Origin of the sequence: Mycobacterium sp., assembly GCF_049683355.1 — a bacterium.
In the GTDB taxonomy this organism is placed as follows: domain Bacteria; phylum Actinomycetota; class Actinomycetes; order Mycobacteriales; family Mycobacteriaceae; genus Mycobacterium.
This window is the reverse complement of the sequence record NZ_JBAUJB010000122.1, coordinates 1-53,633: the sequence shown is the minus strand read 5'-3', so window position 1 is coordinate 53,633 and position 53,633 is coordinate 1. Positions and strand designations below refer to the sequence as shown.

Below are 53,633 nucleotides of genomic sequence, written 5' to 3'. Positions count from 1 at the left end.
CCCCGCGCCCGCGCCCGAGGCGGTTCCCGCTCCCGCTCCTGCACCCGGACCCGACGGCGCGGCGCCCGCCGGTACACCCGCTTTCGGGCCGGATGCGCCCGTCACCCAGGACTTCCTGTATCCGTCGATCAGCAACGGCTGCCTGGCCGACGGCGGAAACGTCCTGGCCACCGCGATCTCGGTCGCCGGACCCGCGAAGATCCCCACCCCGGGTCCCGGACCCGGCCAGACCGCCTACGTGTTCACCGCGATCGGTACCCCCGGCCCCGCCGCCGAGCAGAAGCTGCCCCTCAACGTCACCTGGGTGAACCTGAGCACCGGCAAGTCCGGCAGCGCGACGCTCACCCCGAGGTCGGACATCAACCCGGCGGGGCCGACCACGCTCACCGCCATCGCCGACACCGGATCGGGCAGCATCATGTCGACGATCTTCGGCCAGGTGACCACCACCGAGAAGCAGTGTCAGTTCATGCCGACGATCGGTTCGACCGTCGTCCCCTGACCTCCACCACGCGCCGAAATGGGCCGCGCCCCGCCGCGAAATAGCATTCCGGGTCGTTGTTCGTCCCGAAATCACGACCCGGAATGCTATTTCGCGTTGATCAGTAGGCCATGAAGAGGATGGCGTCGCGGTCGTAGTCGCGGCCGGGATGCACCTCGGACAGATGAGCCTGTGCCTTCTCCACCAGCTCGTCCTCGTCCTTGCCGGTGATCGCTTCGCCGCAGGGGCAGTTCAGGTGAGTCTTCATACGTTCACAATGACACAGCCGCGACGTCCGTATGGGCCGGGATCGGTTCCTCCGGCCGGCGCGACGGCGTGCCTGTGATACCTGGGCCGCAGGTCGTGAGACCTTGGAACGGTGACGGTGACGTTGGGTTACGCAACGGCCACAGGGACCGACCGGGACCTCGAGGATCAGGTCGCCGAGCTCACGGCCGCGGGAGTGGACCCGCGCCGGATCTTCACCGACAGGGCATCAGGATCCGCCGACAAGATGCGCCCGGGACTGCTGGCCCTGCGCAGCTACGCCCGCCCGGGTGACTCCGTGGTCGTCGTCGCACTCACCAAGCTGGGCCGCTCCGCCGCGGAGGTCACCCAGACGGTCGCTGACCTCGCCACCCGCGGGATCATGCTGCGCTGTCTGCAGAACGGGCTCGACACGGCCACCGCCACCGGACGGGTGGTGGCCGAGGTGCTCAGCGACCTGGCCGCCCTCGACGCGGTCCATCACGGCGAGACTGCGCACGGAGCGTGACCGCGGACGCTCAGGCCTTCGCAGCTTTGGCCTCTTTGTTCTTGGCCTTGGCTTCCTTCTTGTAGCTACGCACCTTCTGTAGCGAGCCCGCGTCCAACACGTCGGCCACCGACATGTGGGTGCCCGCCTTGCCGTAGTCACCGGCAGCGGTGCGCCAGCCTTTCGGCGTCACCCCGTACTGCTTGCCCAGCAGCGCGAGGAAGATCTTCGCCTTCTGCTCACCGAATCCCGGCAGCGCCTTGAGCCGGCGCAGCACTTCCTTTCCGTCGGCAGCGTCGGACCAGACGGCAGCGGCGTCGCCGTCGTGCTCGTCGACGATCACCTGGGCCAGCGCCTGCACCCGCTTGGCCATCGAGCCCGGAAACCGGTGTATCGCAGGCGTTTGCGAGCACAACGCGGCGAACTCCTCGGCGTCGTAGTCGGCGATCACCCGGGCGTCGAAGCCACCGATCCGATCTGCGATCTTTTTCGGCCCACCGAACGCCACCTCCATCGGAATCTGCTGGTCGAGCAGCATTCCGACCAGCAGGGCGAATGGGTTCGCTTCCAGCAGTGCGTCGGCTTCCGGATCCTGGACCAGCTGCAACGTGGGCACCCCGCCAGTCTAGGACGACCCGGGGCGGAGTGATCGGGTCGGTTCGGTTCGCAGGTCTGTGTCGCTGCGGTGTGCAATCGTAAAGACGACAACCGGTGATACACCCCTGAGGAGACGGACATGAGACGGGTGATCGCACCCCTCGCCGCGGCGCTCGCTACCGCAATGGTGTTGGCCGGCACCGCCCACGCGGTGCCGGACCAGGGCACACCGGCGTTCGACGAATACATGCAAGGCCTGCAACGCAACGGCTACAACCTGAACCCGGACACCGCGTGGCGGGTTGCCCATCAGGCCTGTATCGGCGGCATCCCGGGATACATCGGTCTGGAACTGGCCGCTCAAGGGGTCATCGGCCCCGGAGCGCAGCAGCGGGTGATGGAAGTGGCCACGAAGTACGCGTGCCCCGTTCAGTAGTGACGGGCGAGCCGGCCACCGGGTGTTGAACTACCGCAGTTTCGCCACACCACCGGTTTAAGGTGGCCACAACTGCACAGAAGGTGACATGTCGGGCGAGCTCGCGATAGCACTGACGGCCGCGCTGATCCTGGCAGCGGTGGCCGCGGCGGTACTCGCCGTGCGCACCAGGCGGGTCGTGGCCACCCCCACCGAACGCGCCGTCCACGCCGCGCTGCACACCGCGTCACTGGCCGCTCGTGCGTTGCGTCAGGGCCTCGACACCGACTCCGCGGAGACGGCCGCGCCGTTCCTCCGGGGGCTCACCGGTACCAGCGGGCTGGCCCTGTTCAGCAGCGACGGCCAGCTCCTCGCCCGCGACCCCGCCGATGACGTGATCTGGGACGACGTCATCGTCGAGGCCTGCGACGGCGCTGCGGAACAGTCGATCTCCGGAGAACGCCGGGTGCTGGCGCACGCCAATGCCGCCACCGTCGTCGCGCAGCCGCTGCTGGCCGAGATCGGTGACATGCTCGGCGTACTCGTCGTGGTGACGACGCGCTCCCCCGCACCCGGGATGTTGGGCGCCTTCGGCGAGGTGGCCCGCTACGCGGCCAGCCAGATCGAACTCGCGGAACTCGATGCCTCCCGCGCCCGACTCGACCGTGCCGAGGTGCTGGCCCTGCGCGCGCAGATCAGTCCACATTTCATCTACAACGCGCTCAACACGATCGCCTCGTTCGTCCGCACCGATCCCGACCGTGCCCGGGAGCTCATCCTCGAGTTCGCCGACTTCACCCGCTACTCGTTCCGCGCCGCCGGGCAGTACACCACGCTGGCCGACGAGCTTCGCAACATCGACCGCTACCTCAATCTGGAACGGGCCCGATTCGGCACGGCTCTGAAAGTGAGGCTGCAGGTGGCGCCGGAGGTCCTCAACGTCGTGGTCCCGTTCCTGGCGTTACAACCGTTGGTGGAGAACGCCGTTCGGCATGGCTTCGCCGGACGCGGCGGTGGATCCATCGAACTCATCGCCCGCGACGAGGGCTCCGACTGCGTCATCACGGTCGAGGACGACGGGGTCGGAATCGACCCCGACGCGCTGCGGACCGGTCCCGGCGACCCCCTCTCCGACGGCGTGCCGATCGCCGAAGGGAACTCCGCGCACGTCGGCCTGACCAATGTGGACCATCGGCTGCGCGCGGCCTTCGGCAACGATTACGGTCTGATGGTCGAAACCGCGATCGGTGCAGGCACCAAGGTCCTGATGAGGGTGCCGAAGTTCCGGTCGGGTGTCCGGGCCAGTGGAGCCGCATTCGGGGCGGGAGGGTGACGGTGAAACCACTCACCGTTCTCGCCGTCGACGACGAGGCCCCGGCCCTGGATGAACTGGCCTACCTGCTCGGCCGGCACCCCGACATCGCCGAGGTTCTCCGCGCCGGTGACGCCACGTCGGCGCTGCGGGAACTCAACGCACGCAACATCGACGCCGTGTTCCTGGACATCAACATGCCCGGCCTCTCCGGTATCGAACTGGCCGGGGTGCTGACGAACTTCTCCCAACCGCCCGCGATCGTGTTCGTCACCGCCCACGACGACAAGGCCGTGGCGGCCTTCGACGTGGGCGCCGTCGACTACCTGCTCAAACCGATCCGCGACGACCGCCTCGACGAAGCGGTCCGTCGGGTCATGTCAGCGCAGACCACCTCGCCCACCGATGCACAGCCTGCCGAGAGCAACGACGTCCGGGAAACCGAGTCCGACGTGATTCCCGCGGAACTGGGCGGCGTCACCCATCTGGTGCCCCGCGACAGCATCGGCTGGGTGGAAGCCGAGGGCGACTACGCCCGACTGCACTCGACGTCGGGCTCACATCTGGTGCGCATCCCGCTCGGCACGCTCGAAACCCGATGGCGCGATCACGGTTTCCAGCGGGTGCATCGCTCGTACCTGGTCGCGCTGCGACTGGTGACCGGGTTGCGGTCCACCGACGGCGCCGTTCTGGTGCGGTTGCGAGCCAACGGCGCATCACCAGCTGTCGAGCTCCCCGTCAGCCGCCGTCAGGCCCGCGAACTGCGCGACCGGGTGGTGCGGAACCCGATGCGCAATCTCAGACCCACCGGGAGCAACGATGACTAGTGCCGGCGGTCCACAGCGCCAGCGTGTGGTGCTCGCCCACCGTCGCGGCGCGCGAATGGTCCGCACCCGGGTGGAGGTCCAGGAGCAGACACAGGTCGGCGACGCACTGGTACGCGGGCTGGTGCGAGCCCAGCTGGGCCTGGCTCTGCGATTGGCCGGGGTTGTGGTGCTGCTCATCGGGTCCATCCCGTTGTTCAACGCGGCCTTCCCGGATCTGGCGGCCGTCATGGTGTTCGGTATCCGGCTGAACTGGCTGATTCTCGCCGGTCTGGCCTATCCGCTGGTGTACGGCATCGGCTGGTTCTACGTCCGGCTGGCCGAGCAGGCGGAACGCGACTTCGTCGGCGTCGTCGACGCGGAGCCATGACCGGCGAGCCGCTGACGGCCTTCGCGCTGCTCGCCGCGGCAGTGGCCACCGTGGCGATCGGCGTCTATGGTGTGCGATTCTCGCGCACCACCTCCGACTTCCTCGTCGCGTCACGCACGGTGGGCCCGCGGTGGAATGCCGCCGCGATATCGGGTGAATATCTCTCGGCCGCATCGTTTCTCGGTGTCGCCGGACTCATCGCCAAATACGGCGCCGACGCCCTGTGGTATCCGGTGGGCTTCACCGCGGGCTATCTCGGGCTGTTGTTGTTCGTCGCGGCACCGCTGCGACGGTCGGGCGCCTACACGGTGCCCGACTTCGCGGAGTTCCGTCTCGGGTCGGCACGGCTGCGCAGGGTCGCGATGGTCGTCGTCGTCGTCATCTGCATCTTCTATCTGGTGCCGCAGTACCAGGGCGCCGGCCTGACGCTGAAAACGCTTCTGGGCCTACCGGTGTGGGTGGGTCCGCTGGCAGTCGGCGCCATCGTGATCACCAACGTGGTTGCCGGCGGCATGCGTTCGATCACGTTCGTGCAGGCGTTCCAGTACTGGCTCAAGCTGACCGCGGTCGCGATCCCGGCGCTGGCACTGACCGCGCTGTTCCTGACCGACCGGGGCGGCGAACTCGGTGGCCCGCTGCCTCCGACAGTGCAGCAAGCCACCACCGTGGCCGTCGAGACCGATGTGGTCGTCGGAGTCTCCGAGCCCGCCGGGATCACGGTGACGGGCTCGCTCGATGGTCGCCGCGTCGAGAGGGCGCCCGTCGGGTGGGCCGGCGAACACACCCTCGGCGCGGGCAGCACGCTGACGCTGGCGGCGGGTGCGGCGACACCGGTGTTAGCGGGCACCCCCGCCGCCGGCGCCGACTGGATCTCCTCCGGCGGCGGCCTCGGTGGCCCCCACCCGTTGTACCAAGTGCTGTCCACCATGGTGGCCACGTTTCTGGGAACCATGGGCCTGCCACACGTGCTGGTGCGCTTCTACACCAACCCCGACGGCCGGGCCGCACGTCGCACCGCGCTGGCGGTGATCGCGCTGCTGTCACTGTTCTATCTGTTCCCGACGTTGTTGGGGATCTTCTCCCGGCTCTACGTTCCGCAGCTGTTGATCACCGGGACCGCGGACGCCGCAGTGCTGTTGGCGCCGTCCTCGGCGATCGCCGGCCCCGTCGGCCAAATGCTGGCCGCGTTGGTCGCCGCCGGCGCCATCGCGGCGTTCCTGGCGACGTCGTCCGGCCTGCTGGTCAGCCTCGCGGGTGCACTGGCCACCGATGTGCTGCCCGGCCGGGTCCGCGATTTCCGGCTGGCCGCAGTGGTCGGTGGACTGATCCCGATTCCGTTGGCGCTGGCCGTCTCCGGCGGACTGGAGCTGTCCCGCAGTGTCGGCCTCGCGTTCGCCGTCGCGGCGTCGACGCTGTGCCCGCTGCTCGTGCTGGGCATCTGGTGGCGCGGCCTGACTGCGATGGGTGCGACGTGCGGCCTGGTCGTGGGCGGGCTGTTGTCCGGTGGCGCGGTGACCGTCGCGGTGGCCGGCGGAATCGACGAAGACGCGATCGGCGGGTGGCCCGCCGTCCTGATCGGGTACCCGGCGGCGATCAGCGTCCCGCTGGCTTTCGCGACGATGATCGTCGTCAGCCGCGCCACCCGCGCGACTGTGCCGTCCGACGTCGCACAGACCTTCGCGCGGATGCACGTACCCGAGAATCTCGGCATGGGCATCGAGCGCATGCCCAGGGTGGGTTGAGGGCCTCTCACCGTTCGTCGTCGGCGATCGACCGTTCACCGCAGCCACTCCCGGCCTCAGCGTGTGACCTGCATCAGGCCTGGGTATGTGACCCACATCTCAACTAGGTTCACCGCAGTACCGGTTCACTCAGTCAGGAGCGTGAGATCAAGGTGTCCGAGACAGATTCTCCCATTCGCCCGGAAGCGATCAGCGGCGAACGCTATCTGGAAGTCCAAGCCAGTCCCGAGTTTCAGGAGCTTCGAAGTAGATTGCGCCGCTTCGTATTTCCCATGACAGCGATCTTCCTGCTCTGGTACTCCCTCTACGTCGCCCTCGGCGCCTTCGCCAGCGACTTCATGGGCACGCGGGTTTGGGGGGACATCAACATCGGCCTGATCATCGGATTGGGCCAGTTCCTCTCGACCTTCGTGATCACCGGAATCTACGTGCGGTTCGCCAACCGCGAACTCGATCCGCGGTCAAGCAAGATCCGCGCCGAACTGGAGAGTGAGATCAAATGACCACGCTTCTGGCTCAATCCGAGACGGTCGGCAACCCGATCGCCAACATCGGCATCTTCAGCCTGTTCGTCATCGTCACGATGGCGGTGGTGATCCGGGCGAGCAAGCGCAACGCCACCGCCGCGGAGTTCTTCACCGGCGGGCGCGGATTCTCGGGAACGCAGAACGGCATCGCGATCGCCGGCGACTACCTGTCGGCGGCCAGCTTCCTCGGTATCGCCGGTGCCATCGCGGTCTACGGCTACGACGGCTTCCTGTATTCGATCGGCTTCCTCGTCGCGTGGTTGGTCGCACTGCTCCTGGTGGCCGAATTGCTGCGGAACACCGGCAAGTTCACGATGGCCGACGTGTTGAGCTTCCGACTCAAAGAGCGGCCGGTACGCCTGGCGGCGGCCACCAACACGTTGACGGTGTCGCTGTTCTACCTGCTGGCCCAGATGGCCGGCGCGGGCGGCCTGGTGGCACTGCTGCTCAACATCGAGAGCCGGTCGGGCCAGTCCGTCGTGATCGCCGTCGTCGGCATCTTGATGATCGTCTACGTCTTGGTCGGCGGCATGAAGGGCACCACCTGGGTGCAGATCATCAAGGCGGTCCTGCTGATCGCGGGTGCCGGCCTGATGACCATCATGGTGTTCGCCAAGTTCGGGCTGAACTTCTCCGAGATCCTCGGCGCCGCACAGTCGGCGATCAGCGGCGCCACCACGGCAGGGGTGGCCGACCGTGACGTGCTCGCCCCCGGCGCACAGTACGGAGGTTCGCTGACCTCGCAGATCAACTTCATCTCCCTGGCCATCGCCCTGGTGCTCGGCACCGCGGGTCTGCCGCACGTGCTGATGCGCTTCTACACGGTGCCCACCGCCAAGGAAGCACGGCGCTCGGTGGTCTGGGCGATCGCTCTGATCGGCGCCTTCTACCTGTTCACGCTGGTGCTGGGCTACGGCGCGGCGGCGCTGGTCGGTCCGGACCGCATCCTCGGCGCCGCAGGCGGAGTGAACTCGGCGGCCCCGCTGCTGGCGTTCGAACTGGGCGGCGTGATCCTGCTGGGTGTCATCTCGGCGGTGGCGTTCGCCACCATCCTGGCGGTGGTGGCCGGTCTGACCATCACCGCGTCGGCTTCGTTCGCCCACGACATCTACGCCACGATCCGCAAGGGCCACGAGGTCACCGAAGCCGAACAGGTACGGGTGTCCCGGATCACCGCGGTAGTTCTCGGCACGCTGTCCATCGGTCTCGGCATCCTGGCGAACGGGCAGAACGTCGCGTTCCTGGTGGCCCTGGCCTTCGCCGTCGCCGCGGCGGCGAACCTGCCGACGATCGTCTACTCGTTGTACTGGCGGCGGTTCAACACCCGCGGCGCGCTGTGGAGCATGTACGGCGGCCTGATCTCGACCATCGTGCTGATCGTGCTGTCCCCGGCGGTGTCAGGCGGGCCGACGTCGATGATCAGCAGCGTCGACTTCTCCCTCTTCCCGCTGGCCAACCCGGGCATCGTGTCGATCCCGCTGGCCTTCATCCTGGGCATCGTCGGCACCCTGACGTCGCCGGACGACGAGGATCCGAAGGTCGCCGCGGAGATGGAGGTGCGGTCACTGACCGGGATCGGTGCCGAGAAGGCGGTTGCCCACTAGGCGCCGCTTCTTGCCGAAACGGTATTCCAGCAGGCCGCGACTCGCGAATCGCCTGCTGGAATACCGTTCCGGCGGAATAACCGGCGGGCGGGTGCCGCTGACACACAGCGTGCCGAGAACCCGCTACCCGATGGCCCTGTTGGCCTACGTGTTCGCCGCGATCATGGTCGGCACCACGCTGCCGACACCGATGTACGCGTTGTTCGCCGACGAACTGCAGTTCCATGTCCTGACGACGACCGTCATCTTCGCGACGTATGCGGGCGGGGTGCTGTTCGCGCTGTTGGCCTTCGGTCGTTGGTCCGATGTGCTGGGTCGACGGCCGGTCCTGCTGGCCGGACTCGGGTTCGCCGTGGTCAGCGCCGTGGTGTTCGTCCTCGCCGATTCGGTGCCCGAACTACTGATCGGCCGGGTGCTGTCGGGCCTGTCGGCGGGGATCTTCACGGGGACCGCCACCGCCGCCGTCATCGAGGCCGCACCGCCGGCCTGGCGTTCGAGGGCCGCAGCAGTCGCCACGGTCGCCAACATCGGTGGGCTCGGCGCCGGTCCACTGCTGGCCGGCGTCCTGGTCCAGTACGCACCCCGGCCGCTGGACCTGAGCTTCGTGGTGCACCTGGTGCTGACCGCGGTCGCCGCCGTCGCGGTGCTGGCGGTGCCCGAGACGTCACCGCGCACCGGCCGGTTGGGCGTGCAGCGGCTGTCGATCCCCCCGGAGGCTCGGTCGGTTTTTGTGGTGGCAGCCCTGGCCGCCTTCGCCGGGTTCGCCGTCACCGGGTTGTTCGCCGGCATCGCCCCGTCGTTCCTGGCCGAGGTCGTCGGCATCGAGAACCACGCGCTAGCGGGGCTGATCGCGTCGTCGATCTTCATGTCGTCGGCGGTCTCCCAGCTCGCCGCCAGGTCCATGAACCCGCAGCGGGCAGTGGCGGCCGGCTGCGCGATCCTGATCGTCGGCATGACGATTCTCGCTGGGGCACTGCACTTCTCGTCATTGCCGGGCCTGATCGCCGCCGCCGTCGTCGCGGGCGCGGGCCAGGGCATCAGCTTCAGCCGAGGTCTGGCGGCCGTCGCCGAGCACACCCCGCCGGACCGCCGCGCCGAAGTCAGTTCGACGTACTTCGTCGTGGCCTACGTGGCGATCGCGCTACCGGTGGTCGGTGAGGGCTTCGCTGCGCAGGCGTGGGGCCTGCAGACATCCGGGGTGGCTTTTGCGGTCGCAGTCGCAGTCCTCGCCGCCGTGTGCCTGGCCGCCATTCTGCGGCAGACCCGCCGCAACGCCGTCGAGAGGCAGCTCGTCGGCAGTTGAGGTTCGGGCCCGGTCAGCCGCTCTTGCGACGGAATTCGCGACGGCTCTCCAGCGGCCCGTGCGCCCGGGGCTGTTTGGCGCCGATGTCGGTGTGCGCGGAGCCGGAGGCCGACTTGGACTTCTTGCGCTCCAGCGCCTCGCGAAACTTGCGCTTGGTGTCGTCCTCGGAAGACTCCTGAGACCCTGCCGACTCCGTGGATGCCATGACCGCAGCCTAGCGCCTCAACGCAGTCCCGGCGGCATGCCGTAGACGTGTGAGATGGGCAGAGTCATCAGCACCCGCCGATCGTCGACCATGGCTCTGCGGAAGTCCTCCCAATCGGGGTGCTCGCCGGAGATCTCGCGGTACAGCGCGACCAACCCCTCGACGGTGTCGTCCCCCGGGTCGGCCGCCGGTGCGGTGAGCTCAGCGTCTCCTTCGGCCACCGCGTAGGACCACCCGTCATCGGAACTGACGTGCAGCGCTGCCCGGGGGTCGCGTCGCAGATTGCGGGTTTTGGCCCTGGGCTCGGTGATCGACACCGAGAGGGTCAGCGCCCGCGGATCGAAGTGGTAGGAGACGTTGGACAGCTGCGCCCGCCCGTCCCGTTTGATGGTGGCCAGCACGCCCAGCGAGTTTCCGGCGATCACCGCCAGCAGCTTGTCGTCGAAGACATCGCGCGTCATGACACGAGCCTACGACTCTCATCCGTCTGGGATGATCGAACAGATGGCCCGTAACCATGTAATCGCCGGCGACGTCCTCGACGGTGTGTCCGCCACGACGCTGTGGACGTTGCGCAACCGCGCCGTCGAGGCCAAGCGTTCCGACGGGCTGATTCGAGATCCGTGGGCGATCACGCTCCTCGACGCCATCGCCTACGACTACGAGAAGTTCGGCCGGCCCGGTCAGGTGCACGCCTTGAGGGCCAAGGCGTTCGACGCGGCGACGAGCGAGTACCTGAGCACCCATCCGAAGGCCTCGGTGGTGGCACTGGCCGAGGGTTTGCAGACCAGTTACTGGCGGCTGGCCCGCGACTATCTCAGCACCGACTCCACTTGGTATTCCATCGACCTGCCGCCGGTCATGGAGCTGCGTGCGCAGCTGCTGCCCGCCGAGGAGCGCATCGTCGGGCTGGCGCAGTCGGCCCTGGACCGTAGCTGGATGGATCGCGTGGACGCCACGCACGGGGTGTTCATCACCGCCGAGGGTTTGTTGATGTACCTGCAGCCGGATGAGGCGCTCGGGCTCATCGGCGACTGCGCGCAGCGCTTCCCCGGTGGCGCCATGATGTTCGACTCCATTCCCCACTGGTTCAGTGGCCGAACCCTGCGGGGGCTGAAACTCTCCAGGCGCTACGCCGCACCGCCGATGCCGTTCGCCCTGAGTGCCGACGAAGGTGTCGCGCTGGCCGGCAGCGTCCCCGGGGTGCGCGCGGCGCACGACGTCAGACTTCCCGCCGGCCGGGGCTGGTTCACAATCGTTTCCCGCCCCACGCTCGACCGCGGCCTCCTGCGCCGGATCCGGCCGAGCGTCACACTGCTGGAGTTCGGCTGATGACGCGCTACGCCGCGTTCCTGCGTGGGGTGAACGTGGGCGGCGTCAACCTCAAGATGGCCGATGTCGCCGAGGCGCTGCAGGACGCCGGGTTCACCGACGTCACGACCATCCTGGCGAGCGGCAACGCGCTGCTCGACAGCCGATCCGGGGTGGCCGCCGTCAGGAAGAAGGCCGAGCAGGCTCTGCGTGACGAATTCGGTTACGACGCCTGGGTGCTGTGCTACGAAATGGACGCGATCGCAGAGATTTCGGCGGCGTACCCGTTCGAGCGTGAGGTCGAGGGCCATCACTCCTACGTCACGTTCGTCAGCGACGAGACCGTGCTGCGCGAACTCACTGAGCTCACCGACCGGGCCGGCGCCGGGGAGAAGATCGAAGCCGGGTCCGGGGTGCTCTATTGGCAGGTGCCCCGCGCCGGCACCCTCGACAGCACCATCGGCAAGACGATGGGCAAGAAGCGCTACAAGTCGTCGACCACCACGCGCAACCTGCGCACCCTCGACAAAGTACTGCGCCGACAGCGCGGAGCGGAGATGAATTACCGATGACTGCAAAGCACACCGTCGATCTGACCGGGGTGCCGGAGACGGCGCTGATGACGCTGCTGGTCCGCGCGTCCGAGGCCAGGCGGCCTGACGGCATCCTCGACGACCCGATGGCGATCCACCTCGTCGACTCCATCCAGTACGACTTCGCCAAGTTCGGGTTCACCCGGCGCCAGGATATCGCGTTGCGCGCGTTGGCCTTCGACAAACAGGCCCGCCGATACCTGCTCGACCACCCCAGGGCCACCGTGGTCGCGCTCGCCGAAGGTCTGCAGACGAGCTTCTTCCGCCTGGACGCCGCCGACGTGGGTCACGACTTCCGCTGGTTTACCGTCGACCTGCCCCCGATGGTCGAACTGCGCCGCAAGCTACTGCCCTCGTCCGACCGGGTGGAGATGTTCGCGCAATCGGCGCTGGACTTCAGCTGGATGGACAAGGTCGCCACCGAGCACGGCGTCTTCATCACCGCCGAGGGGCTGTTGATGTACCTGCAGCCCGAGCAGGCGGTCGCGCTGATCACCGAGTGCGCTGCACGGTTCCCCGGCGGCCGGATGATGTTCGACCTGCCGCCGTCGGCCTTCGCCGCGCTGGCGCGACGCGGAGTGCGGACGTCCCTGCGCTACCGGGTGCCGCCGATGCCGTTCACGCTGTCGGTCTCCGAGGCCGCGGACCTGGTCAACACCGTTCCCGGGGTACGCGCGGTGCACGACGTGCCGGCCGAGCGGGCCCGTGGAGCGCTGCTCAACGCACTGCTCTGGACGGTGCAGCGCACCCCGCTGCTCGACCCGATACGGCCGGTGACCACCCTGCTCGAGTTCGGCTGATCAGCCGAAGGCCGTCTCCACGTAGCGCAGCGCCTCGCCTTTGTCGATACCGAGCGCCCGCGCCGCGGAAACGTACGTGTTCGCTGCGGTGGCCATCGCGGCGTCGGCCGGATCCGAACGCGCCACGAAAGTGCCGAAACGTCCCCTCGTTTCGAGAATGCCCGCTGCTTCCAACTCTCGGTACGCGCGCGCCACGGTGTTGACTGCCAGGTTGATCTGACCCGCCAGCTCGCGGACCGTCGGCAGCCGGGTGCCCGGAGTGAGCTCCCCGTCTCGGATACCGTCGATGATCTGCGATCTGAGCTGGTCGAACAGCGGCCTGGCAGCGTGCGGATCAACGCGTACCCAATCCCCCAACTCGGCCACGTGCCCAGTATCACCCACAGCGGCTAGTTTGGTGGGGTGCAGGTGACGGTATGCAGCGGAGCCGGGATCTCCGCCGAGAGCGGAGTGCCGACGTTCCGCGACATCGAGACGGGTTTGTGGGCCAAGGTCGACCCCTACGAGATCTCCAGTGCGGAGGGCTGGCGCGAGCACCCCGAACGGGTGTGGGCCTGGTATCTGTGGCGTCACCACATGATGCGGGCCGTCGCGCCGAACAATGCCCACCGCGCGGTCGCGGCGTGGGAGGACTACGCCGACGTGCACGTCGTCACGCAGAACGTGGACAACCTGCACGAGCGCGCCGGCAGCAGCCAGGTGTACCACGTACACGGCAGCCTGTTCGCTTTCCGTTGCGACGAATGCCAATCCGCGTACTCGGGCGAGGTGCCGGCCATGCCGGAGCCGGCCGAATCGGTGGTGCCGCCGCACTGCGAATGCGGTGGGCTGATCCGGCCCGATGTGGTGTGGTTCGGCGAGGCGCTGCCCGACGACGCGTGGCAGCAGTCGGTTGACGCCGTGGTCGGCGCCGACCTGGTCGTGGCGGTCGGCACGTCGTCGGTGGTCTACCCGGCGGCCGGACTTCCGGAGTTGGCAGTGGCCAACGGCACCCCCGTGATCGAGGTCAATCCCGAGCCCACCCCGCTATCGAGGAGCGCGACGGTGACGCTGCGGGAGTCGGCGGCCACCGTGCTGCCCGGGTTGTTGCAGCGGCTCCCGGCCCTGCTCGGCTGAGGGGGCTCCGCGATCAGGCAGGCTTGACCGCGACGCCGATCGCGAATTCGGCGACCGGCACCGGCACCCAGGCGGGAAACGTCCAGTCACGGCGGGCCCCGGTCACCTGAAATCCGGCGCCGACGATCGTCGACTCGGTGTGCCGGTGGGTGTGGCAGTTGCCCAAAAGCCTCGGCCAGAACGTGGCGTCGGCGAACCTCTGCAGGCGAGCGCGCGCCCCGGTGCCGGCGACGTGTTCGAGGTAGCGCAGCTGACCGCCGGGACGCAGTACCGAAAACAGCTGCCTCAGCACCTGTTCCGGATCGTCGACGGAACACAGCACCAGCGAGCACACCACCGCGTCGAACTGCCCGCCGCCGAGGTACTTCTCCACGGTCTCGGCTTCGACCGTGACCGGTGTCGGGGCGGTCGACGCGGCACGTTCGGCCAGCACCGCGAGCCGGCGCTCGGGCTCGACGGCAACCACCTCGGTGACGGTGTCAGGGTAGAACTCGAAGTTGGTGCCGGTGCCGGCCCCGACTTCCAGGACGCGGCCCGACAGCCCGGCCAGGTTCTCCCGCCGCAGGCGGCGCAGCGATTCGGGCTCTCGCGCCGACATCGCCGTCCACAGCCGTGCGAAGAACGGGTTATCGACGGTGTCGCTCATCAACGATCTCCTTCAGCCAGGTCACCATCTCGCATGGTGAGTCGGACGGACGGATGGCCCCGGACACGACGTGCCCGAAACACACCGCGCGCAACACACGATCGGCGAACTCCTCGACATCGCCCCACGGCAGATAGGGACGCGAGATCAGCATCGCCGCGACCCCGTGCGCTGCGGTCCACAGCTCCAGAGCGAGCATCGTGGCATCGCCCGGAGGATAGATTCCCTGGTCGATCAAAGCCTGCACCGACGCACGCATGTGGACGAACGCCGAGATGTTCAGTGTCGTGTCGACGTCGCTTCCGGGGTGTCCCTCCCCCATGGTCGCAATGCGGTACAGCTCAGGGGTTTTCAGCGCGAAGCGCACGTACGCCAATCCCTGGGCCCGCAGCACGTCGACCGTGGACGCGCCGCCACCTTGGCCTGCGTGACCGGCGACCTCCTGCATCTCTGCGTCGAGCTTCTCGAAGTACTGCACGCACACCGCGTCCAACAGCGCGTCCTTGTCGGCGAAGTGCAGGTAGATCGACGGCGGGGTGACCCCGACCCGTTCGGCCACCGACCGGATCGAAACTGCTTTCGCATCACCGGTTTCCAACAGCAGATCGGTGGTGGCGCTCAGGATCTCTTCTCTGAGCTGATCGCCCGAGCCCCGGGGGGCACGGTGCCGCCGCAGGCGCTGGACGGTCATGCTAACCGGCTTCTCGTCCCGAGGCGACGCGTTCACCGGCCGGAGGCGGGCCCGGCACTCGATCGTCGTCGACGTTGTCGCTGAAGCCGATTCGTTCGTGCAAACGGGCCAGCGGTTTGGGAGCCCACCAGTTCCAGCGACCCAGCATGTGCATGAAGGACGGCAACAGCAGCATCCGGACGAGCGTGGCGTCGGCCAGGATCGCCAGCGTGAGGCCGACACCGAACATCCGCATGAACGCCACCTTAGCCGCGATCAACGCCGCGAAAGAGATCGACATCACCAGTGCCGCTGCGGTGACGACAAGGCCGGTTCTGGCAAGTCCGAGGGCCACGCTCTCGGCGTTGTCCGCGGCGGTCTGCCCGGATTTGAGCCAGTACTCCCGGATCCGCGAGATGAGGAACACCTCGTAGTCCATCGACAGGCCGAACGCGATGCAGAACAACAGCACCGGCATGTTGGCCACCAGGGTGCCGGTGGGTGTGGTGCCCAGTGCTCCGAGGTGGCCTTCCTGGAATATCCACACCAGGGCGCCGAATGCCGCGGTCAGCGACAAGACGTTGAGCACCAACGCTTTCAGCGGCAGCACCACGCTTCCGGTCATCAGGAAGAGCAGCACGAACGTGATCACGGCGATGATGGCGAGCACCATCGGCAGCCGGGACGTGATCGCGCCGGCGCTGTCCCGGTTGATCTGGGCGAGGCCGGTCAGCTGCGCCTGCTGACCGGCGGGTGGCGCCACCGAGTGCAACCGGTCGAGCTGGGCCTCGGAAGCGTCGGTGAACAGCGGCGCCGAGCTGGCCACGGTGAGGAACGCGCTGCCGTCGGTCCAACCGGCGGCAGCCGCCGGCGGACCGACCACTGTTCCGTCGACGAACGTGCCGCCGGGCGCGGAGACGGAGGTGACGTCCTCGACGCGGGACAGTTCGGCGGCGTAGTCGTCGAGCGCGCCACGGCTGACCCCCTCTGTGCTCGGCAGCACGACAGTGACGTTCGTCGAGGAGTCGACCGCGAAGTCCTCCCGCAGCGCGTCACCGATCTGGCGCGCCGAGGCCGACTCGGGAAGCACCCTGTCGTCGGGAAAGCCCCATTTGGCGCCGAGGAACGGGACACCGAGCAGCACCAACAGCGCAACGACCGCGAACCCGATCGGCACCGACCGCCTCATCACGAACTTCGTCGATCGGTACCAGAACATCTGCTCGACCGGCCTTGGAGCAGGCTCGGGCCTACGAAAGATGCGCCGCAGCAGCTTGCGCACATCCAGCGAGTCCAACCGGTCGCCGGCGAGAACGATCGCGGCCGGTGCCACCACGATGGCCGCCACCGCCGCGAACCCGACCACGGCGATGCCCGCGTAGGCGAACGATTGCAGGAAGTACATCGGGAACAGCACCATCGCGACCATGGCCAGAGCGACCGTCATCGCCGAGAACAGCACGGTGCGGCCCGCGGTCACCATGGTGCGCACCAACGCGCGTTCACGATCGGCGGAGCCGACCACGCCGCCGACGTCGGCGAGTTCGTCGCGGTATCGGCTGATGATCAGCAGCGTGTAGTCGATCGCCAGCGCGAGGCCCATCGCGATCGTCAGGTTCAGCGCGAAGATCGAGACGTCGGTGACCATCGTGACGGCGCGCAGTACCGCCATGGAGCCCAGGATCGCGAACGCGCCGACAGCCAGCGGCAGCGCGGCAGCGAGCAACCCGCCGAACACCCACACCAGCACGACGAAGCTCAGCGGGATCGCGATCGCTTCCATCGTCAGCAGGTCTTTTTCACTCTGGGTGTTGATCTGCACGTACGTCATCGCGACGCCGCCGGCCCGCACGGTGACCCCGTCCCGGTCGTAGACGAGTTCGTCGGTCAGTTCCTTCGCGTGCCGCTGGGCGGCGCTCTCGCCGCCGGTGATGCCCGCCACGATCAGGCCGGTCCTGCCGTCCTCGCTGATCAGTGCGGGGGTCGCGGCGGGCGGCGCCGTCCACGCCGAAGTTATGTTCGCGACGTACGGGGAGCGCTCCAGCCGGGCGGCGATGTCGGTGCCGGCGTCCGTTGCCGCGGCTCCCTCGACGCCATCCGCGGAGGTCACGCTGATCACCAGCTCCATGTCACCCTGGCCGAACTTGTCGACCAGCAGCGCGGTGGCGTTGGCCGACTCCGACGTCGGATCCTGGAAGCCGCCGGCGGACAGATGCTGCGTCACGGGGACGCCGAAGATTCCGCAGCCGATCATCAGCAGCAGCGCGGCGACGAGAATGCGCCGGGGTGCTGCGATGGCCGTCGAAGCGATGCGCTGGAGCACAGAACCCCTCCTTGGATATCGTCGCTAAGTTATCAACGATACGTTAGTGGGTCAATGGCGCGGCGATGACTTTGGGCGTGGTGTCGAGTCGACATGATCATGAACCAGCGCGCTGCACAGAATCAGGCTCCGGCGATAGATTCGTCCACGATGACGACCGAACAAGCGACCCCCCTCGACCTCTGTCGGCGGCGACATCGGCCTACTGCTGCTGAGACTCGGCGTGGGCGCAGCCATCCTGCAGGCCGGGCTGATCAAGGCCTTCGACTTCTCCACCACGTCCCAGTTCATGGCCGATGCCGGCTGGCGGCTGCCGAAGCTCGCGGCGTTCATGGTGACCGCGGCGGAGGCGCTCGGCGGCATCGGACTGCTGGTCGGGGCGCTCACCCCGCTGGCGGCGTGTGCCGCGGTCAGCTCCATGCTCTGCGCGTGGGCGGTGAACGTCTCCGGCACGGCTTTCTGGTCCGAACCGTTCAACATCCCGTTCCTGATCGGGGTCGGCGCGCTCGCGCTGCTGTTCACCGGGGCGGGCGGCTACTCCGTCGACCGCCTGGCCTTCGGCCGTTCGCACTGGCCGCAGCGGGTCGCCGTCGCGCTGCTGGTCCTTGCGTTCGCGGCGGCGGTGCCGACCTGGGTCGCGCTGTACGGCGTCAATCCGATCCACCTCACGACACCGACTCCGTGAGGGCTACCCGTCGGTAGATCGGCGACCCTACCGAGCGGTAAGGATTGCCACCATTTTCCGAATCGCGGCTCACAGATTCCTTAATGGGCGTGGTTACTGTTCAGTACATGTGGATCGACGACACCAGTGCTGATGTCATCAAGGTTGACTTCGAGGCTCTCTACCACGGCGATGTCCTGGTAGAGGGAGTCACCGCCGAGCAGCTCGACGACGAGCACGCCCTACCCACCGCAGTGTGAAAAACGCGCGCCCCACCGGGGCGCGCGTTCCTCGCTGATCGGTTGCCGGACGCCGGCGCGCGCTCCGTGTGGATGCGCCCCGACGTCTCCGTCGCATCTACCGGCTATACAGCAGCCTTCTCCGCGGCCGCCGCCACCATGTCCGCCAGTCGCCCGCTGATCAAGCTCTCGGCCTCGCCGACAATGCGTGCGACCAGATCGCCGACCGCCGGGATGTCGTTGATCAGCCCCATGGCCGTGCCCACCGTCCAGATGCCGGCGCCGATGTCGCCGTCGTCGAACACCTTGCGCCCGCGCACCCCGGCGACAAGATCCTTGACGTCGTCGAACTGACCGCCACCCTCGATGATCTCCACCACCTCACGCGACACCGCGTTCGAGGCCACCCGGGCGGTGTTGTGCAGGCTGCGGAAGATCAACTCGGTCCCCCGCTCGTCACCGGCGACGATGGCTTCCTTGACGTTGTCATGGATGCACGACTCCACCGTGCACATGAACCGCGACCCCATGTTGATGCCGTCGGCGCCGAGACTCTGCGCCTTCACCGCGTGCCGCACCGACGTGCACTTGTGCAACACCTTGATGCCGTTGTCGTGGAACATCGGCAGGTGCGGCGCCGGGTTGGAACCTGCGGTCTCGACGATCTTGATGCCCGCGTCGACGATCACCTGGCGGTACTCGTCATACGGCGGCAACCAGTTCCGCGCGGCCGACCCACTGCATACCGCCCTGCGCGATCGGGTGCTCGACACCGAAGGTCTCGGTGAATTTCGTGGTGATGCTCATGCGACTACCTCTGCCCTCTTCTCTTCGCGCAAGCGCTCATCGGGGCGCCATCCGGATCGCGCCGTCCAGGCGGATCACCTCGCCGTTGAGCATCGGGTTCTCGACGATGTGCACGGCCAGCGCGCCGTACTCGTCCGGGTCGCCCAGGCGTGCCGGGTGCGGCACCTGCTTGCCCAGCGAGGCCTGGGCCTCCTCGGGCAGCGAACCGAGCAGCGGCGTCTTGAACAGACCCGGGGCGATCGTGACCACCCGGATGAACTCGCGGGCGAGGTCGCGGGCGATCGGCAGGGTCATGCCGACCACGCCGCCCTTGGACGCGGAGTACGCCGCCTGGCCGATCTGGCCGTCGAACGCCGCCACCGAGGCGGTGTTGACGATGACGCCGCGCTCCTCACCGAGGGGTTCGGTCTTGGCGATGCGCTCGGCCGCGAGCCGCAGCACATTGAACGTGCCGATCAGGTTCACCTGGACGACTGCGTTGAAGTACTCCAGCGGGAACGGTCCGTCCTTGCCCAGCGTCTTGATCGCGTTGCCGATGCCGGCGCAGTTGACGTTGATCCGCAGCGGACCCATCTCCTCGGCGGCATCCAGCGCGGCCGTGACCTGCTCGGGGTCGGTCACGTTGGCCTCGACGAACTTGGCGCGCGAGCCCAGTTCCTTGACCACGTCCTCACCCTTGAGGTCGATCACCACGACCGACGCTCCCCGGTCGAGCAGTCGCTTCGTCGTCGCGAGTCCGAGCCCGGACGCACCTCCGGTGACGACTGCTACAGCGTCTTTGATCTCCACAGATCGGTTCCTTTCGTGTCCACTATTTCCTTAAACCCATTCCTGCAGCACAGCTTCGGTGTCCGCCCCAGGCACCCCGGGCGGCTTCGGCGCGGACGGAGCGCTGCGCGAGAACCGCGGCGCGGGCGCCGGGTACAGATAGCCGTTCTCGCGGTAGAAGGTGTCGCGCTCGGTGTTGTGCGATTCGGACTCGACCTCGTCGAACGACAACACCGGCGTCACGCACGCGTCGGTACCGGCGAAGACACCGGCCCAGTGATCACGGTCGTGGGCGGCGAACGCCTCGGTGAGACGGGCCCGCAGTTCGGGCCAGCGACTCATGTCGTTCTGGTCGGGCAAATCGGCCGGGTCGAGTCCGACACCGGCGAGCATCTCGGCGTAGAACTGCGGCTCGATGGCGCCCACCGCGACGTGGCGGCCGTCGGCGCAGGTGTAGGTGTCGTAGTACGGAGCACCGGTGTCGAGCATGTTGACGCCACGTTCGTCGCTCCACATGCCCATCCCGCGGAATGCCCACATCATCATCGAGAGCACGCTCGAGCCGTCCACCATCGCGGCGTCGACGACCTGGCCCTCGCCGGAGCGTTCCCGCTCCCACAAGGCCGAGAGCACGCCGATGAGCAGGAACATCGACCCACCGCCGAAGTCACCGACGAGGTTCAGCGGCGGCACCGGCCGTTCACCGGCCCGCCCGATCGCATGCAGTGTTCCGTTGAGCGAGATGTAGTTGATGTCGTGGCCGGCCTGCTGGGCACGCGGGCCGTCCTGACCCCACCCCGTCATCCGCGCGTAGATGAGCTTGTTGTTGACCTTCGCGCAGTCCTCGGGGCCGAGGCCCAGGCGTTCGGTGACGCCGGGCCGGAAGCCCTCGATCAGCACGTCGGCCTTGGCCACCAACCGCAGCACCAGATCGCGGCCCTCGTCGCTCTTGAGGTTGGCCGTCACCGATCGCCGATTGCGGAGAAGGTAGTCACCACCGGGCTTGGTCGCAGGTCCGGGACCTTTTCCTGGACGCTCGATGCGAACCACGTCCGCGCCGAGGTCACCGAGAATCATCGCCGCGTGCGGGCCCGGGCCGATACCGGCCAGTTCCACGACGCGCAGCCCTTGCAGTGGTCCAGCCATGCCAAACCGCCCTTCATCAGAATCGCTCAGTTGACCGCCGACATAGCTTACTTGTATAACCAAGTCGAACGGCCACGGGGCATCAACCCCAGATGAGGGGACGTGCATGACGACCATCGATTCCGGCGCCAACACATACGCGGGCTTCGACGACCTGACGATCTCACTGGACGCCGGTGTGCTGACCGTGACGTTGAACCGGCCGGAGAGCCTCAACTCGCTCACTGCCCCGATGTTGAGCACCTTCGCCGAGACCCTGGAGCGCGCCGCGGGTGGCCCGCGGGTGCGGGTGGTCCGCATCGGTGGTGCCGGCCGGGTTTCTCCTCCGGCGCGGGAATCAGCGAGGAAGACCACGCCAACCCCGGCGCCGCCGGAACACCGGCGGACGTGCTGGACGCGGCGAATCGCTGCATCCGCGCGATCGTGAACCTCCCGCAGCCGGCCGTCGCCGTGGTGCAGGGTGCCGCCGCCGGTGTCGGAGCCTCCCTGGCACTGGCGTGTGACATCGTATTGGCCTTGGAGAAGGCCGTTTTCATGCTGGCGTCACCAAGATCGGGTTGATGCCCGACGGTGGGGCCTCGGCCCTGATCGCCGCGGCGGTGGGTCGGATCCGCGCCATGCGGATGGCGTTGCTGGCGGAGCGCATCTCGGCCGCCGACGCGTACGGGTCAGCGCGGTTCACCCCGTCGAGGAGTTCGACGCGGCGGTCGACCAGGTGATCGCCACGCTGGTGGCCGGTCCGGCGGTCGCACTGCGCAAGACGAAGGACGCGGTCAACGCCGCCACGCTGACCGAACTGGAGAGCGCGCTCGAACTCGAGAAGCGGGGCCGGTTGGCATTGCTGGCGTCCACCGACTTCCGCGAGGGCACCAGAGCCATCCAGCAGCGCAGGACCGCGAACTTCACCGACTCCTGACGCTCTCTTTCGTCGAGACTGCACACTTGGCGGAGAAGTGCGAGTGGGAGCCGCCGCCAGTGCAGTGTCAACGCGGGCAACACCACTCGGCGGCAGCGTCCGAAACGGACTCGAAACACACGTGATCGAGACTGTGACAGCACCCCCTTCGGCCGAGGTGGGGCGTCGACGTGGCGCAGGAGGCCCCATGACTCGGATTCGGCGTGGACCACGGTTCACCGCGCACCTGGTCAGTTCGTCCGTCGAGACCGGTCACCCTCGCGTCGTGGACGACCTTCGCCAGGCGATCCTGTCAGGCGACCAACCACCGGGCACCGCCATCCCGATCGACGAGGTGGCCGCCCACCTGGGCGTCAGCCAGATCCCGGTACGCGAGGCCCTCATGACGCTGGTCGGTGAGGGTCTGGTGGAACACCGCCCTCATGTGGGATACCAGGTGGCGACGCTCACCTTCGAAGAGTTCACCGACTTGTATCAGGTGCGCGAGGTGCTGGAGGCATCGGCGCTCGCCGCATCGGTCAAGAACGCGACGGCGGCCGACGACGTCGAGATCCGGACCAGCCACACCGCGCTGGAATCGGCGATCCGCAGTGGCGACAGCCGCGTCTATCACAGCGAGTCCCGGCGGTTCCACCTTGCGATGATCCGACCGTCGCGGATGAGCCGGTTGGTCCGGATGTACGAGTCCGCGTGGAATCTGACGGAACCGGCGCGCCCCATGTCGCGGGTCGACGACGAGGCTCTTCGGCGATTCCACGCCGACCACGGAGAGATGATCGCTGCCTTCGCCGAGCGAGATGGCGAGACGCTGGTGGCGCTGTCGCTGCGGCACTACGAACATCTGCGCGCCGAATTCCAAACGCTGAGCGACGACCCCGACATGTTCCACTGCCCGTGACTTCCTATATCTGAGTGGTTACCCGCGGTTAACCCCCGGACGGCCGTTTCCGAAACACCGCGTTCCTAGGTTCATCCCAGCATCGGCACTCTTCCGACCCGCTAGGAGACCATCATGACAACAGAGACGCCGCCCCTGGCCGCGGGAACACACAGTGGACCGGCGGGTACATCGCTCATCAAGGAGTCCTACCACCCCCGGCTCACCAACGAGGATCTGGCGCCGCTCGTCGAACAGAAGTGGAACTGGTACAACATCTTTGCTTTCTGGATGGCGGACGTGCACAGTGTCGGCGGTTATGTCACCGCCGGCGCTCTGTTCGCGCTCGGCCTGACCAGTTGGCAGGTGTTCGTCTGCCTCATCGTCGGCATCTGCATCGTGCAGGTGTTCTGCAACCTGGTGGCCAAGCCCAGCCAGGTGCACGGCATCGCCTACCCCGTCGTGGCCCGCGCCTCCTTCGGAGTGATGGGAGCCAACATCGCGGCGATCATCCGCGGCAGCATCGCCATCGCCTGGTACGGGGTGCAGACCTTCCTGGCCGCCGGCGCCTTGACCATCGTGCTGCTCAAGCTCTTCCCCGGCCTGGCCGCGTATGCCACCGACGACAACAGCTTCCTGGGCCTGTCCTACGTCGGGTACCTGAGCTTCGCGATCCTCTGGGTGATTCAGGCGCTGGTGTTCTGGTGGGGCATGGAGATGGTGCGGTGGCTGTGCGACATCAGCGGCCCGATCATCTACGTGATGATGTTCATCCTGTGCTTCTACATGATGGCGCAGGCCGACTGGCAGATCAGCCTGACGCTGTCGGACCAGCAACTGACAACAGGGCAACAGATCTCGGCGATGCTCGGCGCGATCGCCCTGGTGGTGTCCTACTTCGCGGGGCCGATGCTCAATTTCGGTGACTTCTCCCGGTATGCGAAGTCTTACAAGGAGCTCAAGTTCGGGAACCTGATCGGCCTGCCGATCAACTTCGTGGTGTTCTCTCTGCTGGTCGTTCTCACGGCCTCGGCCACCCTGCCGGTGTTCGGCGAAGTGATGACCAACCCGATCGACACGGTGCAGGCCATCGACACCTACACCGCGATACTGCTCGGTGGATTCACCTTCGTGCTCGCCACCATCGGGATCAACATCGTCGCCAACTTCGTGGCGCCCGCGTTCGACTTCTCGAATGTCAACCCGCAGAAGATCAGCTGGCGCACCGGCGGCATTATCGCCGCCGTCGGATCGGTGCTTCTGACGCCGTGGAACTGGTACAACAACGACGAGGCCATCTTCTGGACCCTGGGCCTGCTGGGCGCGTTGATCGGACCACTGTTCGGGCTGCTGATTGCCGACTACTACCTGGTCCGCAAGCAGCACATCGTCGTCGATGATCTGTTCACCATGGAGGAGACAGGAAAATACTGGTACAGCCGCGGATTCAACCCGGTAGCGGTCAAGGCCACAATCATCGCCGGCATCGCTTCGATAGGGTCGGTCGTGATACCGAAGGTCATCGGCACCTTCGAGACGCTGGGCCAGTTCAGTTGGTTCATCGGCTGCTTCGTCGGCTTCATCGCGTACTACGCGCTCGCGTACCGGGCCAATGTCGCCGGCGTGGCAGATGAGCGGGTCGCCGCCGAGGTTCCCTGACGGAGGCCCTGCAGATGAAGATCAAAGTCATCAACCCCAACACCACGCTGTCGATGACTGCGACGATCGCCGCGACTGCCCGGGCCAGCGTTGCCCCGGGCACTCGTGTCGAGGCGGTCAGCCCGACCTCAGGTCCCGAATCCATCGAGAGCCACTACGACGAGGCGCTCGCCGCCGTCGGCGTGTTGCGGGAGATCGAGGCAGGTGAGGTCGAGGGCTGCGACGGGTACGTGATCGCGTGCTTCGGCGATCCGGGATTGCTTGCCGCACGCGAGGTCGCCCGGGGCCCGGTCGTCGGCATCGCCGAGGCCTCCATGCGAACAGCCGGATACCTGGGCCGCAGTTTCACCGTGGTGACGACGCTGGCACGGACGGTCGGGCGAGCTTGGGACCTCGCGCACGAATACGGGGTGGCCGGGGCGTGCAGCGGAATCCGTTCGTGCGAGATTCCTGTCGTCGAACTCGAACGCGACCCGACGGCGTACGCGAGCATTCGTGATGTGGCGCAAGAAGCTCTGGCCTGTGACGGGGCCGACGTCATCGTGCTCGGCTGTGCCGGCATGTCAGACCTGGGTGCCCGGTTGCAGATTGATCTGGGCGTTCCGGTCATCGACGGGGTGGCGGCAGCGACCACACAAGTGGAGGCGCTCGTCCGGATGGGCCTGAGAACGTCCACCCGCGGCGAGTTCGCACCCCCACCGGCGAAACTCCACCGCTGATCGCCGCGGCGGTGGGCCGGAACCGCGCTATCCGGTTGGCATTGCTGGCGTCCACCGACTTCCGCGAGGGCACCAGAGCCTTCCAGCAGCGCAGGACCGCGAACTTCACCGACTCCTGACGGCGAGCCCGCACTTCCGTTGAGACTGCACACTTGGCGGTGAAGTGCGAGTGGGAGCCGCCGCCAGTGCAGTGTCAACGGCTAGTGCTTCCAGCGCAATCGCGGCGGTACCGGCACGTCACCCTCCAGTAACGCCGCTCCATTTGGCTCTGTCCATGACCAACAAGTTCCATCTGGCGTGGTTCCTCAATTTTGTCGCCGACGAATGGAACGGCACCTGGGGTGACGGGGCCCGTGACTTCACCGGGGAGTTCTATGTCGAGATGGCTCGCGACCTGGAGCGCGCCAAGTTCGACTACGTGCTCATCGAGGACAAGCTCATGGTGTCAACGGCCTACGGCGGCACCATGGAGTACGACCTCAAGCACGGCGTGAACCCCAAACACGACCCGGTTCCGCTCGCTGTGCTGATGGCCAACGCCACCGACCGACTCGGTGTCGTCCCCACGATGTCGACCAGCTTCTACCCACCCTTCCTGCTGGCTCGGCTGTGCAGCACCATCGACCACATCGCCCGGGGGCGCTTCGGGTGGAACGTCGTCACCTCCGCCGAAGACCGCGCCGCCCAGAACTTCGGGCTGGACAAGCTCTACGAGCACGACGAGCGCTATGTGCGTGCCAGCGAATACCTCGATCTGGTCAGCAAGCTCTGGGAGTCGTGGGAGCCCGACGCCGTCGAACGCGACCACACGACCGGGGTGTACGCCAATCACAAGAAGGTGCACACCGTCGACTTCGTGGGCAAGTACTACAAGTCGCGCGGACCGCTGAACACCGCGCCCTCTCCGCAGTACCGCCCCACGATCGCCCAGGCCGGCGCGTCGCCGCCGGGCCGCGAGTTGGCCGCCCAGCACGCGGACACCATCGTGGCCCCGGCCAACGGCGTCGAGGCGATGAAGGCCTACCGTGACGACATCCATGCCCGGATGGCGGCGCACGGCCGAGATCCAGAGCACTGCAAGGTGTTCTATTTGGTCTCCCCCATCGTCGCCGACACCCACGAGGAAGCATTGGCCAAACGCGAGCGCTGGTTCAACGATCCGCTGTACATCGAGTACATGTTGGCCGAGATCTCGTCGATCACCGAAATCGACTTCGCCCAGTTCGACCTGGACGAGCCGCTGCCGGAGGTGTCGACCAACGGTGAGCGGGGGTCGCTGGAGAGCTTCGTATCCCGCGGCAAGGACAAAACGTTGCGCGAACTGGTGACCGGCAGCGGACTGACGGGAAATGTCGAGTTCCTGGGCACACCCGACGAGGTCGCCGAGGAGATGGGTTCGGTGATGGAGCAAGTGGGCGGCGACGGCTTCCTGATCACCAGCCCGGTGATGCGGCTCAACCGCCGCTACGTCACCGAGATCACCGACGGCCTGGTGCCCGCCCTGCAGAAGCGCGGCCTGACCCGTGGCGACTACACCACCACGATGCTGCGCGACCACCTGCGCGAATTTTGAGGATGTCGCTGATCGGTTTCCCCCGGCGAGCCGCACGGGACACATCGGCCACCGCGGCCGAGTCGGTGCGCACCGCCGTGGACGCAGTGCGCGCCGGCCGGATGGTGATCGTGGTCGACACCGAGAACCCCTCCGATGACGGCGATCTCATGCTGGCAGCCACCCACTCAACCGCGGCGAAGGTCGCATTCATGGTGCGCCACACCGGTGGCATCTTGTGCGTCCCGATGCCGGGCCATGATCTGGACAGGCTCCGCCTACCACCGATGGCGGTGGTCAATGAGGATCCACGGGACATCGGATATTCGGTTTCGGTCAATGCCAGGACCGGAATCGCCAGCGGCATCTCCGCGGCCGATCGGGCCCGAACTATCTCACTGCTCGCAGATCCCGACACCACACCCGACGACCTCACTCGGCCCGGCCATGTGTTCCCGCTACGCGCAGTCGAAGGCGGTGTACTGCGTCGGGCCGGGCATACTGAGGCCGCCGTCGATCTGGCTCGGCTGGCCGGGCTGCCGCCTGCCGCGGTGATCGGTGAAGTGCTCGACGACGACGGAACCGTCGCACGTGGCGCACGCCTACGCGCCTTCGCCGCCAGGCACGCACTGCCGATCGTGACGGTGTCCGAGCTGATCGCCTACCGACGCCGTAGCGAACGGCTGGTCGAACGCAAGGCGTCCAGCCGGCTTCCCACCGATCAGGGCGTGTTCACCGCCTCGGGTTTCCAATCCGTGCTCGACGGTCAAGAGCACATGGCGTTGGTGATGGGCGACAGCCCCGTTCAGGGCAACACGCCGACCCTGGTCCGAGTCCATTCAGAATGCCTGACAGGCAATGTCTTTCAATCGGCAGGGTGCGAATGTGACCAGAAGCTGGAACACGCCATGCACCTCATCGCCGCAGAGGGTCGAGGGGTGCTGGTCTATCTCCGAGGGCACGAGGGGCGCCACTCCTACCGCCTGCGCACTTCAGAGAATGGCTGCGCTGACACACGGGACTACGGCGTCGGCGCCCAGATCCTCGCTGACCTGGGAGTCGGACGGATACGACTGCTCACCAACAATCCGGCCAAACGAATCGGTTTGCAGGCTTACGGTCTCGAGATCGTAGACACGGTGCCCATACCTATCAGGATGGCGGACCGGACCGGCGAGTCGTCGATGTCGGGCTGATGCGGTCGCAGTCGCGGTGGTTCCTGCCGTTGATGGCAGCCACCGGGGTGACGATGAGTCTGACTGCGCCGCTGGAAGTGCTTTTCGCCCGGGAGATCTCGCCGAGCAGCGTGTACATCGGAGCCTTCATGCTCAGCGCAGCCGTCGGGGTGATCGCGGTCGACGTCTTCGGGACCCGGTTCATCCCCGGACTCGACGCCCGCACCGCTCTGATAGCCGGACTGGCGTTGTTCGGCCTGGCTTGTATCGGCATGGGCTTGGCGCCCAATGGCATTCTGATGATGGGCTCGCGGATTCTGCAAGGCCTCGGCGGCGGCATGGTGCTCGGCGCTGGACTGCAGGCCGCCGTGCGCATTGTTCGCCCCGGCGCCACGCTACCTTCCCTCACCAGTGCACCCCCCGATGATCTCGCCCGGTCCCTCGGTAGGTTCAACGCGGCCTTTCTGTTCGGCGGCGCCCTCGGCGCGCCGGGCGGCCTGTTGGTCGCGGGGATCATCGAGGGGCAGATCGGATATCAGATCGCGTTGGTGGCCACCGGCACATTGGCACTGACCGTCGCCGGCACGCTGGCGATGGCTCTGCCGAGCATGACGACCGCCTCGGGAATGCCGCCACCTCGGATCGGATTGCCGCGATTCGCCAGGACACCGGGCAGCAGACCCGCGATCGTGCTGGCGATGAGCGGCGAATTCCTTCGCGCCGGTGTGCTGTTCACCGCGCTTCCGCTTGCCGGCGCCGCCAGGGGCTATTCGACGCTGATGATCACCGCTGCGATCGCGCTGATGTGCGGCACCGAAATCATCGTTCTTGCGAATGCCTACCGGATCATCGCGCGCTTCGGTGTGTTCAGCCTCTTGATCACGGCATTTGCGCTGGGGGTGACGTGCGCGGCGCTGATCGCGGCCGTTCCGAGTCCCATGGCGTATCTGCTGGTTTCCGCAGTCTTCGGCGTCAGCCTGGCCGGGGCAACAGCAGGCCTGCCGGTTGTGATCGTCGCCCAGGTAGGCGAGTCGTCGGCCGGGCTCGCGAAGTTCCGGGTCTCGGCCGGCATCGGACAGTTGGCCGGGATGGTCGGCTGCGCCGTCCTGGGGGCGCAGGTCGGGATCGCGACGCTCTTCGTACTGATCGCTTTCGTCCTGCTGGCGAGCACACAACTCGCCCGGATCGTGGCGCACCGAATGGCTGCACCGTAACTCGGGCGAATCACGTACGCAGATGCTCGTTAACAATCGACTGTTCCAATGAATGCGTTGGAACGGGGGCTGGGCAAACCCTTCGAGAAGGAGCGCATCACCGTGTTGGCACGTGAACCGTCCCGCGTCGTGGGCTGCGAGAAGCGGCTGCGCCAAGCCGCGCAGCCTCCCCCTGAGGTACTCTACCAACGACAGCGGCAAAGCCCTGACAGACTGAACAATTCGGCGCGGCGCACCTATGATCTCCTGCGATCCACCTTGGTGAACACCGGCAGGAACCTGCCGCTGGTCGAAGGTGAACTCACCGATGCGCTGTCGGCCAGCCGCAACACGGTTCGAGCCGTCCTGCAGCAACTTGCCCGGGAAGGTCTCGTCACCCGCGGACCCAAGAACGGCACGCAAGCCACCGGTTCACTGTTGATGCCGATCGACGAACTCAGCCCCCTCCAGGCGCGCACCCTCGAGCGCCGAGCACTGGGCTGCCCACCGATGATGCGCGACCGGTTGCGGCTTCCGGACGGTTGGACGGTATTGATGATCGAGAGTCTGATCTTGGAAGAGGGTCGTCCACTAGGCCTTTCGGTGAACTACTTCGCCGTGGCGGCAGAGCAGTCAACGGACTTCGACATCGAGGAACCCGATGTGATCCTGATCCTCGAACGCCAATTGGGGGTACGCATCGGCGGCAGTCACACCACGGTGGCGGCGATAGCCGCCGACGATCAAACCGCGGAGCTCGTCGGTATCGCAGCGGGCGCACCACTGATCTGGCTCGAGGACCTCATCGAGGACGACCACGGTCAGCCGCGGGCGCTTTCTCAGCTACGGTTGCGTGGAGACCGTATTGCCTTCTCCGCCAATGCGTACCGCTCCGCCTGCCGCCCGTAACACTGGTAGGTTCCACAACAATGTGATGGTGAGTGCGGTCAGACCGATCAACGCGGAGACCAGCATCGCGGGGCGCGTGCCGAGCAGACCGGATGCAATGCCCAGCACGATCATCCCCGCGGGCAGCGCGACACCGATCGTCGTGGTGAGCAACCCCAGCGCCGCCGCGCGTTCGTGCGGCGCGACACTGTCGACCGGCAGAGTGGCCTGTGTCGACCCGAACAGAGCCTGGCCGATCCCGGCCACGCCCAAAGCGACCAGCACCAGCGACAGCACCGGAGTGTAGGCCACCACGCCCAAACAGCACAGGCACAACGCAACTCCGAACACGTAGGCGCCCCAGGGTCGCCGCGCCGGCCTGACGATCAGCGTAGCGGCAACCAGCAGCTGGACGACGCCTGCCGTCGCACCGATCACTCCCGCCATCGCCGCCCCGGCATCAAGGTATGCGGCGATCACCGGCACCAAGGGCAGAAACGCGAAGTAGCAGAGATTGCAGATCACCGTGACCAGCAGAATCACTACCAACGCTCTGGATCGTCGCAGCAGCCGCCAGTCCGCCCCGCCCCCGACGACGCTGGCGCCGACAGCCGTGACCTCGGACGACTGCAGGTGCTGCGACCCTCGCGTAGCGCTCCATACCAATGGCAGCGAGACGGCCAGCATCGCTGCCGGGATGGCGAACGCCACGCCGAGCCCGAAAGCTTGGATGGTCAGCCCGCCCAGTAAGGGGCCCAACATCATCGCGCTGGCGGTTCCGGTGATCTCGACATTGAGGACTCGGGTCGAGCGCAGTGGGCCTGCCATCGTGAAGAGTAAGCCTCGCTGCACGGCCATGTTGACCATTCCTCCTACGCCATAAGCGAATTGGAATGGATAGATCATCCACATCTGTGCCGCGTCGATGACTACGAACGTTGCCATCACCACAGAGATCGGGAGCAGCGCGAGTTCGGTGTAGAAGACCAGCCGGTGAGGGGCGATGTTGACCCGCGATGCGACGTAGCTGCCTGCCACCATCGGCGCGAACAGGAAGACACCGACGAGCTGGTTGGCGATCGGCGGTCCGCCCAAGTCGGTGACCAGGTATGTCCCCAGGAACAGCCCCATCCAACGGGTGAGATGCCACAGCCACGAACTGATCAACAGTGCCGGCAACCCGCTCAGAGGGCCACCCGGGGATCGGCAATCGACTGCGCGAGGTCGACGACGATGTTGGTGACCACGTACAGCACGCCCACCACCAGAGTCACTCCGGCGATGGCGTTGAAATCGGCTTTGTCGATGGCTCGTGCGATGTACAACCCGATACCCGGACGGGCGAAGATCAGCTCGACCAGGATGCAATTGCCCACCATGACCGCCAGCTGCAGACCCACCAGCGCCAACACCGGCCCCAACGAATTGCGCAGGGTGTGTCGGACCAGGATCCGCTTCTCGCCCAGACCGATCGATCGGGCTGTACGTGTGTGGTCCGCACGCAGGTTCGCCTCGAGGCTGCTGCGAAGCACGCGTCCGATCGCAGCGGCTGGTATCAATGCCAGGCAGAAGGCGGGAAGAACCAGGTGATGGAAGCCGTCGAGAAGTACCTCGGGTCGTCCAGCCAACACGCTGTCGATGAGCAGGGACTGGGTGGGACCGGTTGGTGCGTCGACAAACGACGTCAGGCCGGTGATCGGGAGGATGTTCAGGAAGCGGTAGAAAACCACCATGCCAAGCAGACAGGTCAGAAACACCGGCACCGACGCGCCCGACACCATGACCACCCGTAGCACCCCGGACCCGCGCCAACCCTGCGCCGTTGCGAGGCCGAGCAGGAATCCGACCGCCACCGCGAAAACCAGCGATACGAACAGCAACTCCAACGTGACGGGCAGGTAGGTCTCGATATCGGTGGCAACCGGGGTGCGAGACACGCTCGACTGCCCGAGATCTCCAGTGGCCGCCCTGGTGAGGTAATGCCAGAACTGCAGGGGCAGTGGTTGATCGAGCCCAAGCTCGGCCCGCGCCGCCTCGTATACTTCGGGCGGGGCCTTGGCGCCGACCAGTGCCGAAACCGGGTCGACCGGCGCCACCTTCTGCAAACTGAATACCGCCAGCACGAGGGCGAAGACGACGGGAATCGCGCCGAGCAGTCGGCGGGGCAGGACAGTGAGCATCAGCGGTCCCGGATGCGATCACGGATCGCGTCGCCGGAGAAGTTGGCGACGATCGCGATCACCGCCACGCCGATGGCAGGCATCACCGGAATCCACCAGGCACTGAAAACGTAGCTCAGCCCCTGCGCACTCATCGAGCCGAGTTCGGGTGCCGGCTGTGGTGCTCCCAGACCGAGGAACGACAGACTCGACAGCATCAACACCAGAGCCGCGACATCCAGGCTTGCGGCGACGATGGTGACCGGTACGGCTCCGGGCAGCAGGTGTCGGTACATCAGTCGCCACCAGCTCACACCGCCCACCCGTGCCGCCTCCATGTGCGGAGAGGATCGCAGCTTTCGAACCTCGGACCGGACGATTCGGGTGTAGAGCGGCCACCACACGATGGCTACGCCGATCAAGGTGTTGGTGTAGGACCGACCGAGAGCGGCGACCACCGCCAAGGCCAGGATGGGTCCGGGCAGCGCCAAGAAGGCATCGGTGATTCTCATGAGCAACGTATCGAACCAGCCACCTACGGCGCCGGCGATCAGCCCCACCAACCCGCCGACCAGGGCCCCGATCGCGACGACCGCCAGCGCACCGAACCAGGTGGCCTGCATGCCGACCAGCACCCGACTCAGCACGTCACGCCCTACGGTGTCGGTGCCCAGCAGATTGGCCGCGTTCGGCGCTGCCATCGCCTCACCCGCAGGCACCAGTGGGTCATAGGGCGCGATCTGACGAGCGAATACCGCAATGAAGAAGATGACCGCCAACGCACCGAACGCCACGTAGTTCGGCATCGATGTGCCTTGGAAATACTGGCGAACCGCCAGCCCGGTTCGGCTTCGGTACTGCAACAGTCCCGGTGGTGCGTAGTACTCCGCGACCGCCATTGATGCCTCCTGTTGTCGCTGTGTCGGTCCCGGCACCTGCGCCGTATCTCGACCATCAGTGCATTCGAGTCCTGTTTCATCAGGGGTGTGATTGCGTTGCAGGCGAATTGCGCCGCCGCAACCGGGGCCTGTCAGAACTCTCGCAGTGTCTCCCGTAGCGTCGAACCCGTGTACTCGGTTCTGGTCAGGCCGAGGCGTTGCAACTCGGGCACCAGTCCGTCGGTGATCGACGCGATGTAGTTGCGATTGAGGTCCCAGCCCGGCTTCATGATGAGGAAGCCGTCGCCACCGATCTCCTCCATGGCCTCGCCCATCTGGCGGGCAACCTGCTCCGGCGTGCCGACGAACTCGATGCCGGTGGTGGCCCAGTCGATAGTCAGCTGCCGCAACGTCTTCGGGCCCGGGCTACCGTCACCGCGCATGAAGTGCTCGAGCGAACCCCGCTCTCCGTTGGTGGTGAGATCAGCCGGCAGCGGCTCGTCCCAGTCGAACTGGCTGAAATCGATCTCCGTGTTCGACGCGATACTCACGAGTTGCTTTTCGATGTAGCTGTCGGTCGACACAAGACGGTCGACTTCCGCGCGGGCCTCTGCCTCCGTCGGTGCCACCACCGGTGACACACAGAACATCAACTTGATGTCATCAGGCTTCCGGCCCGCCGCTTTGGCACGTGCCCTGATGTCGTTACGGTACTCGCGCATTCCCTCGACTCCGGTGCCGACGGCGACGATCGCGTCAGCGGCGCGGGAGGCAAAGGCCCGGCCCCGCGGGGATGCGCCCGCCTGCAGGATCGTGGGGCGGTGCTGGGGGGAGGGCACGGTGTTGAGCGGTCCCCTGGACTTGAAGTACTTTCCCACGAAGTCGATGGTGCGCACCTTGTTGAAATCGGCGTAGGTGTGGGTCTCACGGTCCATCACCACCGCGTCGTCGTCCCAGGAATCCCACAGTTGGGTCACCACATCGAAGTACTCGTCGGCAACGCTGTACCGCTCATCATGCTCGGGCAGGGCGTCCAGACCGAAGTTCTGTGCGGCCCGATCCTCAGCGGAGGACACGATGTTCCAGCCGAAGCGGCCCTCGGAGAGCGAATCCACGGTGGAGGCCAGGCGGGCCAGCAGGTACGGCGGGTAGAAGGATGTGGACATGGTGGCGACCACACCCAGATTCGACGTGTGCGCGGCAATGGTGACGGCCAATGGAACCGGATCGTGTTTCGGCGCGAAGACCGAATTCTTCAACGCACCCTCCATCGATCTGCCGTACGCGTCGGCCACCATCACGGTGTCCTCGATCATGATGAAGTCGAAGCAGGCACGTTCCATGCTGCGCGCCATGTCGACATAGAACTGCCCGTTGGGCCAGCGCGCCACATCCGGCGATGCCCGCGGGGTATCCCATTCCGGTGGGATGAAGTTCATGAACCAACCAAGGTGAAACTTCTTTGTCATTGCATCCTCCGTTTTCCGTACAACGCCGCAGTGATAGATCGTCGTGGTGATAGATCGTCGTGGTGATAGATCGTCGTGGCGATATCAGTAGAAGACGTCCTTGTTTCTTCTGAATTCACCTTTGTGGCAACAACATTGCGCCACCGATCAGCTGGAGGCGCGCTGTTCGGGCCTGGTGGTCCGAAGCAGGCATGACGCCATGTGCCGACTGGTCCCGTCGATCGAGATCAGCGTCGGTACCTCGCTGTCGCACCGGTCGACCCGCTCCGGACAACGCGGATGAAACGCGCACCCCGATGGAATCGCCAGCGCGCTGGCCGGCTCGCCGGGTAACCGAACCGGGTCAGCACCCGGTCGCGGCACCGACGCCAGCAGTGCCTTGGTGTAGGGATGTTGCGGATTGCCGATCAGTTCCTCGGTCGGCGCGAGCTCGACGATCTGACCGAGGTACATGACCGCGATCCGGTCGGAGATGAACCGGGCAGCCGCCAGGTCGTGGGTGACGAAGACCGTCGCCATACCGAGTTCTCGGCGCAGCTGCTGGAGCAGGTTCAGCACCGAGGCAGCCAACGAGGCATCGAGTGCCGACGTGGGCTCGTCGCACAGCAGCAGCCTCGGGGGCCGGATGATGGCACGTGCCAGTGCTACCCGTTGACGCTGGCCACCCGACAGGCTCGAGGACTTGACACTGGCGACATCCGGCGGCAAGCCAACTTGCCGTAGCGCCAGGTTCACCCGCTCGCGCCGCTCGGAGCGGGTCGTCTCCTTCAACAACCGCTCACCGACGATCTCCCCGACCGTCATCCACGGCGTCAATGACGCACCCGCATCCTGGAACACCACCTGTGGTCGCAGCCCCAGGTAGTCGACTGTGCCGCTCTCCGGTTTCATCAGCCCGGCGACGACCCGCAGCAGGGTGGACTTCCCCGATCCGGATTCGCCGACGACGGCGATGGACTCGCCCGGGTGCACGTCCAGAATGACGTTTCGCAGGGCGTGTAGGGAGTCCTTTCTGAAGAGGCCGCGCCGCACCGGGAATCGCTTCTCGATGCCGTTGACCTGCAAAGCTGGCCTGCTCTCGTCGAGTTTCACCATCGGCGGGAACTCCACTGTCTCCAGGCGTTGCTGCGAGATGGTGCTGGCGCCTTCGACGATGCAGGCCGCCACACCGCGATGCGTAGCAGCAGGTGTGGGTTCAGGGACGGTCTGCGAGCATGCCTCGGTCGCCGCCGGACAGCGCGGCGTGAATGCGCATCCGTCGGGGTGTGCATGCGGATCGGGTGGTTGGCCGGGCAAGGTCTGGATCGCACGGCCCAGCGGCAGTGACAGATCCAGGCGGGACTGCAACAGTCCCGATGTATAAGGGTGCGCCGGCGCTCGCAGCACCTCGTCCATGGTGCCCACCTCGGCCAATCGGCCGCCGTACATCACCGCCACCCGGTCGGCGATCTGGGAGGCCACCCCGATGTCGTGGGTGACGACGATGAAGGACGTCCCCAGCTCGTCACACAGGTCACGCAACAGCCCCAGCACCTGCGCCTGCACGGTGACATCGAGTGCGGTGGTGGGTTCGTCCGCGATGACGAGGTCCGGCTTTCCGGCCACGGCCATTGCGATCATCACTCGTTGGCGCAGTCCGCCGGACAGTTCGTGGGGGAACGCCTTCATCCGCCGGACCGGGTCGGGCACACCGACGAGGTCGAGAAGGCGCCTGGCCTCGTCCTCGTCCCCCGCCGCTTCAATGACCTGCCTGCCCACCCGCATCGTCGGGTCCAAGGAAGTCATCGGGTCCTGGAACACCGCGCCCAGGTGAGATCTACGAACGCGTCGCCGCTCATGGTCGTCGGCGGCCACCATGTCGATCCCGCAGACCTCGGCACTGCCACTGATCTCAGGTGCGGACTCCCCACCGAGCAGGCCGAGCAGCGCCAGCCCCATCACACTCTTTCCCGACCCGGACTCTCCCACCAGCGCCATCACCTCGCCGGGTGGGACGTCGAGACTCACCCCCCGCAGCGCATTCAACGGAACCCCGCGGCGCTGGAAGGTGACGCGCAGATCCTGCACCCGGGCGCGCGGCGGGACTGCCTCGGGAGAGGCGCCGGCGGTGGACCCGAAGCCTACGGCGGTGTCGTTCGTAGAGATACTCATCGCTGACGTGCCCTCGATTGCGGTGGGATGTTCTGGGTCAGGTGGGCTACACACAGGACCGCTGCCGCCGCTGGCAGGCGTCCGAATACTCACGCAACCGCCAGCAAAACCGCCCTGCATGACGGAACGACGTCGTATCGATGTCCAACGGATTGCGCCGCAGGAACTGCGAGCGGGGGCGGGATGGACGTGCACGGCGCAATACAGGGTTTACCCCCAGACCAGACCGTCGAAATCTGCCCACCGTTGACTGCAATCGTGACAGTCATAGTCGTGGGCAATCCCAAACCGATGTCGCGGACACGCGCCGCAGCAGAGCTACTCGTCCAGAAGCTGACCGGCACGGCGCCCGAGCACGTGATCGATGTCGTCGATCTCGGCACCGGCCTACTCGGTTGGGGTGACCCGAAAGTCGCCGAGGCTAAAGCGATCGTGAAGTCCGCCGGTTCCCTGGTGGTCGCCTCCCCCACCTTCAAGGCCACCTACACCGGGCTGCTCAAGCTGTTCCTGGACCAGTTCGGGACGGGCGAACTGGGCCAGATCACGACCTTCCCGCTCATGCTCGGGGGCTCGCATACCCATGCGCTGGCACCCGAATTGACCCTGCGTCCGGTGCTCGTCGAGATCGGGGCCAGCTGTCCAGCACCCAGCCTGTACCTACTGGACTCCGAGTACGAGTCATCGGACGATCTCGACCGCTGGGTCGAGATCGCCCGCCGATTCGTGCCGGCGGTGTCATCATGATCAGCGCCGCGGACGGGCTGTTCGATCAAGCGTTGCTGCGCCAGGCTTTCGGCTGCTTTCCGAGCGGGGTCACGGCATTCTGCGGCCTGCTCGACGGGGTCGCGGAGGGCATGGCGGCGAGCTCCTTCACCTCGGTGTCATTGGATCCGCCGCTGGTTTCCGTCTGCGTCGCAAAGACCTCGACCACGTGGCCGAAACTGGCGACACTCGATCGTCTCGGCCTTTCGGTGTTGGCAGGTGAACACGCTGGCATCGCCAAGTCACTGTCGGCGAAGACCGGAGACCGGTTCAGTGGGATCGACTGGGAGGCCACCGACGGTGGTGCCGTCTTCGTCCACGGCTCCACTCTCTGGCTCGAGTGCGCACCGTTCAAATGTGTCGATGCCGGCGACCACGAAATCGTGGTGTTGCAGATCCTCTCCCTGGCGATGTACCCCGATATCACGCCGATGGTGTTCCACGCGAGTAGCTTTCGCACACTCTCACCCACCTGCTGAACAGCCAGACAGATCAGGGGGCGAGCCGATGGCTCGCCCCCTGATCGGCATCTGCGGGCGCCCCGCTCAGGCCCGCTTCAGCGCCGGCGGCCAGAGGATCTGCGGGAAGAATGAGTTGCTCTCGATTCCGCTGACATGGTTGTGGGCGATGGTGGAATTCGGCGGCAGGCACAGCGGGATGAAGACGGCATCTTCCAGCACGATCTCGCTGCACTGCTGGTACAGGGCATTCATTTGATCAGCGGTCGGTTGACGGACCGCCTGGTCCATCAGCTCGTCGAGTTCGGTATTCGAATACTGGTAGAAATTCAACGGTTTGGCGCCGGTCCTCAACAGGATCCGAAAGGTGGTGTCGAGATGAAGCGTGTCACCGCCGAGGAACGTCACCATCATGTCGGGTCGATTCTCCGGTGGCTGATTCGCCAGGTCGAACATCTCGGCGACCGGCAATGTACGCACCGTGACGTTGAGACCGAGGCCGGCGAGTTGGCTCTGCACCAACTCGGCCATCTGCTGGCGCGGTGCGCCACCGTCCGCTGCCCAGGCCAGGTCAATCGTCGATCCCGACAATCCAGCAGCCAGCGCCGCCAGCGGTGCAGTGTCGATCTCCACCGGGAACGGAGCCATCGCCGGGGGCAGAGAGGCTTCGGGCCACATCGTTTCCTGGGCTGTCGCCAACCCGCCCCATGCAGTGCCGACGATGGCCTGGCGGTCCAGTGCAGTAAGCATCGCGCGTCGCAGTTCGACGTCGGCGAAGACGCCCGAGTTCGGGTTCAACCAGATCGCCTCGCCGACTCCGCCGATCGCATTGACCACTGAGAACTGCGGATTCTGTTGATAAGAGAGGACATCGGGGATCGGGAAACCCTTGGTGACCATATCGAAGGCGCCGGAATCGAGCTGCAGCTTCTGGGTCGCGATGCTGGGAGTGATCTCGATGCGGATAGCGTCGAAGGCAGGCTTGCCACGCCAGTAATCGGGAAACGCGGTCAGGGCGTAGTGGCTGCCGGGGACGAACTCCGAGATCGTGTACGGACCGCAACCCGCGTCGTTGGTCTTGAGCCATTCCTGTGCCAGATCATCGCCCACGGCGTTGGCGGCGACCGCGGACGGGCTCACTGCAAACGGTTGCCACGGACAGGCCAGGTAGTGCATGAATGCATTGTTGGGCTCAGCCAGCGTGACGACGAACGTCGTCGGGTCGGGTGCATCTGTGCTGACCACGCCGGCCACCATGTACGCAGGGCCCTGGTTGATCTCCGCCCTGCGCTCGAAGCTCTTCGCCCACGCCTGGGCGTCGGCCAGCGTGCCGTCGTGAAACTTCACACCGGGCTGCAGCGTGAAGGTGTAGGTCCGTTGATCATCCGAGATCGTCCAGGATTCGGCCAGCCCACCGATGATTTCCGGTGACCCGGGCTTGTAACGCACCAACCCCTCGTAAGCGAACTCCATCACCTGAGCGCCTTCGCCCTCGTACATGATGTCGGGGTCGGGAACCTGCATGTCGGCGAGGAAGGGAAGCCGCAATGTGAGCGTGCCGCCGCTGGCCCCGCCGCCACCGGCACCGCCGCAGGCAGCCACGAGCGACGCCAGGCTCAGGCCGCCGATGGTGATCCCGCTCGCCTTGAGGAAGGTGCGTCGATCCCAGCTTGCGGGAGTGTTGTTGGGCTGTGCAGTGCCGACCATGAATGCCTCCTGGGTGGGCCAACTCTTGACGTCAGAGCGCGACAGCCGCTGGCGCGCTCGAATGATTGAATACCGGCCGCGTGACACCATTGCGTCGCCTCAGTGCCTCTCGCATTACGCCGGGTCTAGAACTCCAGTAGGTTCTCCCGGAATGTGCTGTGGTTGTATCCATCCCGGATCAGGCCCCGCCTACGCAGTGCAGGCGCGAGGCCGTCGGCGATCTCGGCGATATTGCGCCGGGTCACCGTCGGCGACAGCAGGAACCCATCACCGCCGACCTCTTCCATGGCCTCCCCCATCTTCGCCGCCACCGTGTCAGGTGAGCCCACGAACGCCAGACCGGCTTGGGTGTCGACGGTGGCGATGGCCTCACGCAGCGTCTTACCGCGGGCACCTTCGATGAAGGTTCGCAACGTGCTCGTCTCGCCGTTGCCCCAGACGTCGGGCACCTCTTCGTCGAGATCGAAAGTGGAGAAGTCGAATTCGCCACCAGAGGTGTAGCTCAGTCCCCAGAGCGCCTTTTCGATCGCGTGGTCGCTCCACCGCGCGGCCTTCATATCCTCTTCGCGGGCCTGCGCGACGCGGTCGCTGTCACCGAGGACCGGGTCGATCAGGAAGAGGATCTTCAGCGTGGCGGGATCTCGGCCGTACTCCGTCATCCGGCGGTGCATGTCCTGGCGGAACGCCTTCATCTGATCGATGCTGGTGCCGTGGGCGAGCATCGACTCCGCGTATTTCGCGGCGAGATCCCGCCCCGCCGGCGAAGCACCCGCCTGCACGATCACCGGACGTCGTTGCGGGCCGGGAATGGTGTTCAGCGGGCCCCGGGTGCGGAAATGCTTGCCCTCGAAGTCGACCGTGTGCACCTTCGTATGGTCGGCATACCGGGGGGTCTCCTGGTCCACCAGGACCGCACCGTCGTCCCACGAATCCCAGAGTGCACCAACTGCTTCCATCCACTCCTTGGCCATCCCGTAGCGGTCGGCGTGCAGCATCAGCTCGTCGTAGCCGTACTGCTGGGCAGCACGCGCGGAACTGCCGGTGACCACATTGAGGCCCACCCTGCCGTCCGTGAGGTGGTCGAGGGTGGTCATCGTCCGGGCTGCCATGTACGGGTGGTAGAAGCTGGTCGACAGCGTGACGGCAATGCCGATGTGTTCGGTGCGTTGCGTCAGAAGCGGAATCAGCGGTACCGGATCGCACTTCGGGGCGAGCATGCCGTACTTGAGCGTGGTCTCCATCGACCGGCCGTAGGCGTCTTCGACCATGCTGGTGTCCTCGACCAGCAGGTAGTCGAACCGGGCCCGTTCCAGCGAGGCGGCCAGGTCGACGAACAGATCACCTTTCATCCAGTCGTGTCCGGTGCTGCCCGCCCACGGGTCCATGGCCCAGGTCTGCACGCTGAAACCGCTGCCCAAGAACCAGCCCAGATGAAACATTAGCACCTCCTAAAGGTGCTTCAATCTGGCGCGTTGTTGTTTCCGGACGGCGCAGTACAGGCTTCGGCCGCATTACGCCGACGGCGTCACCGGGTGATCGCCGTGCTAGACGCCGAACATCGGCGGCAGCGCGAGCACCATCACCAGACCCCAGAAGAAGTGGGTCAGCATCGGCGCGAGCACTCCGCCGGTCGCCCGGCGCTCGAACGCACAGACCGTGCCGAGGATGATGGCGGCGAAGCCGAGCATGGGGTTGCCCGTGGTCGCGGCAGTGGCGATCACGTACAGCACGGTCGACACGATGACGGGGTGGTACTTCGCGAGCGCGGTGTACACGGCGCCGCGGAAGAACATCTCCTCGGCCAGCCCGTTGACGACGGTGATGAAGACGATGAGCACCAATGGGCCGGCCGTGGAGTATTCCAGCACTCGGGTGATGTACTCTCGCACGCCGGGGATCTGGCGGGCGACTAGCCCGCCGACCACGAAGGCGGCGCCGAGGGCCAACCCGACGAGGGTGCCGGTGATGACCGGGCGCTGGTTGCGTCCCCGGAAGCACACGTGCCCGAGGTGCAGCGGGCCGGAAGCGAATGCCCCGACCGCCCAGACCCCGGCCAGCGCGAGCGTGAGCCAGATGAACGAATCGTCACCGGGGGGCCGGCTCAGCGAGTAGCCGAGCAACGCGGCGCCGATCAGCAGGACGACCGACACGACGATCTTGCGCCGGCGGATCACCGACGGCCACTCGTTGTACGGCGCCGCCCGGTTGCGCGCGATCCGGATGAACTCGCCCGGCAAGCCGGTGCGGGTCGGTGATGTCACGCGGGACTCCCCTTCGGCACCAGGCCGATCACGGTGTCCAGCCCGGCGCGAGCCGCACCCGCCACCGGACCGGGCACGAGCCCGAGCAGGCCCAGTACCGGCCGCACCACCGACGGCGTCACCGCGCTGGCGATCTGCCGTAGCCGCCGGCTGTCGCCCCCGGCCCACTGGGGATCGGTGTCGGCGAGGTGATGGACGTCGGCGAGCGCGTTCACCGGACGCCGGTGCGGGCTCGCGACGGCCCGGCGCATCGCGTCCTCCACACCGAGCAGCCCGCCGGGTGGCTCCGCGACGTGGTCGGCTATACCGAGCTTCGAGGCCATCATCGGGTGATCCAGCGATTCGATGAGGTCCCCGGCGAGGCCACCGGGCACCGGCAGCACCGCGCCACTGACCCGCGACACCAGGCAGGTCTCCACGCCGTACACCGCCACCGGCGCGCGCCAGATGCCCGCCACCCGCGCGTAGGTCTGCAGCAGGTCTCCGTAGGTGGTGGTCTCAGGACCTGCGATGTCGTACGCACCGGCAGGCACGGCGTCGACGTCGGCCGCTGCAACCAGGTAGTGCAGCACGTCGCGGATCGAGATCGGGTCGATCGGGTTGGCCGACCAGTCGGGCATCGGCAACAGCAGGAACCTGTCGGCGACATACCGCAGCATCTCGAACGACGTCGAACCCGCGCCGAAGATCATGGCTGCGCCCAGCCACACCACGTCGGGCCCACCGTCGACGGTCAGCGCCTCTGCGACCTCGGCTCGACTCGTCAGGTGCTCGGACAGCGACTCGTCGTCGGGTACGAAGCCACCGAGATAGACGATGCGCCGCACCCCCGCCTCCTTGGCCGCGGCCGCGACGTTGGCGGCGGCGCGATTGTCGGCTTCGCGGAATCCGGGCTCCCCGATGCCGTGAACCAGGTAGTAGACAACATCGATCTTTCCGGCATCGGCGAAGGCCTGACGCGCCGAATCCCGGTCGTGAGCATCCAGCTCCACCGTCGAGACGTCGTCGCGCCAACCGAAATCGGCGAACCGCCCGGGGTGGCGACTCGCGGTGACCACGTCATGGCCGTCGGCGAGCAACGCGGTGACAAGGCGCGAGCCGATGTATCCGGTCGCACCGGTGACGAGTGTCCGCACGGGTTTCACGGTACGGCTGTACCCGGAGCCCTCCCGTCCGGAACCCGTTTCAGGCGTTGCCTGCATCACGGTGCAGCTTGACCAGCTCCTGATACAGCTGCGCGTTCGTCCGGATGTTGGCGACTTCGTCGTCGCTGAGCTCACGGCGCACCTTGCCCGGAACCCCGGCCACCATCGACCGCGGCGGGATCACCGCACCCTGGGGCACCACCGCGCCGGCCGCGACCAGCGATCCGGCCCCGATGCTGGCGCCGTTGAGCACCACCGCCCCCATGCCGATCAGCGAGTCGTCCTCGACGGTGCAGCCGTGCAACACCGCGTTGTGCCCGACGCTGACGCCCGCGCCGATACGGGCGGGAAAGCCGGGGTCCACGTGAATCGTCACACCGTCCTGGATGTTGGTGCCCGCACCGATCTCGATGGGTTCGGCCTCGGCCCGCAGGATGGCCCCGTACCAGGCGCTCGACCCGGCCGCCATGGTGACGCGGCCGATCAGGGTGGCGTTCGGCGCCACCCAGCTCTGTGGGTGGAGTTGGGGCGCGTGCCCGGCAATGGGCAGGATCAGCGGCTCGACCATGGCCGCCATCGTAGGACCGAGGCCGGGTGAGGAACGACCGCACGCAACGTGCGATCCTCACGTCGTGACAACACCATCCGCACCGTCGGCGTCCGAGGTGGCCCAGGGCGCTGACCTGACCGGCAAGACCTGTGTGATCACCGGCACGTCCTCCGGGCTGGGACGTGAGTCGGCCAGGGCACTGGCCGCCACCGGAGCCCACGTGATCCTCGCGGCCCGCGATCAGGCGAGCGTCGATGAGACGACGTCGTGGGTGCTCGACCACGTGCCCGGCGCGCAACTGTCGACAATCCACCTCGATCTGGCCTCGCTGGCCAGCGTCGCGTCCGCGGCCGCCGAGATCCAGTACCTCACCCCCGCGGTGCACGTGTTGATGAACAACGCCGGAGTGATGTTCACCCCCTTCAGCCGCACCGTGGAGGGATTCGAAACACATTTCGGCACAAACCATCTGGGCCACTTCGAACTGACCAGGGCGCTGCTGCCGACGCTGGTCGCCGCCGACGGCGCCCGGGTGGTCAACCTGTCGTCCGAGGCGCACCGGATGGGTGACGTCGACCTCGAGGATCCCAACTGGGAACACCGCGAGTACGACAAGTTCGTCGCCTACGGCGCGTCCAAAACCGCGAACGTGCTGCATGCCGTCGAGCTCGACCGGAGGCTGCGCGACAACGGGGTGCGGGCCTTTGCCGTGCACCCGGGGATCGTGGCGACCCAACTGGCCCGCCACATGGCCAAGGAGGACTTCGCCCGCCTGGGCGCGGTGCCGTCGGTGGAAGCCAACCCCGACGCACGGCGCGTCGACGTCACCCGTGATTTCACGACGCCCGAATACGGTGCGGCGACCCAGGTATGGGCAGCGGTCAGTGACGAGCTGGACGGACAGGGCGGGGCGTATCTGTCCGACTGCCGGATCAGCGCCGCGGCGTCCTACGCAGTCGACGAATCCCGTGCGCTGGCGCTGTGGGACCTCTCGGAGCAACTCTGCGCACCCGGAGCGGCCGCACTAGGCTCGAGCGTGTGAACTGGACCGGTGGATGAGCGGCGCCGCCGAACCGGCGCGCGAATCCTCCGCGAAGGTCATCTACCTGCGGTCCTACGGAGAGCGGGACCGCGACGACCACGACGTGGTCGGGCGCGTGCTGGATGCGACGGTCGAGATGCTGCGCACGGCCGCATTCGTCGACCTGACCACCCGCAACCTCGCGGAACACGCGTGCGTGCCCCACGCCGAGTTGGGGGTGTACTTCAGGTCCAAGGCCGCCATCGTCGCCGAGGTGTACCTGGGCCTGCTGCGTGAGGCACCGCTGAGCGTCGACGTCGACCAGCCGGCGCGGGAGCGGGTGATCGCCCTGTTCCATCAGCTGGTGATGCTGGTCGCCGACGAGCCGGAACTGGCCGCCGCCTGTTCGAGCGCAATGATCTCCAATGAGCCCTCGGTGCGGGCCGTCCGCCGGCGGATCCATGCCGAGCTGCACCGGCGGGTCCGCGCGGTGTTGCGCTCGGACGCCTGGCCGGAGGTCGCCGAGACCCTCGAGTTCAGCTTGTTGGGGCGATGGTGCAGGCCAGTTCGGGATCGTCGACGTTTCCCGAGGCCGCTGACGAGCTGGCCGGCGTGGTGGCTGCGCTGCTGCCCGAGGATTCCTGAGCTCGTCGCACTCCCCCGGCGCCGTCCCGACTTGGCCGTGACCAATTTGTGCACATACCATGCCAGGCGACCTGAATAGCTGAGGAGCAGAACGTGAAGACCCACACCAGCAAGGCCATCGGCGTAGCTGTGAGTGCCGCCGCTATCGTCCTGTCGGTTCCGCTGGCAGTCAACGCCTACGCCGAGCCCACCACGACCCCGGTCGCCGAGATCCCCGATCCGCAGGGACCCGAGTGCGGGCCCTTCAAGGAAGCTGTGCCCAACTGGAAGGGCCTGGCCAACCTGCCGGTCAGCACCGCGCTGGCCAGCATCCCCGACGTCAGCACCTTCAGCCAGGCGATCTCCGGACAGGTGAACCCTGCCGTCAACGTCGCCTCGGTGTTCGACAACGGTCCCTACGTGCTGTTCGCACCCACCAATGAGGCGTTCGCGGCGCTGCCGCCCGAGCAGTTGGAGATGCTGCGCATCGATCCGGCGGCGCTGACCCGGCTGGTGTACTACCACGCGTTCCTCGGCCTGCTGGGCCCCGACGACGTGAAGGGCCAACGCCCGACCCAGGAGGGCACCGAGATCGAGGTGACCGGCTCGGGTGGTGACGTCGAGGTCAACGAGACCACCAAGGTGCTCTGCGGCGGCATCACGGCGCAGAACGCCCGGATCTACATCGTCGACGCCGTGCTCGATCCGGCGCTGGCCCCGGCGCCGATCACTCCGTCGACGACGAGCTCGACGGAGACCACCACGACCGAGACGACCGAGACGTCGGCTCCGACACCGACCGAGTCGCTGCCCGCGGAGTCGCCGGTGTCCCCGGCCGCCGAAGCACCCATCAGCTGACCGCCTTCGGGCGCGTCAGAGGCCCAGGTCGCGGCCGATGATCTCTTTCATGATCTCGGTGGTGCCACCGAAGATGGTCTGGATGCGGGAGTCCACGTAGTCACGGGCGACCCGGTACTCCATCATGTAGCCGTAGCCGCCGTGCAGCTGCACACAGTTGTCGATCACCTTCTTGGCGGTCTCGGTGGCCCACCACTTGGCCTTGGCGGCCTCGACCGCGGTCAGCTCACCGTCGACGACGCCCTGCAGGCACCGGTCGATGTACTGCTCGGTGACGTCGAGTTCGGTGTCCATCTCGGCCAGCAGGAACCGGTTGTGCTGGAAGCTGCCGATCGATTGCCCGAAGGCCTTGCGGTCCTTGGCGTACTGCACTGTCTGCCGCCAGGTTTCGCGGGCGCCTGCGATCGCCGAGATGGCGATCGAGAGCCGCTCCGACGGCAGGTTGGTCATCAGGTGGTAGAAGCCGCGGCCCTCTTTGCCCAGCACATTGGCCGCAGGCACCCGGACGTTCTCGAAGTGCAACTCGGAGGTGTCCTGGGCGTGCAGGCCCATCTTGTCGAGCTTGCGACCGCGGCTGAATCCCTCCATGTCGCGCTCGACGACCAGCAGCGAGAAGCCCTTGTGCCCGGCCTCGGGATCGGTACGAGCGACCACGACGACGAGATCGGAGTTGATCCCCGACGAGATGAACGTCTTGGACCCGTTGAGGATCCAGTCTGCGTCCTCTCCTGAACCGTCGCGCACCGCCGTGGTGCGGATGCCCGCCAGGTCACTGCCGGCACCTGGTTCGGTCATCGCGATCGCGATGATGGTTTCACCGCTGACGATGCCGGGCAGCCAACGCTTCTTCTGCTCCTCGTTGGACAGATCCTTGAAATACGGTGCGACGACGTCGTTGTGCAGACTCAGGGCGGGCCCGGCGACGCCGGCCTTGGCCATCTCCTCGTCGATGACGGCGTTGAACCGGAAATCGTCGGTGCCGCCGCCGCCGTACTCCTCGGGCATGTTGAACCCGATCAGCCCGTGCTTGCCGGCGGCCACGTAGGCGGACCGGTCGACGAGACGATCGGCCTCCCACTTCTCGGCGTTCGGAACCAGTTCGCTCTCGATGTACCCGCGCACGGTGTCGCGGAACGCCTCGTGCTCGGCGCCGTAGATCAGTCGTTTCATTCCGATTTCCCAACTCGTTGGCTCACTTGACTTACATCGCCTTCCATACAGGCGGTCTTTTCTGCGCGAACGCCAGAGGGCCTTCCCTGGCATCTTCCGTCGCGAACACGGTGGCCACCTCACGCATGGTTCGCGACCATCCGGGCTCGTCGGCGGCCACGACACCGTCGTCGGCGCCGACGGCCACCCGCTTGCTGGCCTGGACGGCCAGCGGCGCGTTGACGGTGATGCGCTGGGCCAGTGCCAGCGCGGCGTCCAGCTCCGTCCCGTCGGGAACCACGTCGTTGATCAGGCCCCACTTGAGCGCCTCGGCGGAGGTGATCGGCTCGCCGGTGAACATCAGCTCCAGGGCGACCTTGCGCGGCAGTTGGTCGACGATGCGGAAGACACCGCCGGCGGCGGCGATCAGACCGCGCTTCACCTCGGGCAGACCGAATTTGGCGCTCTCGCCGGCGACGACGAGGTCGCTGGCGAGTGCGAGTTCGGTGCCACCGCCGAGCGCGGTGCCGTTGACCGCCGCGATCGTGGGCTTGTCGATGAAATGGCGGACGTAGCCGGCGAACCCCCACTTGGGACGGTCGGGGTGACCGATGTTCTCACCCTTGGACAGCGCCTTGAGGTCCGCACCCGCACAGAAGGACTTGTCTCCCGCGCCGGTGATGACGACCGCCCAGACGTCCGGGTCCCGCTGCGCCTCGTCCATCGCGTCGCCGACCGCAACGCTCACCGCGCTGTTGATGGCGTTGCGCGCCTCGGGCCGGTTGATCGTGATGACCATGACGTTGTCCCGGCGCTCGACGAGAGCACCTGGGGCATCGGCTACCCGAGATTCAGAAGTCACAGCAGTTCCAGGATGGTGGCGTTGGCCTGACCGCCACCCTCGCACATCGTCTGCAGACCGTACTGGATTCCCTTGTCGCGCATGTGGTACAGCATTGTCGTCATGATCCGGGCACCGGACCCACCCAGCGGGTGGCCGAGCGCGATGGCGCCGCCGTTGGGGTTGACCTTCTTCTCGTCGGCGCCGATGTCCTTCAGCCACGCCAGCGGGACGGGCGCGAACGCCTCGTTGACCTCGAACACCCCGATCTCGTCCAGCGAGAGGCCGGAACGTTCGAGCGCCTTCTGCGTGGCCGGGATCGGTGCGGTCAGCATGATGACCGGGTCGGCGCCCGCGAGCACCGCGGTGTGCACCTTGGCAAGCGGCTTGAGCCCCAACGCCTTCGCTTTCTCCGCGGACATGAACAGCAGCGCCGCCGAACCGTCGGAGATCTGCGAGCTGTTGCCCGCGTGGATCACCCCGTCCTCCTTGAAGGCCGGCTTGATCTTGCCGATCGACTCCATCGTGCCGCCGCGGCGGATCCCCTCGTCCTTGAGCACCGGGTTGCCGTCCTGGTCCTTGATCGCCACGATCTGATCGTCGAAGGCTCCGGAATCCTGTGCAGCGGCCGCCTTCTCGTGCGACCCGAGCGAGAACTGGTCGAGATCGGTGCGGCTCAGGCCCCACTGGTCGGCGATCATCTCGGCGCCGATTCCCTGGTTGGGCGTCTGGCTGTAGCGGCCGCGGAACGCCTCCGGGTAGGGATGTCCACCGTTGGCCAGCGACGACCCCATCGGGACGCGCGACATGGATTCGACACCACCCGCGACGACGACGTCGTAGTGGCCGGCGACCACACCGGCCGCGGCGAAGTGCACCGACTGCTGGCTGGATCCGCACTGGCGGTCCACTGTCACACCGGGCACCGACTCGGGCCATCCCGCCGACAGCACCGCGGTGCGGGCGATATCGAGGGCCTGCTCCCCCGCCTGCATGACGCAACCCCAGATGACGTCGTCGACGATCGCGGGATCCACGCCGGCGCGTTCGACCAGACCGTTGAGGACCTGCGCGGACAGCTCACCCGGATGCACCCCCGACAGGCCGCCGTTGCGCTTGCCGACCGGTGACCGCACTGCCTCGACGATGACGGCTTCCGCCATGGGGATCTCCTTCGTGGATTGGTGATACTTCTGTCGAACGTAAACGAACAAGGTTTACTAGGTCAACCTACTGGTTGGTAGGCAGGAGCCGGGCCTCACACGACCGGTGAATATCCCTTCGCGGCACGTTCGGCCGCCTGTAACAGTTCGTCCCGGAACCGCGGGTGTGCGATCGCCGCCAGTGCGCGACCACGCTCCCGGACCGTGAGGCCTTCCAACTCGGCGGCCCCGTACTCGGTGACGATCACGTCGACGTGGTGGCGGGGCGTGGTGATGACGGCGCCGGGCCCGAACCACGGCACGATGCGCGAGTGCAGGCTGCCGTCCTTCTTGAACGTCGAGGGCAGACAGATCAGCGAGCGGTCCGACAGCTCGAGGCCGGCACCCGCCACGAAGTCCTCGGCCCCGCCGACACCGCTGAACTGGTTGCCGTCGATGGTGTCCGCGACGACCTGGCCACCGATGTCGATCGCGAGCGCCCCGTTGATCGAGACCATGTGGTGGTTGTGGGCGATGACCTCCGGCGAGTTGACGACCTCGACCGGCAGGAACGCGACGTCGGCATTGCCGTCCAGCCACGCGTACAGCTCCGACGAGCCGAACGCGAACGTCGTCACGCTGATCCCGTCGTACTGACCTTTGGCAATATTGCTGATCTTGCCGGCGCGATGCAGCTGCATGCAGCCGTCGGTGAACATCTCGCTGTGCAAGCCGTAGTCGCCGCCGTCGCCCTCGGCCAACAGCGTCGCGATGTGGCTGGGAATCGAGCCGATCCCGGTCTGCAACGTGGACCCGGGCCGGATGAAGTCGACGCTGTGTCGGGCGATGGCCATGTCGGCGTCGGTCGGCGGCGGCGCGGGCAGCGCGAGCGGTGCCTCCGTCGAATGCACGAGTACGTCGATCTCGTCGACATGCACGGCATGGCGTTGACGCTCGCCGAGGCCGAACGTGCGCGGATACTCCGGTGACACCTCGACGACGAGGAGCCGCTCGGGATCGGCCGCCGCGCGGTGCAGTTCGTCGATGGTGCCCCCGGCATGCAGCGACAGCGAGCACCAGCCGTCGGCGTCGGGCGGCGTGGCGACGGATGTCATCACGCGGGGGGCCTGGCGCTGCAACAGCGGCCCGAATCGCCGAAAGTCCGCCGGCGCGAACTCGATGTTGGCGCCGCCGTCGCGCAGCGCCCGTTCCAGAGGCCCGAAGAAGCCGGACAGGTAGTGCACTCCGGCGCGTCCGAACAGGTCGGTGCCGACTGCGAGCAGGGCGCCGTAGACCCGAAGGTCGGTCCAGTCCTCCCGGTCGCCGAGCGCCCGCAGGAACGCCGGGGGCTGGCCGGGACCGAGCGGGATGCCCAGTGTGTCGGCGCTGGCGAGCAGCGCGGCGGCCTCCTCGGCGGTCAGTTCCTCGGGCATGCCGCTACCCTGCCATGCGAGCCGCGGGCATCACCGGAGCTTCGGGATACAACAACAGTGACAGCGGTGATCTGCAGGCTCATCGATCGGTCCGGCACCGGCAGGGGCACATGGTTTACTGAGTTGCATAGCTCGCCGATTCGTTGGTGACCAGTGGTTGGGAGACGTCGTGACGCGTAGCACCAGGCTGGCGCCGATGATCGGGCCGGACGCCACCGGTGCCGGCTCGGCGGTCCGGTCGCCGAAGACAGCCGAACTCGTCGCCGGCACCCTGCGCCGCATGGTGGTCGACGGCACGCTCACCGACGGCGACTTCCTCCCCAACGAGGCGGAGCTGATGGCGCACTTCGGCGTGAGCAGGCCGACGCTGCGCGAGGCGGTGCGCGTGCTGGAGTCCGAGCGCCTCGTCGAGGTGCGGCGCGGCTCCCGCACCGGGGCGCGGGTGCGGGTGCCCGGACCGGAGATCGTGGCCCGGCCCGCCGGGCTGCTGCTGGAGTTGTCCGGAGCGACGATCGCCGACCTGCTGACCGCGAAGTCCGGCATCGAGCCGATGGCCGCCCGGCTGCTCGCGCAGGCCGGCCCCACCGACGCGTTCGACGAACTGGACCAGATGCTGGAGGCGCTGATCGCCGACGGCTGGCAATCCGGCCGGCTGGCCGAGACCACCGGGGCATTTCACCTGCGGGTGGTGCAGCTGTCCGGCAATGCCACGCTGAGCATCGTCGCCGGGATGCTGCACGAGATCACGGTCCGGCACACGGCGTTCGTGTTCAAGGAGCGCCGCCCGGTCTCGAAGGCCGACTACGACAAGCTGGTGCGGTCCTACCGCAAGCTCATGCAGTACCTGCGGGCCGGCGATGCCGAAGGCGCGGAGGCGCATTGGCGCAGGCACCTGGACACGTCGCGGGAGCTGTTGCTGGCCGGCCTGGAAAGTGTGCCGATCCGCGACGTGATGGGCTAACCGGGAGCGTCCGCACCGTCTTTGCGCCAGGTGACGGTGACCGGCACGGTGTCGTCCCACGGCTGTCTGGTGACCATGTCGGCGACCTGCACGAAGCCACGTTCGAACTCACCGGTGGCCGCGTCCACGAGCCGGTACTCCTGGCGCTGCCGGTGGATCGGCTGGGCGTCGAGCAACATCACCCTGACCTCGCCGGGCTCGAAGCGACACCGCTTCTGCAGCGCGGCGATCAACTGCTCGTTGTGCATGTGCCCGTCGCCGAAGTTCCAGCCGATGGCGGTGCTGCAGATCCGCTCACCGTCAGTCAGCACGTAGTCGGATTCATCACGCCCGGCCATGACGCGATGCGCCAACGTGAACATCGCGCGGCCATGGGTGTTGAACGCGCGGAACGCATACCCCATGTACTGGTACATCTCCGCGGTTTCCTTGCTGCCGTAGAACTTCTCCATCTGTGCGGCAGGCATGGCGGCGATCGCGACGATGCCGTTCTCGATCTTGGCTGCGGCCGACGGCTTGATGCACCACAGCGAGGTGTCCCAGTTGCCCGCGTAGTACCGCATGCCGGGCAGGAAGGAGACCTTCCGGGGGAACAGGTTCCCCAACGCGACGGTGCCGGCGACGACCGCGAACAGCACGATCGGCCACGGGCTCTGCAAGTCGCCTAGCCCGACCGAGGCCTGCCCCACGAACAGCGCGAGCACGCTGAACATCATGAACACGTTCCACTCCAACGGCACCCCCATCGGGATCGCCGACAGGATGCCGAAGTGGAAACAGATCATCACGAACGCCGCGACGGCCGTCACCCAGCCGCCGTGGCTGAAGAACAGCACCAACGGGATCAGCATCTCGATCGCGGTGCTGAGGTGGGCGAGCCACCGCGAAGCCTTTCCCGGCCGGAGATCGTCAGGGAAATGCTCGAAGAACCTGCGCTTGATCCAGCGGGGGCGGATCACCGGGTTGTTGCTCATCATCGTCGAGATGACGAACGGAAAATGCTTGTTGAGCTTGGAGGTCGCCGCACCGATCCAGATGACCAGGCAGACCAGCTTCGCGGCGATGACGATGTCGGCCCCGCTGAACAGAAAGCACACCGCCAGCGCGCCGTACACCTCCCCGCGGGCGGCCAGGAAGATCACCTTGTCGCGCAGGCCTGCCACGGCGAGCAGGCCGAGGATCGTCGCGGTCTGCCACACCGGCAGCACCCCGACTTCGCTACCGAGCTCCGGGATGGGCCCGGCGCCGTCAGAGAAGAGAGCGACCACCAGCATCACCAGCAGCGCGGCGTAGAGCAGCACGTCCACCGGCGTCCTGGAGTCACCGCTGGTCAGCGGAACCCGGGCCGGCCATGGTGGCAGCCGGATGGTCTCGGGACGCAACCAGTACAGGATGGAGCCCATCGGCGGGAAGAAACGGTTGTTGAGGGGCCCGAACCCGCAGCCCAATCCGACGACCTCGAACAGCATCGTGAAGAACACGACCTTCTGGTAGACGATCGGCTCGGCATACCAGGAGCCGACGTCGGTGAAGCCGTCGATCCCGGCGGTGCTCAGCACGATCAGCCACGCGACGAGGACATACAGCGCGATCTTGACGACGTAGAACAGGTGCATCACGACTGGCGTGCCGAACCCCACCTCGGCCCAGTGGCGGGCCATCGGGACGATCCGCTCTGCGCGGGTTCCCTTGCTCCACTGCGCATAGTCGACCACGGGCGCGTCCTGCTTGAGAAAACCCATTGGTAGTCAGCTTCCTATCCCTTTTGGTGACGCCTTGTAGGCGTGAAAATGGGGTCGGGTCGCCTGCCGACGCCGTCGCTTCCTTGGGCTGTGGAGCCCGTTAGTCAGCTTGGTGCCGGGGCCCGA

General features: G+C 66.7%; 54 protein-coding genes and 2 pseudogenes. 30 read left to right on the top strand and 26 right to left on the bottom strand.

The window, feature by feature from the left end; translation table 11 throughout:
* On the top strand, window positions 1-502 hold a 502-nt coding region (locus WA944_RS07915; protein ID WP_526646679.1), incomplete at its 5' end, for an Rv1157c family protein.
* 100 nt (window positions 503-602) lie between these two features.
* Here WA944_RS07915 and WA944_RS07910 read toward each other — a convergent pair.
* Window positions 603-749 carry a DUF1059 domain-containing protein gene (locus tag WA944_RS07910; protein ID WP_526369482.1) on the bottom strand — a complete coding sequence of 49 codons (147 nt, stop codon included), beginning with the start codon at window positions 747-749 and terminating at the stop codon, window positions 603-605.
* 111 nt (window positions 750-860) lie between these two features.
* Here WA944_RS07910 and WA944_RS07905 point away from each other — a divergent pair, with 111 nt between their 5' ends.
* On the top strand, window positions 861-1,256 hold the full coding sequence (locus tag WA944_RS07905; protein ID WP_526369480.1) for a recombinase family protein: 396 nt from the start codon (window positions 861-863) through the stop codon (window positions 1,254-1,256).
* Window positions 1,257-1,266: 10 nt separating this feature from the next.
* Here the strand turns inward: WA944_RS07905 and WA944_RS07900 are convergent, their stop codons facing one another.
* Complete coding sequence (locus WA944_RS07900; RefSeq protein WP_526369478.1) at window positions 1,267-1,851, bottom strand: HhH-GPD-type base excision DNA repair protein; 585 nt, start codon at window positions 1,849-1,851, stop codon at window positions 1,267-1,269.
* Window positions 1,852-1,971: 120 nt separating this feature from the next.
* Between WA944_RS07900 and WA944_RS07895 the strand changes: the two genes are divergently transcribed.
* The 8 genes from WA944_RS07895 to WA944_RS07860 all read left to right on the top strand — a co-directional run bounded on the left by WA944_RS07895 (window position 1,972) and on the right by WA944_RS07860 (window position 9,929).
* On the top strand, window positions 1,972-2,268 hold the full coding sequence (locus WA944_RS07895) for a DUF732 domain-containing protein (RefSeq protein WP_526369476.1): 297 nt from the start codon (window positions 1,972-1,974) through the stop codon (window positions 2,266-2,268).
* Window positions 2,269-2,356: 88 nt separating this feature from the next.
* Window positions 2,357-3,580 (top strand): sensor histidine kinase, encoded by a 1,224-nt coding sequence (locus WA944_RS07890; protein WP_526369474.1) that lies wholly within the window; start codon window positions 2,357-2,359, stop codon window positions 3,578-3,580.
* Window positions 3,581-3,582: 2 nt separating this feature from the next.
* The gene (locus WA944_RS07885; protein ID WP_526369486.1) at window positions 3,583-4,386 is read left to right on the top strand and encodes a LytR/AlgR family response regulator transcription factor; all 804 of its coding nucleotides are present in this window, start codon (window positions 3,583-3,585) and stop codon (window positions 4,384-4,386) included.
* Complete coding sequence (locus tag WA944_RS07880) at window positions 4,379-4,753, top strand: hypothetical protein (RefSeq protein WP_526369472.1); 375 nt, start codon at window positions 4,379-4,381, stop codon at window positions 4,751-4,753. Before WA944_RS07885 ends, WA944_RS07880 begins: the two co-directional genes overlap by 8 nt.
* Window positions 4,750-6,495 carry a sodium/solute symporter gene (locus WA944_RS07875; protein WP_526611561.1) on the top strand — a complete coding sequence of 582 codons (1,746 nt, stop codon included), beginning with the start codon at window positions 4,750-4,752 and terminating at the stop codon, window positions 6,493-6,495. The genes WA944_RS07880 and WA944_RS07875 overlap by 4 nt, the downstream gene beginning before the upstream one ends.
* 152 nt (window positions 6,496-6,647) lie before the next feature.
* Window positions 6,648-6,998 (top strand): DUF485 domain-containing protein, encoded by a 351-nt coding sequence (locus WA944_RS07870; RefSeq protein ID WP_526374310.1) that lies wholly within the window; start codon window positions 6,648-6,650, stop codon window positions 6,996-6,998.
* Entirely contained in the window at window positions 6,995-8,626 is a 1,632-nt protein-coding gene (locus WA944_RS07865; protein ID WP_526374311.1) for a monocarboxylic acid transporter, read from the top strand. Before WA944_RS07870 ends, WA944_RS07865 begins: the two co-directional genes overlap by 4 nt.
* A gap of 130 nt (window positions 8,627-8,756) precedes the next feature.
* A complete protein-coding gene (locus WA944_RS07860; protein WP_526374339.1) occupies window positions 8,757-9,929 on the top strand; it encodes an MFS transporter in 1,173 nt (390 codons plus the stop codon).
* Between the two features lie 13 nt (window positions 9,930-9,942).
* Here WA944_RS07860 and WA944_RS07855 read toward each other — a convergent pair whose 3' ends face one another.
* Window positions 9,943-10,134: a DUF5302 family protein gene (locus tag WA944_RS07855; RefSeq protein WP_526374312.1), complete on the bottom strand. Its 192-nt coding sequence runs from the start codon at window positions 10,132-10,134 to the stop codon at window positions 9,943-9,945.
* 17 nt (window positions 10,135-10,151) lie between these two features.
* A complete protein-coding gene (locus tag WA944_RS07850) occupies window positions 10,152-10,595 on the bottom strand; it encodes a PPOX class F420-dependent oxidoreductase (RefSeq protein ID WP_526374313.1) in 444 nt (147 codons plus the stop codon).
* Here WA944_RS07850 and WA944_RS07845 point away from each other — a divergent pair.
* The 3 genes from WA944_RS07845 to WA944_RS07835 are packed head-to-tail and all read left to right on the top strand — an operon-like array spanning window position 10,594 to window position 12,838.
* On the top strand, window positions 10,594-11,466 hold the full coding sequence (locus tag WA944_RS07845) for a class I SAM-dependent methyltransferase (RefSeq protein ID WP_526374314.1): 873 nt from the start codon (window positions 10,594-10,596) through the stop codon (window positions 11,464-11,466). The two genes, WA944_RS07850 and WA944_RS07845, sit on opposite strands and share 2 nt — an antisense overlap.
* Window positions 11,466-12,017: a DUF1697 domain-containing protein gene (locus WA944_RS07840; RefSeq protein ID WP_526374315.1), complete on the top strand. Its 552-nt coding sequence runs from the start codon at window positions 11,466-11,468 to the stop codon at window positions 12,015-12,017. Before WA944_RS07845 ends, WA944_RS07840 begins: the two co-directional genes overlap by 1 nt.
* On the top strand, window positions 12,014-12,838 hold the full coding sequence (locus WA944_RS07835; protein ID WP_526374316.1) for a class I SAM-dependent methyltransferase: 825 nt from the start codon (window positions 12,014-12,016) through the stop codon (window positions 12,836-12,838). Before WA944_RS07840 ends, WA944_RS07835 begins: the two co-directional genes overlap by 4 nt.
* Here WA944_RS07835 and WA944_RS07830 read toward each other — a convergent pair whose 3' ends face one another.
* Window positions 12,839-13,204 (bottom strand): Rv1152 family transcriptional regulator, encoded by a 366-nt coding sequence (locus WA944_RS07830; protein WP_526374340.1) that lies wholly within the window; start codon window positions 13,202-13,204, stop codon window positions 12,839-12,841.
* A 36-nt stretch (window positions 13,205-13,240) separates the two neighbouring features.
* On the opposite strand from WA944_RS07830, the gene WA944_RS07825 reads away from it, so the two are divergent.
* Window positions 13,241-13,954 carry an SIR2 family NAD-dependent protein deacylase gene (locus tag WA944_RS07825; protein WP_526374317.1) on the top strand — a complete coding sequence of 238 codons (714 nt, stop codon included), beginning with the start codon at window positions 13,241-13,243 and terminating at the stop codon, window positions 13,952-13,954.
* 13 nt (window positions 13,955-13,967) lie between these two features.
* Here WA944_RS07825 and WA944_RS07820 read toward each other — a convergent pair whose 3' ends face one another.
* The 3 genes from WA944_RS07820 to WA944_RS07810 are packed head-to-tail and all read right to left on the bottom strand — an operon-like array spanning window position 13,968 to window position 17,593.
* On the bottom strand, window positions 13,968-14,600 hold the full coding sequence (locus WA944_RS07820) for a class I SAM-dependent methyltransferase (RefSeq protein WP_526374318.1): 633 nt from the start codon (window positions 14,598-14,600) through the stop codon (window positions 13,968-13,970).
* Window positions 14,581-15,291 carry a TetR/AcrR family transcriptional regulator gene (locus WA944_RS07815; protein ID WP_526374319.1) on the bottom strand — a complete coding sequence of 237 codons (711 nt, stop codon included), beginning with the start codon at window positions 15,289-15,291 and terminating at the stop codon, window positions 14,581-14,583. The genes WA944_RS07820 and WA944_RS07815 overlap by 20 nt, the downstream gene beginning before the upstream one ends.
* A 1-nt stretch (window position 15,292) precedes the next feature.
* On the bottom strand, window positions 15,293-17,593 hold the full coding sequence (locus WA944_RS07810) for an MMPL family transporter (protein WP_526374320.1): 2,301 nt from the start codon (window positions 17,591-17,593) through the stop codon (window positions 15,293-15,295).
* A gap of 196 nt (window positions 17,594-17,789) precedes the next feature.
* Here WA944_RS07810 and WA944_RS07805 point away from each other — a divergent pair, with 196 nt between their 5' ends.
* Window positions 17,790-18,278: a DoxX family protein gene (locus WA944_RS07805; RefSeq protein ID WP_526374341.1), complete on the top strand. Its 489-nt coding sequence runs from the start codon at window positions 17,790-17,792 to the stop codon at window positions 18,276-18,278.
* Between the two features lie 107 nt (window positions 18,279-18,385).
* Window positions 18,386-18,517 (top strand): hypothetical protein, encoded by a 132-nt coding sequence (locus tag WA944_RS07800; protein WP_159234564.1) that lies wholly within the window; start codon window positions 18,386-18,388, stop codon window positions 18,515-18,517.
* 104 nt (window positions 18,518-18,621) lie between these two features.
* Here the strand turns inward: WA944_RS07800 and WA944_RS07795 are convergent.
* The 3 genes and pseudogenes from WA944_RS07795 to WA944_RS07785 all read right to left on the bottom strand — a co-directional run bounded on the left by WA944_RS07795 (window position 18,622) and on the right by WA944_RS07785 (window position 21,217).
* A pseudogene (locus tag WA944_RS07795) lies at window positions 18,622-19,303 on the bottom strand (NAD(P)H-dependent flavin oxidoreductase).
* Window positions 19,304-19,339: 36 nt separating this feature from the next.
* Window positions 19,340-20,092 (bottom strand): 3-hydroxyacyl-CoA dehydrogenase, encoded by a 753-nt coding sequence (locus tag WA944_RS07790; RefSeq protein WP_526374321.1) that lies wholly within the window; start codon window positions 20,090-20,092, stop codon window positions 19,340-19,342.
* A 30-nt stretch (window positions 20,093-20,122) separates the two neighbouring features.
* The gene (locus WA944_RS07785; RefSeq protein ID WP_526374322.1) at window positions 20,123-21,217 is read right to left on the bottom strand and encodes a CaiB/BaiF CoA transferase family protein; all 1,095 of its coding nucleotides are present in this window, start codon (window positions 21,215-21,217) and stop codon (window positions 20,123-20,125) included.
* A gap of 106 nt (window positions 21,218-21,323) precedes the next feature.
* On the opposite strand from WA944_RS07785, the pseudogene WA944_RS07780 reads away from it, so the two are divergent.
* From WA944_RS07780 to WA944_RS07745, 8 genes and pseudogenes are all read left to right on the top strand, one after another.
* Window positions 21,324-22,133 (top strand): annotated as a pseudogene (locus tag WA944_RS07780) (enoyl-CoA hydratase/isomerase family protein).
* A 265-nt stretch (window positions 22,134-22,398) separates the two neighbouring features.
* A complete protein-coding gene (locus tag WA944_RS07775; RefSeq protein ID WP_526374324.1) occupies window positions 22,399-23,031 on the top strand; it encodes a GntR family transcriptional regulator in 633 nt (210 codons plus the stop codon).
* Between the two features lie 114 nt (window positions 23,032-23,145).
* Window positions 23,146-24,669, top strand: coding sequence for an NCS1 family nucleobase:cation symporter-1 (locus tag WA944_RS07770; protein ID WP_526646678.1), 1,524 nt, complete (start codon window positions 23,146-23,148; stop codon window positions 24,667-24,669).
* 14 nt (window positions 24,670-24,683) lie between these two features.
* Window positions 24,684-25,388, top strand: a complete 705-nt coding sequence (locus tag WA944_RS07765; RefSeq protein WP_526374326.1) for an aspartate/glutamate racemase family protein — start codon at window positions 24,684-24,686, stop codon at window positions 25,386-25,388.
* 274 nt (window positions 25,389-25,662) lie between these two features.
* Window positions 25,663-26,961: an NtaA/DmoA family FMN-dependent monooxygenase gene (locus WA944_RS07760; RefSeq protein WP_526374327.1), complete on the top strand. Its 1,299-nt coding sequence runs from the start codon at window positions 25,663-25,665 to the stop codon at window positions 26,959-26,961.
* 2 nt (window positions 26,962-26,963) lie between these two features.
* A complete protein-coding gene (gene ribB / locus WA944_RS07755; protein WP_526374328.1) occupies window positions 26,964-28,136 on the top strand; it encodes a 3,4-dihydroxy-2-butanone-4-phosphate synthase in 1,173 nt (390 codons plus the stop codon).
* Window positions 28,136-29,329: an MFS transporter gene (locus WA944_RS07750; protein ID WP_526374329.1), complete on the top strand. Its 1,194-nt coding sequence runs from the start codon at window positions 28,136-28,138 to the stop codon at window positions 29,327-29,329. Before ribB ends, WA944_RS07750 begins: the two co-directional genes overlap by 1 nt.
* A gap of 48 nt (window positions 29,330-29,377) precedes the next feature.
* Window positions 29,378-30,217, top strand: coding sequence for a GntR family transcriptional regulator (locus tag WA944_RS07745; RefSeq protein ID WP_526374330.1), 840 nt, complete (start codon window positions 29,378-29,380; stop codon window positions 30,215-30,217).
* On the opposite strand, the gene WA944_RS07740 is transcribed toward WA944_RS07745, so the two are convergent.
* The 5 genes from WA944_RS07740 to WA944_RS07720 all read right to left on the bottom strand — a co-directional run bounded on the left by WA944_RS07740 (window position 30,152) and on the right by WA944_RS07720 (window position 36,853).
* A complete protein-coding gene (locus tag WA944_RS07740; RefSeq protein WP_526374331.1) occupies window positions 30,152-31,375 on the bottom strand; it encodes an MFS transporter in 1,224 nt (407 codons plus the stop codon). The two genes, WA944_RS07745 and WA944_RS07740, sit on opposite strands and share 66 nt — an antisense overlap.
* Before the next feature lie 5 nt (window positions 31,376-31,380).
* Window positions 31,381-32,376: an ABC transporter permease gene (locus WA944_RS07735; RefSeq protein ID WP_526374332.1), complete on the bottom strand. Its 996-nt coding sequence runs from the start codon at window positions 32,374-32,376 to the stop codon at window positions 31,381-31,383.
* Window positions 32,376-33,254 carry an ABC transporter permease gene (locus WA944_RS07730; protein WP_526374333.1) on the bottom strand — a complete coding sequence of 293 codons (879 nt, stop codon included), beginning with the start codon at window positions 33,252-33,254 and terminating at the stop codon, window positions 32,376-32,378. Before WA944_RS07730 ends, WA944_RS07735 begins: the two co-directional genes overlap by 1 nt.
* 131 nt (window positions 33,255-33,385) lie before the next feature.
* Window positions 33,386-34,702: an NtaA/DmoA family FMN-dependent monooxygenase gene (locus WA944_RS07725; protein WP_526374334.1), complete on the bottom strand. Its 1,317-nt coding sequence runs from the start codon at window positions 34,700-34,702 to the stop codon at window positions 33,386-33,388.
* A gap of 147 nt (window positions 34,703-34,849) precedes the next feature.
* Window positions 34,850-36,853 (bottom strand): dipeptide ABC transporter ATP-binding protein, encoded by a 2,004-nt coding sequence (locus WA944_RS07720; RefSeq protein WP_526374335.1) that lies wholly within the window; start codon window positions 36,851-36,853, stop codon window positions 34,850-34,852.
* 273 nt (window positions 36,854-37,126) lie between these two features.
* On the opposite strand from WA944_RS07720, the gene WA944_RS07715 reads away from it, so the two are divergent.
* Entirely contained in the window at window positions 37,127-37,597 is a 471-nt protein-coding gene (locus tag WA944_RS07715) for an NADPH-dependent FMN reductase (RefSeq protein WP_526611024.1), read from the top strand.
* A complete protein-coding gene (locus WA944_RS07710; RefSeq protein WP_526374342.1) occupies window positions 37,597-38,094 on the top strand; it encodes a flavin reductase family protein in 498 nt (165 codons plus the stop codon). Before WA944_RS07715 ends, WA944_RS07710 begins: the two co-directional genes overlap by 1 nt.
* 66 nt (window positions 38,095-38,160) lie before the next feature.
* Here the strand turns inward: WA944_RS07710 and WA944_RS07705 are convergent, their stop codons facing one another.
* The 5 genes from WA944_RS07705 to WA944_RS07685 all read right to left on the bottom strand — a co-directional run bounded on the left by WA944_RS07705 (window position 38,161) and on the right by WA944_RS07685 (window position 43,754).
* Entirely contained in the window at window positions 38,161-39,780 is a 1,620-nt protein-coding gene (locus WA944_RS07705; protein ID WP_526374337.1) for an ABC transporter substrate-binding protein, read from the bottom strand.
* Between the two features lie 125 nt (window positions 39,781-39,905).
* Window positions 39,906-41,219: an NtaA/DmoA family FMN-dependent monooxygenase gene (locus WA944_RS07700; RefSeq protein ID WP_526374338.1), complete on the bottom strand. Its 1,314-nt coding sequence runs from the start codon at window positions 41,217-41,219 to the stop codon at window positions 39,906-39,908.
* 105 nt (window positions 41,220-41,324) lie between these two features.
* On the bottom strand, window positions 41,325-42,017 hold the full coding sequence (locus WA944_RS07695) for a CPBP family intramembrane glutamic endopeptidase (protein ID WP_526374343.1): 693 nt from the start codon (window positions 42,015-42,017) through the stop codon (window positions 41,325-41,327).
* A 20-nt stretch (window positions 42,018-42,037) separates the two neighbouring features.
* On the bottom strand, window positions 42,038-43,186 hold the full coding sequence (locus WA944_RS07690; RefSeq protein WP_526611026.1) for an NAD(P)H-binding protein: 1,149 nt from the start codon (window positions 43,184-43,186) through the stop codon (window positions 42,038-42,040).
* 40 nt (window positions 43,187-43,226) lie between these two features.
* Window positions 43,227-43,754, bottom strand: coding sequence for a gamma carbonic anhydrase family protein (locus WA944_RS07685; RefSeq protein WP_526374266.1), 528 nt, complete (start codon window positions 43,752-43,754; stop codon window positions 43,227-43,229).
* A 64-nt stretch (window positions 43,755-43,818) separates the two neighbouring features.
* On the opposite strand from WA944_RS07685, the gene WA944_RS07680 reads away from it, so the two are divergent.
* The 3 genes from WA944_RS07680 to WA944_RS07670 are packed head-to-tail and all read left to right on the top strand — an operon-like array spanning window position 43,819 to window position 46,239.
* The gene (locus WA944_RS07680) at window positions 43,819-44,778 is read left to right on the top strand and encodes an SDR family oxidoreductase (protein WP_526374267.1); all 960 of its coding nucleotides are present in this window, start codon (window positions 43,819-43,821) and stop codon (window positions 44,776-44,778) included.
* Window positions 44,779-44,791: 13 nt separating this feature from the next.
* Window positions 44,792-45,481 (top strand): TetR/AcrR family transcriptional regulator, encoded by a 690-nt coding sequence (locus WA944_RS07675; protein WP_526374268.1) that lies wholly within the window; start codon window positions 44,792-44,794, stop codon window positions 45,479-45,481.
* A gap of 14 nt (window positions 45,482-45,495) precedes the next feature.
* Window positions 45,496-46,239: a fasciclin domain-containing protein gene (locus WA944_RS07670; RefSeq protein ID WP_526611027.1), complete on the top strand. Its 744-nt coding sequence runs from the start codon at window positions 45,496-45,498 to the stop codon at window positions 46,237-46,239.
* Window positions 46,240-46,254: 15 nt separating this feature from the next.
* Here WA944_RS07670 and WA944_RS07665 read toward each other — a convergent pair whose 3' ends face one another.
* From WA944_RS07665 to WA944_RS07650, 4 genes are all read right to left on the bottom strand, one after another.
* Entirely contained in the window at window positions 46,255-47,409 is a 1,155-nt protein-coding gene (locus WA944_RS07665) for an acyl-CoA dehydrogenase family protein (protein ID WP_526374270.1), read from the bottom strand.
* A 31-nt stretch (window positions 47,410-47,440) separates the two neighbouring features.
* The gene (locus WA944_RS07660) at window positions 47,441-48,250 is read right to left on the bottom strand and encodes an enoyl-CoA hydratase/isomerase family protein (RefSeq protein WP_526374271.1); all 810 of its coding nucleotides are present in this window, start codon (window positions 48,248-48,250) and stop codon (window positions 47,441-47,443) included.
* Window positions 48,247-49,392 carry a thiolase family protein gene (locus WA944_RS07655; RefSeq protein ID WP_526374272.1) on the bottom strand — a complete coding sequence of 382 codons (1,146 nt, stop codon included), beginning with the start codon at window positions 49,390-49,392 and terminating at the stop codon, window positions 48,247-48,249. The genes WA944_RS07660 and WA944_RS07655 overlap by 4 nt, the downstream gene beginning before the upstream one ends.
* Before the next feature lie 95 nt (window positions 49,393-49,487).
* Window positions 49,488-50,804 (bottom strand): acetyl-CoA hydrolase/transferase family protein, encoded by a 1,317-nt coding sequence (locus WA944_RS07650; protein ID WP_526374273.1) that lies wholly within the window; start codon window positions 50,802-50,804, stop codon window positions 49,488-49,490.
* Between the two features lie 169 nt (window positions 50,805-50,973).
* Between WA944_RS07650 and WA944_RS07645 the strand changes: the two genes are divergently transcribed.
* The gene (locus WA944_RS07645; RefSeq protein WP_526611030.1) at window positions 50,974-51,765 is read left to right on the top strand and encodes a FadR/GntR family transcriptional regulator; all 792 of its coding nucleotides are present in this window, start codon (window positions 50,974-50,976) and stop codon (window positions 51,763-51,765) included.
* Here WA944_RS07645 and WA944_RS07640 read toward each other — a convergent pair.
* Window positions 51,762-53,507 carry a DUF3556 domain-containing protein gene (locus WA944_RS07640; RefSeq protein ID WP_526646677.1) on the bottom strand — a complete coding sequence of 582 codons (1,746 nt, stop codon included), beginning with the start codon at window positions 53,505-53,507 and terminating at the stop codon, window positions 51,762-51,764. The genes WA944_RS07645 and WA944_RS07640 overlap by 4 nt on opposite strands.
* Window positions 53,508-53,633: the final 126 nt, after the last annotated feature.

What these genes read in the sequence shown, in the direction of transcription:
- WA944_RS07910 (WP_526369482.1), bottom strand. Translation starts at nt 749, where the DNA reads ATGAAGACTCACCTGAACTGCCCCTGCGGCGAAGCGATCACCGGCAAG.
- WA944_RS07895 (WP_526369476.1), top strand. Translation starts at nt 1,972, where the DNA reads ATGAGACGGGTGATCGCACCCCTCGCCGCGGCGCTCGCTACCGCAATG.
- WA944_RS07890 (WP_526369474.1), top strand. Translation starts at nt 2,357, where the DNA reads ATGTCGGGCGAGCTCGCGATAGCACTGACGGCCGCGCTGATCCTGGCA.
- WA944_RS07880 (WP_526369472.1), top strand. Translation starts at nt 4,379, where the DNA reads ATGACTAGTGCCGGCGGTCCACAGCGCCAGCGTGTGGTGCTCGCCCAC.
- WA944_RS07875 (WP_526611561.1), top strand. Translation starts at nt 4,750, where the DNA reads ATGACCGGCGAGCCGCTGACGGCCTTCGCGCTGCTCGCCGCGGCAGTG.
- WA944_RS07865 (WP_526374311.1), top strand. Translation starts at nt 6,995, where the DNA reads ATGACCACGCTTCTGGCTCAATCCGAGACGGTCGGCAACCCGATCGCC.
- WA944_RS07860 (WP_526374339.1), top strand. Translation starts at nt 8,757, where the DNA reads ATGGCCCTGTTGGCCTACGTGTTCGCCGCGATCATGGTCGGCACCACG.
- WA944_RS07855 (WP_526374312.1), bottom strand. Translation starts at nt 10,134, where the DNA reads ATGGCATCCACGGAGTCGGCAGGGTCTCAGGAGTCTTCCGAGGACGAC.
- WA944_RS07845 (WP_526374314.1), top strand. Translation starts at nt 10,594, where the DNA reads ATGACACGAGCCTACGACTCTCATCCGTCTGGGATGATCGAACAGATG.
- WA944_RS07850 (WP_526374313.1), bottom strand. Translation starts at nt 10,595, where the DNA reads ATGACGCGCGATGTCTTCGACGACAAGCTGCTGGCGGTGATCGCCGGA.
- WA944_RS07840 (WP_526374315.1), top strand. Translation starts at nt 11,466, where the DNA reads ATGACGCGCTACGCCGCGTTCCTGCGTGGGGTGAACGTGGGCGGCGTC.
- WA944_RS07835 (WP_526374316.1), top strand. Translation starts at nt 12,014, where the DNA reads ATGACTGCAAAGCACACCGTCGATCTGACCGGGGTGCCGGAGACGGCG.
- WA944_RS07820 (WP_526374318.1), bottom strand. Translation starts at nt 14,600, where the DNA reads ATGAGCGACACCGTCGATAACCCGTTCTTCGCACGGCTGTGGACGGCG.
- WA944_RS07815 (WP_526374319.1), bottom strand. Translation starts at nt 15,291, where the DNA reads ATGACCGTCCAGCGCCTGCGGCGGCACCGTGCCCCCCGGGGCTCGGGC.
- WA944_RS07800 (WP_159234564.1), top strand. Translation starts at nt 18,386, where the DNA reads ATGTGGATCGACGACACCAGTGCTGATGTCATCAAGGTTGACTTCGAG.
- WA944_RS07785 (WP_526374322.1), bottom strand. Translation starts at nt 21,217, where the DNA reads ATGGCTGGACCACTGCAAGGGCTGCGCGTCGTGGAACTGGCCGGTATC.
- WA944_RS07770 (WP_526646678.1), top strand. Translation starts at nt 23,146, where the DNA reads ATGACAACAGAGACGCCGCCCCTGGCCGCGGGAACACACAGTGGACCG.
- WA944_RS07765 (WP_526374326.1), top strand. Translation starts at nt 24,684, where the DNA reads ATGAAGATCAAAGTCATCAACCCCAACACCACGCTGTCGATGACTGCG.
- WA944_RS07760 (WP_526374327.1), top strand. Translation starts at nt 25,663, where the DNA reads ATGACCAACAAGTTCCATCTGGCGTGGTTCCTCAATTTTGTCGCCGAC.
- ribB (WP_526374328.1), top strand. Translation starts at nt 26,964, where the DNA reads ATGTCGCTGATCGGTTTCCCCCGGCGAGCCGCACGGGACACATCGGCC.
- WA944_RS07750 (WP_526374329.1), top strand. Translation starts at nt 28,136, where the DNA reads ATGCGGTCGCAGTCGCGGTGGTTCCTGCCGTTGATGGCAGCCACCGGG.
- WA944_RS07745 (WP_526374330.1), top strand. Translation starts at nt 29,378, where the DNA reads ATGAATGCGTTGGAACGGGGGCTGGGCAAACCCTTCGAGAAGGAGCGC.
- WA944_RS07735 (WP_526374332.1), bottom strand. Translation starts at nt 32,376, where the DNA reads ATGCTCACTGTCCTGCCCCGCCGACTGCTCGGCGCGATTCCCGTCGTC.
- WA944_RS07730 (WP_526374333.1), bottom strand. Translation starts at nt 33,254, where the DNA reads ATGGCGGTCGCGGAGTACTACGCACCACCGGGACTGTTGCAGTACCGA.
- WA944_RS07725 (WP_526374334.1), bottom strand. Translation starts at nt 34,702, where the DNA reads ATGACAAAGAAGTTTCACCTTGGTTGGTTCATGAACTTCATCCCACCG.
- WA944_RS07720 (WP_526374335.1), bottom strand. Translation starts at nt 36,853, where the DNA reads ATGAGTATCTCTACGAACGACACCGCCGTAGGCTTCGGGTCCACCGCC.
- WA944_RS07705 (WP_526374337.1), bottom strand. Translation starts at nt 39,780, where the DNA reads ATGGTCGGCACTGCACAGCCCAACAACACTCCCGCAAGCTGGGATCGA.
- WA944_RS07700 (WP_526374338.1), bottom strand. Translation starts at nt 41,219, where the DNA reads ATGTTTCATCTGGGCTGGTTCTTGGGCAGCGGTTTCAGCGTGCAGACC.
- WA944_RS07685 (WP_526374266.1), bottom strand. Translation starts at nt 43,754, where the DNA reads ATGGTCGAGCCGCTGATCCTGCCCATTGCCGGGCACGCGCCCCAACTC.
- WA944_RS07675 (WP_526374268.1), top strand. Translation starts at nt 44,792, where the DNA reads ATGAGCGGCGCCGCCGAACCGGCGCGCGAATCCTCCGCGAAGGTCATC.
- WA944_RS07665 (WP_526374270.1), bottom strand. Translation starts at nt 47,409, where the DNA reads ATGAAACGACTGATCTACGGCGCCGAGCACGAGGCGTTCCGCGACACC.
- WA944_RS07655 (WP_526374272.1), bottom strand. Translation starts at nt 49,392, where the DNA reads ATGGCGGAAGCCGTCATCGTCGAGGCAGTGCGGTCACCGGTCGGCAAG.
- WA944_RS07650 (WP_526374273.1), bottom strand. Translation starts at nt 50,804, where the DNA reads ATGCCCGAGGAACTGACCGCCGAGGAGGCCGCCGCGCTGCTCGCCAGC.
- WA944_RS07640 (WP_526646677.1), bottom strand. Translation starts at nt 53,507, where the DNA reads ATGGGTTTTCTCAAGCAGGACGCGCCCGTGGTCGACTATGCGCAGTGG.